We start from the raw sequence: 41,350 nt of genomic DNA on the forward strand, positions 1-41,350 counted from the left end.
CAACCGTTAAGGGTTATTCGATGCCTGCCGTCGGCCACAGGAACGTGACGATACCTCGGCGCGTGCCGGCAGGCGTCGAATAAGCCCGATGGAGGAAACCGCGGAGTGCCCCAATGCGGTTGGAGCTTTCGCGGCTATGGCGATTGATAGCCCGGGATGCTCAGTGATGTCGGGTGCGACACAGTCTGGCGGGAAGCCGGTCGGGCACTAACGCCATAGCGACGCGGTGCAGTTGTGTATTCGGGATGATGAAACGGGCGCACGAAGCACATCGCAAAGCGACGCGCGCATACGTCCGTTCGTGGGCCGCGTTGCCGCAAAGCCAACGTTAGACAGGCAGTTCGAGGAGCCGTGGAGTTCATGTCTGATCGCGGCGCATGGGCGGTGCGCGGATCGGGGCGCTGCGCGCGAGGATGTCGATGACGATCATCGGTGCGCCGCAGTGCCGGCAGATAAAGACGGGCCGGGTTTCGATGATGGCGTGGTCCGGTGATGGGCTGGTCGCGGGTGCGATGTGCAGCAGATCGCGTACCCTCGCGAGTCTGGCGCGGCGCACCGGGTTGGCGAGCAGTCCGTAGTGACGGATCCGATGGAAGCCAGCGGGTAACACATGGAGCAGGAAGCGGCGTATGAATTCGCCGGTTTCGAGGGTCATGGTCTTGTAGCGGGTGTGTCCCTTCGCGCGGTAGTCCTTCCAGCGGAACGTCACGCCGCGCTCATCGAAGGCGACGAGGCGCTGGTTGGAGATGGCGACGCGGTGTGTGTAGCGTGATAGATACTCGAGCACCGCCTTCGGTCCGGCGAACGGTCGCTTGGCGTAGACGACCCATTCGCAGGTGCGCAGCGGCGCAAGCCAGCGGGCAAAGATGGCGGGGTCAGCGAGCCCGGTATCCTCGCCGAAGAACTGCAGGTCGCCACGGTGGTGAGCCGACTGGAGTGCCTCGAGGAAGCGGCGCCGGAACAGGCGTGACAGGACACGCACGGGCAGGAAGAAGCCGGGGCGGCAGGCGATCCAGCGCTCACCGTCAGGCGACAGCCCGCCACCGGGGACGATGCCGTGCACATGCGGGTGATGCGTGAGCGCCGAGCCCCAGGTGTGCAGTACGAGCGTGGCGCCGATCTGGGCGCCGAGATGCCTGGGATCCCCGGCGATCGTGCGCAGCGTGTCAGCGGCGATGTCGAGCAGCAGGCCGTAGATGATCCGTTTGTTGTACCAGGCGATGGCGCTGATGGGTGCGGGAAGCGTAAAGACGACGTGGAAGTACTCGACAGGCAGCAGGTCGGTCTGGCGTGCCTCCAGCCAGCGGTGCGCGGCACTGGCCTGGCACTTTGGGCAATGCCGGTCCCGGCACGAGTTGAAGGACACCTCCGCCTTTGCGCAGCCTGAACAGCGCAACACATGTCCGCCCAGTGCCGCCGTGCGGCACCGTTCGATGGCTGACATGACCTTCAGCTGCCCCGGGCTCAGGCGTGTCGTGGCTCGCCACGCCGGCCCGTGGCTGCGGAAGATGTCCGCAACCTCCAGCATGAGATGCTGCGGGGTATGGGCTTATCCAGGAGGCAGGCGGTCCAGTGGACTGGTGACTTCATGCAGCAGGTCGGTGGCCACCTGCACATAAAGTGCGGTGTTCTCAAGCTTGGCGTGGCCGAGCAGAACCTGGATCACGCGGATATCCACCTTCTGTTCGAGGAGATGCGTCGCAAAACTGTGGCGCAAGGTATGCATGGATACACGCTTTTCGATGTGCGCGGCTTCGGCGGCGGCATGAATGGCGCGGTTCAACTGTCGCGTGCTTAACTGGTCGAGCGGATCGAGCCCGGGAAACAGCCACCCGCCGTCAAACATCTTGCCCTGCGCACGGGCCATGCGCCACCATACGCGCAGACGCTCGAGCAGCACCGGCGAGAGCATCGCGTAGCGGTCGCGGCGGCCCTTGCCCTGCTCGATACGCAGTGTCATGCGTTCGCTGTCGACGTCGGTGACCTTCAGCGCGACCACTTCACTCGCGCGCAGCCCGGCACCGTAGGCGACCGACAGCGCAGTCTGGTGCTTGAGGTTGCCGGCTGCCTCGATCAGCCGCCGCACTTCGTCGGGACTGAGCACGACGGGCAATATGCGGGGAACACGCACCGGTTGCATCCTGACTATCAGCTCAGGCCGGTCGAGCGTGACCGTGAAGAAGAACTTCAGGCCGGTGATCGCGTGGTTCAGCGACACGGCCGATGTGCCGTGATCGACTAGATAGAGCTGGTAGCGGCGCAGGTCCTCGACGGTGGCCGTGTCAGGTGAGCGCCCGAGAAACCGGGCGAACTCACGCACGATGTGCAAATAGATGTCCTGCGTCTTGGGGGCTAGCTGGCGCATGCGCATGTCGTCGATCATGCGTTGACGCAATGGGCTGACGTTTGCCGGTAAGGAGGTCATGATTCGGCTCCTGTTGAAGAGCGAGGCGGATTGCCTCGTTCGCCAACATAAACCGCGTGACCGGCTTGACCTTCACCTCCAGCGTTGGATCGTAACCCCTACCGCGCGAGCGGTTTAGTCCGTCGGTTTATAAAAGCGGCTATCGACTGCTGCATCTGCGGCAAGATGAATCCGCCGACGAGCAAAAGCGGGTCGCCTGAATTCGCCTCCGCATCGAAGGTGAATGAGGCGGCGGCCGCCGCATCCATCGCACCACCGCCTACAGCCGCCGCCAGCGATTGCTATCGGCCGGTTCGGCAAAAATCAAACGTGATTCAGATTCGCGGCAGCGCCGGCCGCGTTTCAATCGCGTTGCGAATCAACGTTTCCACCGCCTTGCGCTCGTCGCCTGCCAACGGCAGACGCGGCGGGCGCACCGGCTCTGTTCCCAATCCGACGATCGTCTCGGCCAGCTTGATGTTCTGCACGAGCTTCGGCGACACGTCGAGTGCGAGCAAGGGTGCGAACCAGCGATAGATCGTTCGCGCTTCTTCAAGGCGTCCCGCCTTCAGCAATCTGTAGATCGCCACGGTCTCGTGCGGAAACGCGCATACGAGTCCGGCCACCCAGCCGTGCGCGCCCATCAGCATCGCTTCCATCGCGAGATTGTCGACGCCGCACAGAATCGCGAAGCGGTCGCCCACCGCGTTGATCAGATCGGTCACGCGCCGCACGTCGCCGCACGATTCCTTGATCGCGACGATCTTCTGTTCGTCGGCGATCTCCGCGAACATCTCGGGCGTCATGTCGACGCCGTAGGCGAGCGGATTGTTGTAGACCATCAGCGGCAACGCGCTTGCATCGGCGACGCTGCGGAAATGATGCAGCGTCTCGCGCCGGTCCGACAAATAGCGCAGCCCCGGCAACACCATGAAACCGGCCGCGCCGCGACGGCCGCCGGCTTCGGCCTGGCGGCAGGCGTCGAGCGTGCTGTTTTCGGCGATCGTCAATAACACCGGCACGCGGCCTTGCGAGGCCTCGACGGCAATGTCGAGCACCTGCAGCTTTTCGTCGAGCGAGAGCGTCGACGCTTCGCCGAGCGATCCGCATACGATGATGCCGTCCACACCCGCGTCGATCTGCGCCTCGATGTTCTTCGCTGTCCACGCGCGGTCTATGCTGAAATCCGCGTGAAACTTGGTGGTGACCGCGGGCCATACGCCTTCCCAGATATGCGCCACGACTGCTCTCCTGAGTGTGATGTGTCGAGGCGCAGTGTAAGCAGGGAAAATGCCGCCGTCTTGCGCGATTCGCGCGCTGTGAATGACGATTTCGGCATAGGCGATATGCCTGTACCCGCGCTCGTTCAAGCCGTTCCGCATATTGCGGGATAAAAGGCGGTCTCCTTCGAAGAGGCGTTGCCAGCGACATGCGATGCGCTTCAGGTCTCGCTCACCGCTCGTGGCGCCGGCACGGTCCATGATCCGGTTCGACGAAGTAACCTGCCCGTAAGCCATCGGCCGGACTGTGCCAAAATCGTCACAATCCGCGCGTAAGCGCACCAAGACGCGAACGCCCGGCATTCCTACCATGGGCGTCATGAAAACCTTGGACTTCATCGACTCGCACACCGGCGGTGAACCGACCCGCCTCGTGGTGTCGGGCGGCCCGGATCTCGGCGGCGGCACGCTGGCGCAACGTCTCGACGTATTCCGCACCCGCTTCGATGGCTGGCGCGCCGGCGTCGTCACCGAACCGCGCGGCTCGGACGTGGTGGTGGGCGCGCTGCTGTGCGAACCGGACGACCCCACCTGCGCGGCCGGCGTGATCTTCTTCAACAACGTCGGCTATCTCGGCATGTGCGGGCACGGCACGATCGGCCTCGTTGTTTCGCTCGCGCACATGGGGCGGATCGGGCCAGGACGTCATCGGATCGAGACGCCGGTCGGCATCGTCGAGGCGACGCTCAACGAGGACGGCAGCGTCGCCGTGCGCAACGTGCCGGCTTATCGCTACCGGCAAGCCGTGCAGGTGGACGTGCCCGGTCATGGCGTATTGAGCGGGGACATCGGCTGGGGCGGCAACTGGTTTTTTCTCGTCGCCGAACATGGGCATGTGCTGGACGCGTCGCATATCGCCGAGTTGACCGTCTTCAGTTCCGCAATTCGCGATGCGCTGATCGCGCAACACATCACCGGCGCGGACGGCGCCTTGATCGACCACATCGAACTCTTCGCACCCGGTTCGCGTGACGGCATCGACAGCCGCAGCTTCGTGCTTTGCCCCGGCAACGCGTACGACCGCTCGCCGTGCGGCACCGGCACGAGCGCGAAAGTCGCCTGTCTCGCCGCCGACGGCAAACTCGCCGAAGGCGCGGTGTGGCGGCAGGAGAGCGTTATCGGCAGCGTGTTCGAGGCCAGCTATCGTCACGCAGGCGACGGCGTTGCGGTGATCCCAACCATTACCGGCCACGCGCACATCATGGCCGAAGGGCGCCTCTGCTTCGATGAGCGCGACCCGTTCGCGTGGGGCATTCCCACGGTATGACAGCGGATGCGCTGATCGTCGGAGCCGGCATCGTCGGCGCGGCCTGCGCGGCGGAGCTGGCCGCGCTAGGCATGCGGGTCGACGTGCTCGACGCGCATGGCATCGGCGGCGGCGCGACGGCGGCGGGCATGGGCCACATCGTCGTGATGAACGATTCGCCGGCGGAATTCGCGCTCAGCCGTTACTCGCGGGACTTGTGGCTGCAACTCGCGCCGCGGTTGCGCACGCGCGACGCGTTCGCGCGCTGCGGCACGCTCTGGATCGCCGCCGACGACCAAGAATGGCACGCCGCCCGCGCCATGCATGCCGCGTTCGAGGCGCAGGGCATCGGTGCGCAACTGCTCGACGCGTCCGCGTTGCGCGCGTGCGAGCCCGCCTTGGCGGCGTCGATGGCGGGCGGTTTGCGCGTCGAGCACGACAGCATCGTATATGCGCCCACCGTCGCCGAGTGGCTGCTGACGCAGTCTCCCGCAGCGGCGAATATCCGCTTGCGGCTGCGCACGCCGGTTACGGCGGTCCGCGCGGATGGCGTGACGCTGCAAAACGGCGAACGCATCGGCGCCGCGCACGTGATCGTCGCTAGCGGCCTGGGCGCACGGCAATTGGTGCAGCCGTTGCCGTTGCAGCCGAAGAAGGGTCATCTGCTGATCACCGACCGCTATCCCTCGCTGATCCGTCATCAGTTGCTGGAACTCGGCTACATCAAGAGCGCGCATCATGCGGCCGGCACCTCGGTGGCGTTCAATGCGCAACCGCGGCCCACGGGGCAATTGCTGATTGGCTCGTCGCGTCAGTTCGACACCACCGATCCCGCCGTCGAGATGCCGGTACTCGCGCGGATGCTGCAACGTGCCGCGCGCTATCTGCCCGTCTTGCCGACGCTCAATGGGGTTCGCGCCTGGACGGGCTTTCGCGCGGCGTCGCCGGATGGCCTGCCGTTGATCGGCCCGGCCGGCGATTTCGCGCCAGGTGTCTGGCTCGCCGTCGGCCACGAGGGCCTCGGTGTGACCACCGCGCTCGCCACCGCGAGACTGCTCGCCGCGCAGATCACGGCGAGCGCCGCGCCGATTCCCGTCGAGCCTTATTTGCCGGCCCGTTTTGCGCGCAAGGTGGTGGCTCATGATTAGCCCCGGCACGACGCGCATTCGCGTGACGATCGACAACCAAAGCATCGAAGTCGAAACCGGCACGACCGTGGCCGCCGCGCTCGTTCTCGCGGGCGTGAAAGGCACGCGGATTTCGGTCGACGGCGAGCCGCGCGCCGCGCTGTGCGGCATGGGCGTGTGCCAGGAGTGCCGCGTGACGATCGACGGTGGATCGCATGCGCTGGCCTGTCAGACACTATGCCGCGAAGGCCAGGTCATCAGCGTCCCTCATATGATGAACGCGCGATGACGCAGCACTTCGATATCGTCGTGGTCGGCGCCGGTCCGGCCGGATTGAACGCGGCGCATGCGGCGGCGCGCGAGGGCGTTACCGTCGCGCTGCTCGACGACAATCCGCGCGCCGGCGGCCAGATCTGGAGACAAGGTCCGGGCCAGCCACCGCAAGTACCGTTGCAAAGACTGCTTGCTGACTTGAATCAGCAAAGCAACGTCACGTATTTTTCTTCGACCCGCGTGATCGCGCCATTGGGCGCGCACGGCTTGCTGCTGGAATCGGCCGGGCACGGCGGCGTTGGCATCAGGTACGAGCGCCTGATTCTCGCGACCGGCGCACGCGAGCGGCTTTTGCCGTTCGCGGGCTGGACTTTGCCCGGCGTGACCGGTGCCGGCGCGTTGCAGGCGCTCATCAAAGGCGGCATGCCGGTGCACGGCGAACGGATCGTGATTGCCGGCAGCGGTCCGTTGCTGATCGCCGCGCTCGCCACCGCGCGCGCGGCTGGGGCGCGCGTGGTGGCGGTGGTCGAACAGGCACCGGCGTTCGAGGTTGCGCGCTTCGGCGCCTCGTTGATCAGCGAGCCGGCGAAGCTGCGCCAGGCCGTTGGCATGACGCGCGGTTTCACGGGATTGCGTTACTGGACTAGCAGCATCGTGCAGGAGGCGCACGGCGAAGGCTGCGTCGAGCGCGTGACAATCCGGCGCGGCGAGCGGAACGTGACGCTCGCTTGCGACCGCGTTGCATGCGGCTATGGACTCGTGCCGAACGTCACGCTCGCGCACGCGCTCGGCTGCGCGATCAACGAAGCGGGCGAGATCGTCGTCGACGGCGAGCAGCGGAGTTCGGTCGGTGGTGTATTGGCGGCGGGCGAGTGCACCGGTATCGGCGGCGCGGAACTGGCGGCCGTCGAAGGCGAACTCGCGGGACTGTCGGCAAGCGGCTCTGCTGCGAGCCGTGCCGTGCTGCATGCGCAACGAGCGCGCTGGCGCCGCTTCGGCCGCCGGGTCGAAGCGGCCTTTGCGTTGCGCGACGCGGCGCTTGTAGCGCCCGCCGCCGCCACGCTGCTTTGCCGCTGCGAAGACGTCAGCCTCGGCGAAGTGCGCGCCTATCCCGACTGGCGCGACGCCAAGCTGCATACGCGTTGCGGAATGGGCGCCTGTCAGGGCAGAATCTGCGGCGCGGCGGCGAGCTTGTACTTCGGCTGGCAGGCCGCCGCGCCGCGGCCGCCGTTCAGTCCGGCGCGAATCGGCACGTTGATGGCGGCGAGCGAAGAACCGCCGTTGGCTGAGTGACATCGGCCTGCGGATATCCTCTGGATATTGCCGGCAGCAGCACGGCCCTATAATCGTCTGCAGACGCGAAAGGCTACGGCGCAGCGACTGCCCGGGAACCGCACGCCGAGCGCACGCGCCGCCGATCACCCGCATAACCCAACGCGAAACCATACCGTCCAACGCCCGAACATCGACCACGGAATCCGCACGATGAACTTGCTGGCTCATCCGCTCGAACCGGACGACGCAACGCTGTCCGGCATGTTGTCGCACTTCACGCTGCTCGAGCCCGTGTTCGACGCGATGCCGGACGTCGTGTTCTTCGTCAAGGACGTCGAGGCGCGCTACGCGCTGGTCAACCGCACGTTGGCCTCGCGCTGCGGCTTCAAGGAAAAGACAGCGCTGCTCGGCAAGACCGCCGAGGACGTTTTTCCGCGCCGCTTCGGCCGCATCTACACGGCGCAGGACAAGGCGGTCATCAACGTCGGCAACCAGATGATCGATCAACTGGAATTGCACCTGTATCCGGGCCGCCAGCCGGGCTGGTGCCTGACCTGCAAGCAGCCGTTGCGCGATCCTTCGGGGAAAGTGGTTGGTCTCGCCGGCATTTCGCGCGACCTGAAAGCGGACGAAAGCAGCCACCCCGCGTATAGCCGGCTCGCAGCGGTGGTGCAGTCGATCCAGGAAAACTACGTGCAGCCGTTGAACCTGAAGCAACTCGCGGCGATGGCCGACATGTCGGTCGCGCAACTGGAGCGCTACTTCCACAAGGTGTTTCATCTGACGCCGCGCCAGGTGCTGCTCAAGACACGCCTCGACGCCGCCACGGCGCTGCTGGTCTCGCACGACAAGGTGACCGACGTCGCCGCGCTTTGCGGCTACACCGACCACAGCGCCTTCACACGGCAATTCAAGGCGACCGTCGGCGTCACGCCGACCGAATACCGGATGCTGCTGCACGGAACCTCGCGGAACTGAGCCGTCGCACATGGTCCGTCGCAAGCATCACTATTACGTATACGTCGTCGCGCTCGACGACACGGTCTGGAACGAGGCGCGCTTTCGCCGCGCGAATCCGGACTACCGGTTCGACAGGCCTTGCGTGTACGTGGGGATGACGGGACTGGACCCGGATCTGCGATTCGACCGGCACAAGGCCGGGATTCAGGCCAATCGCTATGTGCGCGATTACGGCTTGCGCCTCGTGCCCGAGTTGTACGACGTGTTCAATCCAATGCCTTACCGCGGCGCACAGGATATGGAAGTGGAGTTGGCGATCAGCTTGCGGGAGGCGGGGTACGGCGTGTGGCAGGCATAAGCCGGCCGACGTTGCGTTACTTCACGCCGAGGCCGCGCAGCACGGCGTTGCCTTCGGGCGTCAGACGAATATGCGAGGCGCCGGCGTCGCTGGAGACCGTTTCGATCAGGCCGGCCTCATGAAGCTGCGGAATCTCGGGTTTCGCGGATGCATCGATCGGCGCGTGCAGCAACAGCAGCAAGGTCGCCAGTTCGTGGTGGCTCAACAGGCGGCGCAGAATCGTGGGCCGCCTGGCCGGCGCCGGTGCGTCGTTCGTCTCTTGATCGGGGTTCATGGCGCACCTCGTGCGAATTAGTGTCGGGTGGATGATGCGGACGAAGTCTTAAACGATTCTTAAGCGACCATTGTCCTGTAACACCGTGACACGAAGATGGCACGAGAACGCGTTACCGATTGTCACCGCTACCTGCGTTTACCCTCGATGACCCTTCACGGGCCTTACGGCGCGCAGGTTTTGCCCGCTGTTTCGATCCAGAGATTGTTGACGTGGCGCTTGCCCGCATAGAAACGGTAAGTGGTCGCGCCGTTGTCGCTGCGCACCTTGACGATATTCGAATCGCCGAAGTCGAGCATCTGGCCTTGCGGGATTGCCGTGGACTTGAACGCGGCGTTGTGGCTCGTGGCGAGCTGGGTCAAACAGGCGACCACGTCGTTGACCGAGCGCTGCGTGGTGGTGTCCGTCACGGGCTCGCCGGCGTCCGGGTTCTTCTGGAAATAGGCACAAGCGTTCAGAAGCAGGGGAATGGACAGCACTACGGCAAACTTCTTCATATCTCTCCTGGCATTTGATTCGGCTGACGGTACGTGCAACGCCGGTACGGGCGCGGCCCGCGGCTCCGGCCGCGAAACAACGCATTATATCGATGCGATGCGACGGTTCCCGCCAATGCCGCACGGGATGTGCCCGCTCCGCCCTTTGCCCCCGCTCGACCCGCTCGCGGTGCCTGTGCCGACCCCCTACTTGCGGCGCTGCGCCTGAGCAGCAAGCCGCACGGCCGCGTTGGCCGCGCCATAGCCGTCGTAGCCGCCGCGCCGCTCGGCGATTTCCATGAAGAAGCGTTGATCCAGTTGTTCCGTGTAAGCGTGGAAAAACTCGCCACCGCGCTCGTCGCGGTCGTACAGGATGTTGTGCGCGCGCAGCGCCTCCAGCGTCTCGTCCGGCAGCGCGTAGCGGGCCGCGAGATCGTCGTAGTAATTGCGCGGAATGCGCAGCACCGGCAAGCCATCGGCGACGAACTCGGGAATCGCGCTGAAAATGTCGCCGGTGCTGAACGCGACATGGTTCAGGCCGGAGCCGTGATAGGTGTGCAACGCTTCGGCCACCGCCGTATGGTGATCCACCGAAGCGTTCAGCACGATGCGCACCGAACCGTCACGGCTGCGCAGCGCGCGGCTGCGCACGAGGCCGTATGGGTCGGGCACCAGCACGCCCGGCTCGGCCTGGAAGCCTAGCGCGGTTCGCAGAAACAGCACCCACGTATCGAGCGAATTCGCCGGCACCGACAGGCAGACGTGATCGATTCGGGTGAGCGGCCCTACTTCGGTAGGACCGTTGACGTCGGTCAGAACGAAATCGGCTTCGAACAACGTGGGCTGTTCCGGCCTTTCGTCGACGAAATAGTTCAGGCTGCTGTCGGGCGCCTGCACGGCGGGCAGCACGCGTTCGTTCGGGCCGATCTGGCCGGAGAACGGCGCGTAGCCGAAACCGGCGGCGCGCTCGAATGCCTGGCGGGCGTCGTCCACGCGAAACGCCGATGCGCAGAGCGACAAGCCGTGCTGCTGAAAAAACGCGTTGGCGAACGAATCGGGCTCGGCGTTCAGCACGATCGACGCCGCGCCGTGCTGATACAGCGTCACCTCTTTCGAGCGATGCTGACCGGCCTGGCGAAAGCGCAGTTTGCCGAGCCAGTCGACGAGTTGCGCGCGCGTGGTGCGGTCGACCGCGAACTCGAGAAACTGATAGCCGACGTGCGCGGGCGCCGCGGGCGATCGATAGAGATCGCCGACCGGCTGCTGGGTGGCTTCGAGTAGCGCGCGGGTCTGCTCCTCGAGAAACAGCAGTGAGCGATGGCCGTCCGCCGCGGTAATGGTGGTGGGCGCGGCGCGAAAGCCGTCGTTGAAAATCTCCAGCGAAAGCGGCCCCTTGTAGCCCGTTTTCACGACTTGCGCGGTGAAGCCGGCCACGTCGAAATCGCCCTGGCCGGGAAAGCAGCGGTAATGGCGGCTCCATTCGAGTACGTCCATCGCGAGCTTCGGCGCGTCGGCGATCTGCACGAAGGCGATGCGCTCGCCCGGAATGTCGGCGATGCCGTCCACCGTATCGTTCAACGACAGCGTGTGAAAGCTGTCGAGCACGAGCCCGAGATTCGGATGGTTCACGGCGTTCACGAGCTTCCACGCATGGCGGTAGGTTTTCACGTGCTTGCCCCACGCGAGCGCCTCGTATCCGGCGACCACGCCGGCCGCCTCGGCCGCGCGGGCCAGCGCGCCCAACTGATCGATCATCAGCGAATCGTCGCCGATGGTGTCGGGCGACACGTTACTGCACACCAGAATGCGGTCCGTGCCCAGTTCGTGCATCACGTCGAACTTGCGTTTCGCGCGATCGAGATTGCGCGCGAGACGTTCGGGGCTCACGCCATCGAAATCGCGGAACGGCTGGAACAGCATGATTTTCAGCCCGAGATCCTCGGCGATGCGCCGCACGTCGGCAGGAGAACCGTCGAAATACAGCAGATCGTTTTCGAAGATTTCGACACCCTCGAAGCCCGCCGCGTGGATCGCGTTCAGCTTCTCGACGAGGGTTCCGCTGATCGACACGGTGGCAATCGAACGTTGCATGAACGGCTCCTGCAAAAACAATGGAACGGCTGTTGAAGAACTGCGGGCGGCGGCCGGTGCGCCGCGCCGCGGCATGCGTCGCGAGCCGCGTGCTGTAATGCGCAAAATTGGTCCAGCTAGTTACCCAATCTCAGCAAACCATGGGCAAAACCTATCGACAATGGCCCGAATTTTCGCCAGTTTATACAAACTAACTAGATGGTACAAATTCGTACAAACCCCGAATGACGGCGACGGACAATGCGCGCACACTTCGTCCACGTCGTAGAACCGCCGCGAGTGCCGTGGTTCGCTTCAAGTCTTACTTCGCAGGAGTAGCTGTCATGAGCTTTGCATCGGTACTGGTTCTCAACGGACCGAACCTCAATCTGCTGGGCACGCGCGAGCCGGCCATCTACGGCTCGGAAACGCTCGACGACGTCGCGAAACTATGCAGCGAAGCCGGCGCGCGCCTCGATCTATCGATCGACTTTTGCCAGTCGAATGCCGAGCATCAACTGATCGACTGGCTGCACGCGGCGCGCACGAAGGTCGACGGCATCGTGATCAATCCGGCGGCTTACACGCACACCTCGGTCGCCATCGCCGACGCCCTCAGCGCGATCGAAAAGCCGGTCATCGAAGTGCATATTTCAAACGTGCATCGACGTGAAGCGTTCCGTCACCACTCGTATGTGTCGGCGGTGGCGGAGGCGGTCATCGTCGGCTGCGGCACGCAAGGCTACGTGCTCGCCCTGGAACGGATGGCGACCATCCTTAAGAATAGGGCGGCTAAATGAACACACAAGCGAACACACAAGCGAACGCACTCGCAAGTTCAAAGGCCAACCCGAAGTCCTATCTGGTCGGCCTGATCGGCTCGGGCATCGGCGGATCGCTGAGCCCCGCGATGCACGAGGAAGAGGGCGGCAAGCTCGGCCTGAACTACGTTTATCGGCGAATCGATCTCGAAGCGTTGAAGCTCGATGTCGCGGCGCTGCCCGATCTGCTGGTTGCCGCCGAACGCATGGGCTTCGACGGCCTGAACATCACGTACCCCTGCAAGCAAGCGGTGATCCCGCTGCTCGACGAACTGTCGGACGACGCGCGCGCGTTGGGCGCGGTCAACACCGTGCTGTTCAAGGACGGCAAGCGCATCGGCCACAACACCGATTGGTCCGGTTTCGCGCGTGCGTTTCAGCGCGGCTTGCCGGACGTATCGCTCGAACGCGTCGTGCAACTGGGTGCGGGCGGCGCCGGGGCGGCGGTCGCCCACGCCGCGCTGACGATGGGCGCGCGAGCCCTCGCGCTGTTCGACGTGGACGCCGCGCGCGCCGCGTCGCTCGCCGCGGAATTGCAGCAGCGCTTCCCCGGCGCGACGGTCAGCGCCGGCAGTTCGCTCGCCGAGTCGCTCGCCGCCGCCAACGGCCTGATTCACGCCACGCCCACCGGCATGGCGAAGCTGCCCGGCTTGCCCTTGCCGGTCGAATTGCTGCACCGCGAGTTGTGGGTGGCCGACATCGTCTATTTCCCGATTCGCACCGCGCTGTTGCAGGCGGCCGAAGCGCTCGGCTGCCGCACGCTGAGCGGCGGCGGTATGGCGGTGTATCAGGCGGTCGACGCAATGCGCATTTTCACGGGTCTCGAACCGGACGCCGAGCGCGTGTACACCCACTTTCAGTCGCTGTTGCAACGCTAGCCGGCGGCGCAAGCGCCGGTACATAACGGATCGATGCCAGATCGAGGAGACGGACATACATGTCACAACCAACACAATCCAGTTCCGCTAACGCCACGCTCCAGACGGACGCCGCCGTGAGCACCCCGCGCCGCTCGAAAGCCCGCTATCAGATTCTCGCGCTGCTCGCGGTCGGCACGATGATCAATTATCTCGACCGCACGGTGCTCGGCATCGCGGCGCCGCAGTTGACCAAGGAACTCGGCATCAACGCCGCGCTGATGGGCCTGCTGTTCTCGGTGTTCTCGTGGAGCTACGTGGCCTCGCAGATTCCGGGCGGCCTGTTTCTCGACCGCTTCGGCAGCAAGCTCACGTATTTCCTCTCGATGACGCTGTGGTCGCTGTGCACGCTCGCGCAAGGACTCGTGAACGGCGTGGGCGGGCTGTTCGCGTTCCGGCTGGGTCTCGGCGTGTCCGAGGCGCCGTGTTTTCCGACCAATAGCCGCGTGGTGGCCACGTGGTTTCCGCAAAGCGAGCGCGCGATGGCGACCGGCACCTACACGGTCGGCGAATATATCGGCCTCGCCTTCTTCAGCCCGTTCCTGTTCATGCTGATGGGCGCGTTCGGCTGGCGCTCGCTGTTTCTGGTGGTGGGCGGCGCCGGCATCGTGTTCGGCGGCATCTGGTGGATGTTCTATCGCGAGCCGCGCGATCATCCGTCGGCGAATCAGGCGGAGTTGGACTATATCGAAGCGGGCGGCGGTCTCACGCACCGGAAAAAAGAAGCGGCTGCTTCGGGCGCTGAGCCCGCAGCGAAGACCGGCTTCGAATGGCGCACGATTGGGCGCCTGCTCAAGCACCGTCAACTGACAGGCATCTGCCTCGGCCAGTTCGCCGGCAATTCGACGCTGGTGTTCTTCCTCACCTGGTTTCCCACGTATCTCGCCACCGAACGTCATATGGCGTGGCTGAAGATCGGCTTCTTCGCGATCATGCCGTTCATTGCGGCGTCGATCGGCGTGATGTTCGGCGGTCTGTTCTCCGACTGGCTGCTGCGTCGGGGCAAGTCGGCGAACGTGGCGCGCAAGCTGCCGATCATCGCCGGCCTACTGCTCGCGTCGACGATCATTCTCGCCAACTACGTCGAGAGCAACGTGGCGGTGATCGCGATTCTGTCGGTGGCGTTTTTCGCGCAAGGCATGGCCGCCCTGGGCTGGACCCTGGTGTCGGACATCGCGCCCGACGGCCTGCTCGGCGTGACCGGCGGCATCTTCAACTTCGCGGCGAATCTGGCCGGCATCATAACGCCGCTGGTGGTGGGTTTCATCGTGGCGGCGACCGGCTCGTTCGTCGGCGCGCTGGTGTTCATCGGCGTGATCGCCTTGATCGGCGCGCTGTCGTATATCTTCATCGTCGGCGACATCAAGCGGATCGTGCTGGTGCATTGAGCGATTCGACTCGATCGCAACCAGACGGATCGAGCAAATAAAAAAGCGGAACGCGGCGAGGCCGCGTTCCGCTTTTTTCGTTTCCGGCCGGCTTCAGTTTTCCTTGCGCACGAAACGCAGCACGGCGTCGACGATCATCGCGCGATGCCGCGCGCGCAAGCGCGGATGCGACGGATCGCGCCCGAACGCCGTGCCGAACGTATGGCGATTACCGACGCGATGAAAACACAGCGAACTGATCAATAAATGCAGATCGATCGCATCGACGTCGCTGCGAAACTGCCCGGACGCGATGCCGCGCGCGAGCAGATCCTCGATCGTATGAATGACGGTGACGTTGCGGCCTTTGAAGGTCTTGACCTGCTCGACGTACTTCGCGCCGTGAATGTTTTCGATCGTCACTAGACGCACGAAATCGCGCTGGCGGTCGTGATAATCGAAGGTGAACTCGACCAGCGCGCGCATGCCCTCGACCGGATCGAGTTCGCTGATGTGCAGATCCTGTTCGAGCGCGCGAATGTCGCCGTACACTTTTTCAAGCACGGCCTGATACAAGCCTTCCTTGCTGCCGAAGTAGTAGTACAGCATGCGCTTGGTGGTGTTCGTGCGTTCCGCGATCGCGTCGACGCGTGCGCCCGTCAGGCCCATCGCGGAGAACTCCTGAGTCGCGACTTCGAGGATATTGCGCTTGGTCTGTTCGGGATCGTACTTGCGTCGGGCGTCGCTGCGCCGGGCGTCGGTGCGCGGCGTCTCGGACGGGATGCCGTTGGTATCAGGCTCGGCGGCCTTGCTTCCCTTTTTCATTGTGTATTCGAGCGCCAGTGACGGCGCATTCTAGCATGGTGAAAACGGCCTCTGGCGCGGGTTTCGGGCATGACGAGCCGTGCCTCGGCGGTTATCGGGAGGACGAGCGGTGCGGCCGGCGGCGCGCGGCGAGCGCGTCGCGCGCCTGCATGGCGGTGTAGGTCAATTGCGCGGCCGCGAGACCGAACGCGCCGTAAGCGGGCGTCAGGCCGAACGCCGCGAACGCTTCCGGCACCGGCCGCTCGCCCGCGATGGCCGCCGCCAGCAGTTCACCGGACACGGTGGTCGGCGCCATGCCGTGTCCGCCGAAGCCGACCGCGTACCAGACGCCGTCCGCGCCGCGGCCGATTTGCGGCATCTTGTGACGCGCGTAACTCATCAGGCCGCCCCACGCATAGTCGATACGCACGTCGTGCAATTGCGGATAGACCTTCAGCAGATCGCGCCGCAACAGCCGCGCGATGACTTCGGGCGCGCGGTCGCGCACCGAGATGCGGCCGCCCCACAGAATGCGCGTGTCGGGCAGCGGGCGGTAATAATCGAAGGCGAAGCGCGTGTCGTAGACGGCCGCGCGCGTGTCGATCGCGTCTTTCAGGCGTGCGCCGAGCGGTTCCGTTGCAATGACGTAAGTGGCGATCGGCAGCACCGTGCGCTCGACCTTCGGATAGACGTTGCGCGCATAGCCGCCGCCGGCCATCACGACGTGACGCGCTTCGAGCGAGCCATGCGGCGTATGCACGACGAACCCCGCGCCCTCGGGTTGCAGGCGCACCACGGGCGAATGCTCGTGGATCCGCACGCCGGCATTGGCCGCCGCGGCGGCGACGCCCAGCACGTATTTCAGCGGATGAAAGTGGAACGCGTGGCGCTCGAGGAGCCCGCCGTGATAACGGTTCGTCTTCAGTTGCAAAGCGAGTTGCGCGGCCGGCACCGGTTCCCATTCGACGCCGAACGAATCGCGCATCAAGCGCCGCTGCGAATCGAGCAGCGCCGGCTCGTCGAACCAGTTGGCGAGGATCACGCCGGCATCGGTCACGTCGCAATCGATGCGGTAACGCTGGATACGCTTGCGCATCAGATCGACCGCATCCGTGGTCAGCGCATACAGCTCGCGGGCGCGAGAGGCCCTAAGCGTTTTCAGCAGGTCCGCGCAATCGAGGCTGTAGCCGCCGAACACGAACCCGCCGTTGCGCCCGGATGCGCCGAAGCCGACCTGCTCGGCTTCGAGTACGGCAACATCGCCGACACCGCGCTCGGCGAGCCCCAACGCGGTCGACAAACCCGCGAGCCCGCCGCCGACGATGCAGACGTTTACGCCGCGCCGGCCGGTTAGCGGCGCGTAAGCAGACGCGAGCCCGGAAGCGCGCGTGACAGTGGCTTCGTAATAGCTTTGCATCCGGCTAGGTTAGCCGCAAGCGCGCGCCCGCGTCCAGTGCGCGTGCCCCGCGTCTGCTCGCACCTGCTCGAACCAGCCTTAACGGCCCCAGCGCAGCACCAGCGGATCGAGCCGCCGCGCGACTTTCAGCAGCCCTTCACGCGTGGCCGGATGCATCTGCGGCAACGGATGGCGCACCGCGTCCGAGCGGATCACGCCGCCTTCCTTCATCAAGGCCTTGCACGACGCGAGACCGCCCTGGCGGTTTTCGTAGTTGATCAATGGCAGCCATTGCTGATAATGCGCGGCGGCCGCTTCCGTGTCGCCGGCCGCGTAAGCGTCGACGATCAGACGGATACCGTCGGCATAGCCGCCGCCCGTCATCGAGCCCGTTGCGCCCGCATCGAGATCGGCCATCAGCGTGATGGCCTCCTCGCCGTCCCACGGACCCACCACCGCTTCGCCGCCCAACTCGATCAGTTCGCGCAGCTTGTTCGCCGCTTGCGGCACTTCGATCTTGAAGTACGACACGTTTTCCAGTTCACGCGCCATGCGCGCGAGGAACGGCGCGGACAACGCCGTGCCGCTGACCGGCGCATCCTGGATCATGATCGGAATGTCGATCGCATCGGACACCGTGCGATAGAACTCATAAATGCCGCGCTCGCCGATGCGGATCGTCGCGCCGTGATACGGCGGCATGATCATCACCATCGCGGCGCCCGCGGCTTGCGCGCTGCGGCTGCGCTCGGCGCACTGATGCGAGCTGAAGTGCGTGGTCGTGACGATCACGGGCACGCGCCCCGCGACCTGCTCGAGCACGACGTGCATCAGCGTGTTGCGCTCGTCGTCGGAAAGGGCGAACTGCTCGGAGAAGTTCGCGAGGATGCACAGGCCGTTCGAACCCGCGTCGATCATGAAGTCGATGCAGCGTTTCTGGCCTTCGAGGTCGAGGCGACCCGCTTCGTCGAAGATGGTCGGCGCGACGGGGAACACGCCGCGCAGCGCGGCAGGATTGCGTAGTTGGGTCATGGCGATGTGCGTGGTTTGACGGTGATGAGCGAAGCTCGTTTGAATGTCTCCGTCGCCGACTATACGGCGGCGGGCACGGCGGGTATAGTGAATTGTTTCCATCTTGTGATCGCTTTTGCGACTCACGTGCTTTTGCGATCCGCCGAACCATGAAAGACACCTTCAACACGCTGCTGTCGAAACTGCGCATGAAGCAGTTGCAATTGCTGATCGCGCTGGACGACCAGAAGTCGCTGCACAAGGCGGCCGGCGCGATGTCGATGACGCAATCGGCCGCGAGCAAGGCGTTGCAGGAACTGGAATCGATGCTGGAAGCCCCGCTCTTCGAGCGCTCGAAAAGCGGCATGATCCCGAATCAGCTCGGTCATTGCGTGATCCGCTATGCGCGCCTCGTGGCGACCGATCTCACCGCGCTATGCCAGGACGTCGCGGAGATTCGTTCGGGGCGCGGCGGACGTCTCGCGATCGGCGCGATCATGGGCGCGATTCCGGCGTGCGTGGTGCCGGCGCTGAATCAACTGCATACGGGGCAGCCGAATCTGTCGATCGAAGTGGTGGAAGACACCAGCGCGCGCATGCTCCAGCAACTCGACGACGGACGGCTCGATCTGGTGATCGGCCGCGCGGCGGTCGCCGCCGATCCGTCGAAGTATCACTATCGTCCGCTGGGCGACGAGCCGTTATCGGTGGTGGTCGGTCATAACCATCCACCGTTGCCGAAGAGAGAAGTAAAACTGGCCGAGTTGGCCGCGCACCGTTGGGTGGTCTATCCGTCACATATGCCGTTGCATGCGCTGCTCGAACGGGAAATGGATCTCGCCGGACTCGAAATGCCCGATAACCCTATTTCAACTGCATCGACTTTCGTGACCGTCGCGCTTTTGCAAAGCAGCGCCGAACTGATTTCGTTATTGCCGACCGCGATTGCCGAGTTGTTCGTTCGGCAAAAAATGCTGCGCCTTGTGCCGGTCAAGCTGAAATCGCCGTCGCAAACCTTCGGCGTCGTCACGCGCAAGGGCGGCGTGCTGTCGCCGCCGGCGCAGCAATTCATCGAACTGCTGCGCGCGCGGCAAAAAGTTAGCTAACGCGCATTTTTTGGTGCGAGAAAAGTTCTTCAATATCGCACGGCAATTCACGCCGCGCCATGTCTCGTCAGCAGATGTTGTACCCGTGACACCTTCGGGTAAATCCGAACCGATTAAAGCCTCGCGTTCCGCGCTACACTGAGTTGAAGGTGCGCCAGATTAATAAGCATGGCGCCGGCTCGGGGAGAGCAACCATGAATCGGCCACTGGTTCGGCTTCCACTTCGCACGGCGGGTACGGCGCCTGTTCGCAAGTGGTTCAAATGGGGGCTGGCGGCAGCGTTTCTGCTTGCGCTAGCCGCAGCGGCACGCTTCTGCCAGGTCGAAATCGAAACGTCGCGCCTGCAGGCGCGCTACCTCTCCGAACTGACACGCGACGTGGGTTTCTCGGTCGCGGACGGTCCGAGCCACTCCATCCGCTTCCCTCAGACAAGTCAAGGCCCTTACGACAGCCGTCTCGGCTACGCGTTGCTGCCGTCGATCCAGCAGCGGCTGCTCGAACGCGGCTTCGAAATCACCTCGCAGGCGCGCAGTTCGGAGCGCATGTTGTCGCTGGCGGATAACGGTCTCTTTCTGCCCTACGTCGAAAAAGATCAGGCGGGTTTGCAACTCTTCGACGGCACCGGCGCGCCGCTTTTTGGTGCGCGGTTTCCGGGCCGCGTGTATGACAGCTTCGAGGCCATTCCGCCACTCATCGTCAATTCGCTGCTTTTTATCGAAGATCGCTATCTGCTCGATCCGAGCCAGCCCAACCGCAATCCGGCGATCGACTGGGGACGCTTTAGCCGCGCGGTGGTCGACCAGGGCGCGCGTGTTTTCAACCATCATCAATCGACGCCTGGCGGCAGCACGCTTGCCACGCAGATCGAAAAATTCCGCCACTCCGAGGGCGGGCGCACCGCGACGCCGCCCGAGAAATTGCGGCAAATCGCATCGGCTTCGGTGCGCGCCTATCTGGACGGTCCGCAGACCATGCCCGCGCGTCAGCAGATCGTCGTGCATTACCTGAACTCGGTGCCGCTTGCGGCGCAACCGGGCATCGGCGAGATCAACGGCATCGGCGACGGTCTCGCCGCCTGGTACGGCCGCGATTTCAGCGACGTGAACCGCATCCTGAACGCGCCGTCGACTCCCGGGAATCTGCCCGGGCAGGGCGTGGCCTTCCGTCAGGTGCTCTCGCTGATGATCGCGCAGCGCGCGCCCTCGCGTCTGCTGCACAGCGGCTATGCCGAACTCGAACGTCTGACGGATAGCTATCTGCGGCTCCTGGCGAACGGCGGCATCATCTCCATGCCGCTGCGCGATGCCGCGTTGTCGGCGCAGGTCGAACTGCGCCGTGCGCCTACCCGAACGCAGAGCGTTGACTCGTTCGTATCGCGCAAGGCCGTCACGTCGATGCGCTCGAATCTGTTGGCCGCGCTCGGCGTGAAGAGTTTCTACGAACTCGATCGCCTGGACTTGCAAGCGAAGGGCACGCTCAACAACGCCGTGCAACAGGCCGTGAGCGAACGGCTCGCCGCCGCCGCGACGCGCGACGGCGCGCAAACCGCGGGTCTCGTCGGCTTTCATATGTTGCGCCCCGCGGACGACCCCTCGAAGATCGCCTATAGCTTCACGCTGTTCGAACGGCGCGACGGCGCCAACCTCGTGCGGGTGCAAACGGACAGCGTCAACCAGCCGTTCGATATCAACTCGGGCGCGCGGCTGAATCTCGGCTCCACGGCAAAACTTCGCACGATGGTGACGTACTTGCAGATCGTCTCCGACTTGCATGCGCGTTTTGCGCCGTTCAGCCCCGCTGAGCTGAAGGCCGTCAAGCCCGATCCGAACGACAGGTTGACCCGCTGGGCGCTCGACTATTTCGCGCACACCTCCGACCGTTCGCTGCAAGCCATGCTCGACGCGGCCGTCGAACGCAAATACTCGGCGAGCGCGGGCGAAACGTTCTACACGGGCGGCGGCGCGCAAACCTTCAACAATTTCGAAGCCGAGGACAACGGCCGCATCCTGACTCTTCATAGCGCGTTCCAGCATTCGGTGAACCTGGTGTTCGTGCGGCTGATGCGCGATATCGTCAACTACGAGATGATGCGGACCACCGGGTCGTCGTCGCAATGGCTCGGCGATCCGGCGACCCGCAAGATGTACCTGACGCGTTTCGCCGATCAGGAAAGCCGCGTATACATGAGCCGTTTCTACACGAAGTATCACGGCAAGACACGCGATCAGCAGTTGGCCCTGCTGCTGCTCGGCGTGCGCAAGTCGCCGCCCAAGGTGGCGACGGTGCTGCGCAGCGTGGCGCCCGACGAGTCCAACGCATGGTTCAACGCGAGGATGCGCGCCGCGCTGAAGAACACGCCGGCCGCCACGATACTCGACGATGAAGACCTCGCGAAGCTATACGGCAAGTACGCGATCGACCGCTTTAATCTGAACGACCGTGGCTATATTTCGAGTGTTCATCCGCTGGAGTTGTGGCTCGTCAATTACTTGCGCGAACGTCCCGACGCAACGCTCAGCGAGATTCAGAACGCGAGCCGCGACGTGCGCCTGTCGACGTATTCGTGGCTCTTCAAGACCCGCTATCACGCGACGCAAGACCGCCGCATCAAGCGCATGGTGGAGTTGCGCGCCTACGAGGCGATCGGCAAATCGTGGCAAGCGCTCGGCTATCCGTTCGCGACGCTCACGCCTTCGTATGCCGCGGCGATCGGCGCATCGGGCGATCGGCCCGCCGCGCTCGCGCAACTGATCGGGCTGATCGCCAACGACGGCAACAAGGTGCCGACCGAAAGCCTCACGCAACTCGACTTCGCGAAAGACACGCCGTACGAGACGCATTTCAAACGTGCGGCGGTGGCGCCGCAACAGCAAATCTCGCCGGAAATCGCGGCGGTGATGAAGGGGCTGCTGCGTGACGTCGTGACGGGCGGCACGGCCCGGCGTCTCGCGCAAGGCATGACGTTCCCCGATGGTCAAACGCTTCAGGTCTACGGCAAGACCGGCACCGGCGATCAGCGCTTCAATGTGTTCGCCAAGGGCGCACGGCTGATCGAATCGCGCAAGGTCAACCGCAGCGCGACTTTCGTGTTCGCGATGGGCGATCGTTTCTACGGCACGCTGACCGCGTGGGTGCATGAACCCTATGCGGCTCACTACGAGTTCACGAGCGCGTTGTCGGTGCAGTTGCTGAAGTCGATGGCGCCGGCATTGCAACCGTTGCTGGACGAACAACCCGCCGATACCGCGTCGATCACGAAGGTGGACGCGCATTGAGCGGCTCATTCAGCGGAACGGTGCCGCATGAGACCGATGCCCGGCAACACGGACCGCGCCTGACAGCGTCTAATAAACCGCGTCCACGGCGGGCTTGAGAAACAGCTCGTGCGTCGGCGCGAAATGCGCGTACAGCGGCAGAATCGCGCCGCCCATTGCTCGCGCGTCCGCGCCGATGGTGCCCTCCAGCAGTTGCGGACGCACCATGCCTTCCCATTCGAAGCGATCGAGCACACGCTCGGTGCGGCGAATGATTTCCCGCACCAGTTGCCGGTCGAGTTCGCCGTCGATCACCACCGCTTCGAGGTCGAGCAACGCGGCCGCGTTGGTCAGCGCGTTGGCGATCGCGGGGCAGGCGGTATCGAGCCACTGCTCGGTGTGACGCCACAGGTCCGGCGACAACGCCCGATGATCGTGCGCGGCGGCGGGCGGCACGCCCGCATCGCTCAGCAACTGTTCCAGAACGAAGCCGGACGCCGCGTGCAGCAGTTGCCGCGCGGGTTTGCGCGCGCTGCCGTCGCGCAGCGGAATCGAGCCGACCGCGCCGGCGTTGTCGTGCGGCCCGCCATGCAAACGGCCGTCGATCACGAGGCCGCCGCCGATGAACGTGCCGACGAACAGGTACAGAAAGTTGTGAATGCCGCGGCCCTGGCCCATCACGAGTTCGGCGGCGCAGGCGGCCGTGGTGTCCTTGGCGAACTCGACGGGCAAACCCGTCATGCCCGCAATGCGGCTGCGCAAGTCGATCTCGTGCCATGCGCCCAGGGCGTCGGGCGGCGCGCCGAGAAAGTCGCGCCAGCCGCCGAGCCACAAAGGCGCGGCCACGCCCACGCCGACCACTTTGCCGGCCTTCGCGCCGAGCGTCTGGTTCACGCGCGCCAGTCTGCTTTCGAGCGCGGGAAACAGCGTGCGGGGATCGGGATACGCATACTCGAATACATCGCGGCACACCACGCGGCCCGCGAAATCCATCGCCAGCACGTCGAGACTGCGGCGCCCCACCTTGACGCCGATGGTGTACGCGCCGTCCGCGCGCAACGCGATCGGCACCGAGGGCTGGCCGATCTTGCCGCGCACGCGCGCCTGCTTTTCGAGCAGACCGTCGTCGATCAAACGGTCGACGATCATCGAGACGCTCTGCATCGAAAGACGCGTCAAGCGGCCCACGTCGGCTTTCGGCAGCGGCCCATGCAAGCGGATCGCCTGCAACACGATCCGTTCGTTGAACTGCCGCATGCCGACCTGATTCGAGCCGACCGTGCGTTTCAGGGGCGGGCGCGTGCCGGTGGTATCCATCGTCGCGAGCCCGCTCAACAGGATGCGTGCATCATGCGATCGCCTTGACGTCCGCTTCCTTCGCGCCCGTCATGATCGCGACGGCCTCCGACATATGCACGTCCTTCGTATTGACGAGCGCCGCCCGCCGGCCGAGACGCTGAATGTGGATGCGGTCGGCCACTTCGAACACGTGCGGCATGTTGTGGCTGATCAGGATCACCGGCAGGCCGCGATCGCGCACGCGCCGGATCAGTTCGAGCACCATGTTGCCTTCCTTCACGCCGAGCGCGGCGGTGGGCTCGTCGAGAATCACGACGTGCCGCGCGAAGGCCGCGCTGCGCGCCACGGCCACGCCTTGACGCTGACCGCCCGACAGGGTTTCGACCGCCTGACGCATCGAACGGATGCCGATCTGCAGGTCTTTCATATGCGAGGTCGCTTCTTCCAGCATGCGGCGCTTGTCGATCATCTTGAAGATCGAGCCGCGCCAGCCGGGCTTGAGCAGTTCGCGGGCGAGGAACAGGTTTTCGGCGATGCTCATCGCCGGCGCGACCGCGAGTTCCTGGTACACGGTCTCGATGCCTTGGGCGCGCGCATCCAGCGGGCTGCGGAATTTGACCGGCTGGCCGTCGAGCAGAATCTCGCCTTCATCCGGCACGGTGGCGCCGGAAAGCGCCTTGATCAACGACGATTTGCCCGCGCCGTTGTCGCCGATCACGGCGAGGATTTCGCCGGGCAGCACTTCGAAATCGCAGCCGTCGAGCGCGGTGACGTTGCCGTAGCGTTTGACGAGTCCGCGTGCTTGCAGAACCGGCATCGCGGGAGAAGCGGAAGGTGATGTCGACATGAGAGGTGTCTCCGTTAACCGCGACGATGAGAGAGTTTGTCCGCGGCTACCGCGAGAATCACCAGCATGCCGGTGATCAACACCTGATAGACCGAGGAAACGCCGATCAAGGTCAAGCCATTGCGGAACACGCCGACGATCAGCGCGCCGAGCAGCGTGCCGACGATCGAGCCGCGTCCGCCGAACAGACTCGTGCCGCCGAGCACGACCGCGGTAATGCTGTCGAGGTTCTCGGTTTGCCCCGCCTGCGGATCGCCCACGCCGGTTCGCGACACCGACAGCAGCGCGGCGATGCCATAGATCGCGCCGGCAAGCGAATACACGGTGAGCAGAATCTTCTGCGACGACAGGCCCATCAGCCGCGCGGCCTCGGCGTTATTGCCGAGCGCATACAAATGCCGGCCCGGAACCGTGTCGCGCAACACGAACCATGTGGCGAGATACATCAGCAGCGTGAGCACCGTGCCGTAGGTGACATCGGCGGGACCGAGCTTGAAGGTGTTGCCGAAGAACATGATCGCGTCGGGCAGGTTCGACACGCTCTCCGCGTTCGAATAGATCTGCGTGAGCGCGAACGCAATGTTCAGCGTACCCAGCGTGACGATGAACGCGGGCAGCTTGATGCGCGTGATCAGCACGCCGTTGAGCGCGCCGAACAGCGTGCTCGCGGCCACGCCGCACAGAATCGCAAGCGCGGGCGGCACGCCGAGCGTGACCGCGAATTTGGTCATGATGATCGAGCCGAACGCCATCACCATCCCGCATGACAGGTCGATGCCGCCGGTCAGCACGATCAGCGTCTGGCCGATCGCGATTACCGCGACCACCATGGTCTGTTGCAGGATCAGCGAGAGATTCTGGAACGACAGAAAACGGCTGCTCTGCGAAATGAAGAAGCCGCAGGCCAGCACCAGCGCGATCAGCGGGCCGACCTCGGCGAGCGACGGCAGACGGTCGGTGAAGTGGCGCGAGTGGCCGACGGGCGCGGTGGGAGTCGACATGATGAAGGTCCTCGATGCATGAGCGTGGCGTGGCCACGCGGCGAGTCAGAGGCGTCCCGGCGCACCGGGCCGCCATGCAGTGCGCGTTACTTGTTGCCCCAGCAGTTGTCGAGGCCGAACTTCGTATCCTTGCTGTCGACGCCGGACATCGGCTTGTCGCTGATCAGCGTCACGCCCGTGTCCTGATAGCCGGAGACCTTCTTGCCGGTCTTCGCATACTCGACGCCCGCCGTCACGCCGAGCGCGGCCATCTTCAGCGGATACTGCTGCGAGGTCGCGGCGATCGCGCCGGCCTTCACATTGCGCACGCCTTCGCAGCCGCCGTCGATCGAGACGATCATCACGCTCTTGTCCTTGCCCGCCGCCTTGAGCGCGCGATAAGCGCCCGCCGCCGCCGGTTCGTTGATCGTGTAGACCACGTTGATGTCGGGCGATTTCTGCAGGCAGTTTTCCATCGCCGTTTGTCCCTTCGACTGATCGCCGCGCGTGTCCTGGCTGCAGACGATCGACGGATCGCCTTCCTTCACGCCGAAGCCTTCGAGGAAGCCGTTATGACGCAACACGCCGACCGATACGCCGGGTGCGAGATCGAGCGTGGCGATCTTCGCGGGTTTGCCGTTCAGCGCGGCTTTCGCGTATCGGCCGATCAGCACGCCGGCCTTGAAGTTGTCGGTGGCGAAGAGGGCGTCGGTGGCGTCTTGCGGATCGGTGGGCGTGTCGAGCGCGACCACCATCACGCCGGCGGCGCGCGCTTTCTTGATGCTCGGCACGATCGCCTTCGTGTCGCTCGGCGTGATCAGAATCGCCTTGGCGCCGGCCGTCAGCATGTTTTCGATCGCGGTGACCTGGCTCGCGTTGTCGCCGTCGAACTTGCCGGCCGCGGTGAGCAGCTTCGCGCCGTCTTTCGACGAGGCCGCTTCGGCGCCCTGTTTCATCTTCACGAAGAACGGATTGGTGTCGGTCTTGGTAATCAGGCCGACGATGGGCTGGTCGGCCGCCTGGCTGGCGCTCGCACACCACACCGCCGATGCGGCCACGCACATCGACACGATTTTCCTGGCGACAGGATGCCTGCGGGAATTCAGATTCATGGGACGCTCCTCCGATTATTGGCAACGACGTTATGAACTGCTGGCGGTTGCCCATGCGAACGCTGCGCGTCGGCAACCTGGTTTGTGAAACTGTGGGACGCGGATGCGGCCCGAAACCGGCCGCCTAAATCACTTGAGTTGATTTAGTACAGCAGGCGCGGCGACGCTCGTCAAGGAAACGATCCGCGCCGCCGAGGAGGCGGCAGCGTACGTGTGAGGGCGGAGCGCCATATGTGGCGGGGCTTGACGGCGGTAGTGCGGTGCAAGGTGGAGGGCCGGAACTTGGGGAAAGTCCTGGCTCGGTTGAAGGCTAGTTGTAATTTGAATTCGCCTTTTCGACGGCAAATGGTTACGCCGAGCAGGTGTCGGGTGACGCACGAAATGCGCGAGCGCGAGGGCACGGGTTGAACGTGCCAGGCACCGCGGCGCGAGTGCATGCCGCTTACATCACCGCAACACGTCACGCATCACATCACCGCAAACGCGGCGCTCCGGTGGACGCGCGCACGACGAGCTGCGGCGCGGATGAAACCAGCATCGGCACCTTCGTCGCGCCGCGACGCGCTTGTCCATACGACGACTCGATCAACTCGCGCAACAGCGAGACCGCGAGTCCGGCGACTTCGACCGTGGGCACGGCCACCGTCGTCAGCGCGGGCCGCGACTCGCGCGCAAGTTGAATGTCGGTGATGCCCACCACGGACAGGTCGCCCGGCACGTTCAGGCCGAGATCGGCGGCGGCGTGCATCGCGCCGAGCGCCGGCAGATCGTTGGTCGCGAAGATCGCGGTGAGCTTCGGGTCGGCTTCGAGCAACGCGCGCGTCGCGGTGTAGCCGCCCTGGATCGTGTCGGGTGCGTGCTTGACGCGTCCCTTCGGCGCGCCGGCCGCACGCAGCGCATCGACGAAACCTTGATAGCGTGCCGCGTGAATGCCCGAGGCCTTGCTGCCGACGATCGCGCCGATCCGCCGATGCCCGAGTTCCAGCAGATGCGTGCCGGCCAACTCGCCCGCCAGCCGGAAATCGACCGCGACGCACGGCAGCCCCGGCGGTTCATTGGGCCGCTCCCACATGCACAACACGACGGGCGTGCCGCGCGCTTCGGTCGCGTGAAGATCCGCGAAATCGAGGTTTGCATTCGTCACGAGCACGCCTTCGGAGAGCGTGCCGGCGATCTGGTCGAGATACGCGCGACCGCTCAGCGGATCTTCGTTGGTGTTGCAGATGATCAGGAACTGGCCGCGCGTGCGCGCCGCGCGTTCGACCGCGAGCGCGAACTCCGGGTAGAACGGATTGGCGATGCTCGACACCATCAACGCGAGCGTCGGTGCGCGGCCTTCGGCGAGCGCGCGGGCCGCGAGGTGAGGGCGATAGCCGAGCGCGGCGACGGCATCGAGCACGCGCTGACGCGTCGTCGCGCCGACGCGGCCGCGATTGCGCAGCACGTTGGACACCGTGGCCGGGGTAACGCCGGCGTGACGCGCGACTTCGCTGAGTGTGGGCATGGTGCTTTCAGTATTTGGGATAGGTGTCCGACATTTGCATCGTGGCCGAAGGCGCGGCACCATCTCTCGCACAGACAAACGATATCGGAGACAGGCGGGACCCCAACGATCGCATGCGGTCGATTTTTTTGGTCTTGCTGATTAAGCGCTTAATCTCCGACGTCGAGCCGATTAAATCACGGAGTCGATGCGATGGCGAGCATTTCGTTAAGAGGCGTGCAGAAGGCGTATGGCGACGGCGCGCTGGTGATCCGCGACGTCGATCTGGAGATCGGCGAAAACGAATTCTGCGTCTTTCTCGGCCCGTCCGGTTGCGGCAAGTCCACGCTGTTGCGCATGATCGCGGGACTCGAAGACCTCACTGAAGGCGACCTCTCGATCGGCGGGCGCGTCGTCAACGACGTGCCGTCGGCGCAGCGCGGCGTGGCGATGGTGTTCCAGAGCTACGCGCTGTTTCCGCACATGACCGTGTACGAGAACATGGCGTTCGGCCTGAAGCTCGCCAGGACGCCCAAGGACGAAATCGACCGCAAGGTGCGGGAAGCCGCGCGCATTCTGCAACTGGAAGCGCTGCTCGAGCGCCGGCCGAAGGCACTCTCCGGCGGCCAGCGGCAACGCGTGGCGATCGGCCGGGCCATCGTGCGCGAGCCGGGCGTGTTTCTGTTCGACGAACCGCTCTCCAATCTCGACGCCACGTTGCGCGGCCAGACCCGCATCGAAATCGCGCGGCTGCACAAGCAGTTCGCCACCGCGAGTGTGGTTTACGTGACGCACGATCAGATCGAAGCGATGACGCTCGCCGACAAGATCGTGCTGCTGCATGCGGGCAAGGACACCGAACGCTACGGCAGCATCGCGCAGATCGGCGCGCCGCTCGAGTTGTATCACCGTCCGCGCAGCCGCTTCGTCGCGGGTTTCATCGGCTCGCCGCGCATGAATTTTCTGCCTGCGCGCGTGACGTCGATCGATCCGCAAGGCGTGATCGTCACGCTCGATCACACCGGGGAAAACGTGCGTGTGCCGGTGAACGGCGAAGGACTGCAAGCGGCGCAGCTGGTCACGTTGGGCGTGCGCCCCGAACATCTGGAATTCGTCGATGCCTCTTTCGCGACGCCGGATAACGGCGTATTGACCCGCACCGTCTCTCTCGTCGAACAGCTCGGCGAACACAGCTATGTGCATCTCGATCAGCCCGGCGGCGCCGCGCTGATCGCCAAGGCGCCTGGCGACACACGTCTCGCGCCGGGTGACCGCGCGCACTTGCGCGTGCCGCGCCATGCCAGTCATTTGTTTACCGAGGACGGCTTCGCGGCCGCTTCGCTCGAATCCGTCGAACACTACGCATAGAGGACATTCGAATGCGCCTTGGAGTCTGTTATTACCCGGAACACTGGCCGGAGTCGATGTGGGAAGACGACGCTCGCCGGATGAAAGCACTCGGCATCGAGCAGGTGCGGATCGCGGAGTTTGCGTGGAGCAGGATCGAGCCGACGCCTGGCGAATACGACTGGGGCTGGCTCGATCGCGCGATCGACGTGTTGGGCGACGCCGGCTTGCAGGTCGTCATGTGCACGCCGACGGCGACGCCGCCCAAGTGGCTGATCGACCGCCATCCCGACATTCTGCCGGTCGGCGCGGATGGGCGTCCGCGCGCGTTCGGCTCGCGCCGTCATTATGATTTTTCGTCGCCTTCGTATTTCGCCGCCTCGCAGAAAATCTGCACGGCGATCGCCGAGCGTTACGGCAAGCATCCGGCCGTCGCTTATTGGCAGACCGACAACGAATTCGGTTGCCACCATACGGTGGTCAGCTATTCGAGCGCGGCAGTGGAGCGCTTTCGCGAATGGCTGAAGGCGCGTTATCAAACGGTCGACGCGCTCAATCGTGCGTGGGGCACGGTGTTCTGGAGCATGGAGTACCGCGGCTTCGAGGAAATCGACGCGCCGGTGGCGACCGTTACCGAGGCGCATCCGTCGCACCGGCTCGATTACCGGCGTTTCGCTTCCGACGAAGTCGCGCGCTACAACCGCATGCAGGTCGAGATCATCCGCGCGCATTCGCCGGGACGTCCGGTCGCGCATAACTTCATGCAGCTCTTCACCGAGTTCGATCATTACAAGGTGGCGGCCGATCTCGATGTCGCGAGTTGGGACAGCTATCCGCTCGGCGCGCTGGAGGAGCAATGGTTCGCACCGGACATCAAGGCGCGCTGGCTGCGCAGCGGGCATCCCGACTTCGCTTCGTTCAATCACGACGTGTACCGCGGCATGTCCAAGCTGCCGTTCTGGGTGATGGAGCAGCAGCCGGGTCCGGTGAACTGGGCGTTGTGGAATCCGGCGCCGTTGCCGGGCATGGTGCGCCTGTGGAGTTGGGAAGCGTTCGCGCACGGCGCGGGTTGCGTGTCGTATTTCCGTTGGCGTCAGGCGCCGTTCGCTCAGGAGCAGATGCATGCGGGCTTGAACACGCCCGATAACCGGCTCGACGTGGGCGGCAACGAGGCTGCGCAAGTGGCCAACGAAATTCGCACGGTGCTCGCGGCGAACGCCGATGCCAACGCCGCGATTCGCTCGAAAGTCGCGCTCGTCTACGACTATGAAGCGAAGTGGCTGTTCGAGATTCATCCGCAGGGCGCGGACTTTCACTATCCGCGTTTCGCCTTCGAGTATTACTCCGCGCTGCGCGCGCTCGGGCTCGACGTGGACGTCGTGCCGGTCGACGCGCCGCTCGACGGCTACCGTCTGATCGTCGTGCCGCCGCTGCCGGTTGTGCCGGACGATTTCGCGGCACGCCTCGCGCGTTCCGGCGCGCACGTCGTGTTCGGTCCGCGCACCGGTTCGAAGACTCACGATTTGCAGATTCCGGCCAACCTGCCGCCTGGGGCGCTTACCTCGGTGCTGCCGTTGCGCGTGTGGCGCGTCGAATCGATGCGGCCAAACGTGACCGAAGCCGTGCGGCTTACGGACAGCAACGACCCGAGCGTGGACGATGGCTTCGCGCGTCACTGGCGTGATTTCATCGACAGCGATGCGGCAGGTTCATTCGACGTGCGCGCGCGTTTTGCCGACGGTCATCCCGCCTATGTGCAAAGCGGCGCGTTTCATTACCTCGCGAGCCTGTTCGACGATGCGCTCACGATGCGGCTATTCTCACGCATCGCTCAGCAAGCGGGCCTCGATACGCTGTCGCTCGGCGAGAGCGTGCGGATCAGCCGGCGCGGCGCGCTGACCTACGTGTTCAACTACGGCGACGACGCGCACACGCTCGGCGAGGTGGACGACAAGGCTTTCGTGATCGGCTCACGCGTGGTTGAGCCGCAAGGCATCGCGGTCTATCGATCGAATGGATGAGCCAGGTTCCACGCAGCACCACAACGACGTAAAAATCGACGCATAAAGGAGACAGGCAGGATGAAACTGAAACCACGCAGGATTCTGTTGGCACTCGCGCTGGCCGCGGCGGCGGCTGGAACGTCCGTCGTCAGCACGGCGCAAGCCGGCACGCTCGCCGTGAATATCGCGTTCAAGGGCGCAAGCCAGCGCGCGGTCTGGCAGTCGACGATCGACGAGTTCAAGAAGGCGCACCCCGGCATCGACGTGAAGGTGTCGTTCATCGACGAAGAAGCGTACAAGGTTCAACTGCCGGGCTGGCTCTCCACCGTCGCGCCCGACATCGTCAACTGGCATGACGGCGAGCGCATGGCGTATTACGCGCAGCGCGGCCTGTTCGAGGATTTGAGCGGCGACTGGGCAAAGAACGGCTGGAACGACATGTATGCGTCGACCAAGGAAGCGTCGTCGTATAAAGGCAAGCAGTATGCCGCGCCGACCGTGTATTACTCGTGGGGCATGTTCTATCGCAAGGATCTGTTCCAGAAAGTCGGCATTACCGGCGAGCCGAAAACCTGGGATCAGTTTCTCGAAGACTGCAAGAAGCTGAAGGCCGCCGGCATCACGCCGATCGCGGTGGCGGGGCGCGATGCATGGACGCTCGCCGGCTGGTTCGATTATCTCGACCTTCGCCTGAACGGCAACGCGTTCCACCAGAAGCTGATGGCGGGCGAGATCGCCTACACCGATCCGCGCGTGAAGAAGGTCTACACGACGTGGAAGCAATTGATCGACGCGGGCTATTTCATCGACAACTCGCTGTCCTACGATCTGGATTCGGTGCAGCCGTTCCTGTTCCAGGGCAAGGCCGCGATGATGCTGATGGGCACGTTCATCACCGCCGGCTTTCCGCCGGGCGTGAAGCCGGAAATGGGCTATTTCCAGTTCCCGATCATCGACGACAAAGTGCCGACCGCCGAAGACGGGCCGGTCGAATCGCTGCACATTCCGTCGAAAGCGAAGAACAAGGCCGACGCCCACACGTTCCTCGCTTTCGTGGAGACGCCTGCAATCGGCGCGAAGCTGGCCGCCGGGCTCGGCTCGCTGTCGGCGAACAGCAAGTCGCCCGAGCCGGAAGATCCGATTTCGAAGATCGGTTTCCAGATTCTCGCGAACACGAAGGGCGGCATTGCGCAGTTCTACGACCGCGATATGACCAAGGAAATGGCCGATGAAGGGATGAAGGGAATGCAGCAGTTCATCTCCGACCCATCGAAGCTCGACAGCGTGCTCGCGCAACTCGAACAGACGCGCAAGCGCATCTACAAGAAGTAAGCGGTGGCGGCCTTGGGCCGCCGTTCGCCACGTTCGATCGGGAGAATGATCGTGTCGCATTCCGTCACCCGTCAATCCATTGGCGGCGCTGCCGATTCCGGGGGCGCCGGCCTGCCCGCATCCGGCGGAGCATCACGCGGCGGGCTGCCTGCCGCCGCGCGCCGGCGTGGGCCGTCGCCCACCGCGCGGCGGCAGCGGCGCGCCGCTTTTCTGTTTCTCGCGCCGGCCTGCGTGATGGTGGCGATCTATGTGGTGTGGCCGATTCTCTCGACCATCCGCTTGAGCTTCTTCAATTGGGACGGCATGACCGAGCCGTCTTTCGTCGGCCTCGCGAACTATGCGGAATTGTTCCAGGCGCAGACGTTCTATACGGCGCTCAAGAACAACCTCATCTGGCTGCTGCTGTTCCTGCTCGCGCCGCCGATGGGGCTCGCCGTCGCGCTGTATCTGAACCAGGCGGTGGCGGGCATACGCATCGTCAAGTCGCTGTTCTTCGCGCCGTTCGTGTTGTCGGGCGTGGTGGTCGGTTTGATCTTCTCGTGGTTTTACGATCCGACGTTCGGACTGCTCGCGCTGATTCTCGGCCACGGCGTGCCGGTGCTGGGCGATCCCCACTATGCGACCTTCGGCATCGTGTTCGCGGCGCTGTGGCCGCAAACGGCCTATTGCATGATTCTTTACCTGACTGGCCTGACTTCGCTGAACGCCGAGCAGATCGAGGCCGCGCGCATGGAAGGCGCGCACGGCTGGTCGATGCTGTGGCACGTGATCCTGCCGCAATTGCGGCCGACCACGTTCATGGCGATCGTCGTCACGGTGATCGGCGCGTTGCGCAGCTTCGATCTGATCTCCGTGATGACCGGCGGCGGCCCGTTCGAAAGTTCGACCGTGCTCGCGTATTACATGTACGACCAGGCGATCAAGTACTACCGCATCGGCTATTCGGCCGCGGTGGCGGTCGTGCTGTTCGGCATCATGCTGGTGTACATCGTCTATCACTTGCGCCGCATGCTGCGCGCCGAGCAATAAGGAGCCGCCATGTTTCCGATCTCGATCGACAAATGGAAGCCGGTGTCGCGCCGCGTGTACAAACTGACGTTGCCGATCGCATTGCTGATCTGGCTGCTGCCGATGATCGCGGTGCTCGTCACGTCCGTGCGCTCCACCGAGGAACTGAGCGAGGGCAATTATTGGGGCTGGCCGAAGCACTTCGCGATGTTCGACAACTATCGCGAGGCGCTGACCACGTCGCCGATGCTGCATTACTTCTGGAACAGCGTGCTGATCACGGTGCCCGCTGTCGTCGGCTCGATCGCGCTTGCGTCGATGGCGGGGTTCGCGCTGGCTATCTACCGGTTTCGCGGCAACTCGACCTTGTTTGCGACTTTCGTCGCGGGCAATTTCGTGCCGGTGCAGGTGTTGATGATCCCGGTGCGTGATCTATCGTTGCAATTGGGACTGTTCAATACGGTCAGCGCGTTGATTCTGTTTCATGTGTCGTTTCAAACCGGATTCTGCGCGCTGTTTCTGCGCAATTTCATCAAGCAGTTGCCATTCGAACTGGTCGAGGCGGCGCGCATCGAGGGCGCGAACGAGTGGACCGTGTTCTTCAGGATCGTGTTGCCGCTGATACGTCCCGCGCTCGCGGCGTTGGCGATTCTCGTGTTCACGTTCGTCTGGAACGACTACTTCTGGGCGCTGTGCCTGACGCAAGGTGACGATGCGGCGCCGATCACGGTCGGCGTGGCCGCGTTGAAGGGCCAATGGACGACCGCCTGGAATCTCGTATCGGCCGGGTCGATTCTCGCCGCGTTGCCTTCGGTCGCGATGTTCTTCGCCATGCAGAAGCACTTTGTGGCGGGGCTGACGTTTGGCGCGACGAAGGGGTAGGGCGGGGATGGTTCCGTTGGCGATCGGCGGCTAGTTCACGTTGAAATGCACACGGACGTCCTGGCGTGTTTCGACCGGATGTCCGCCCTGCATCGCCGGCAGGTAGCGCCATTTGTGAAGCGCCTGAAGCAGAATCTGGTTGAGCCGCGGATTGGGCGTCGGCTTGATGAGTTTGACGTCGACCGAACCGTCGACGTGAATCACGAAGCGCGCGGTCGCGATGGTTTGATACGCCTGCTCGCGCAAATCGTCGGGCAACTCCGGCAATGGTTGCGAGAGGGAGCGCGCGGCTGCATCGTTGGATGAGGTGGCGGACGGTGTGGCGCTTTGTTTTTCTTGCGAGCCTTCAACGGTGTGAGACGGCGTCTCGGCCGCGGCTTTCGATTCGCTCGCCACCGGTGCGGGCTGAAGCGGCGCGATGCTTTGCGTTGCGCGCGTATCCGCATTCGGTTTGGTGATCGATGCGGCGTGTTGCTGCAACGCGCGACGAGGCGGCTCGACAGGTTTCGGCGGACGGGGCGGACTCGGCGAAGCAGCCGGAGCGGGCGCGGCGCGAGCCGGATGCAACGAGCTTGTCGCGGCAGGCGGATCGATTTCCACCACGCGCATCTCCAACGGCTCCTCGGCTGTCGGTGCTGCGTTGAGCGTGGCCAGCCAGCGTCCGAATTCAAGCAGGAACATAAACCAGAGCAGGAACGCCAGCACGACCGCTAGCGCGATCCGTACCTTCGGAGCATCGCCGATGGCGACGGCAACGCGTGTTCCGCTACTCACGATGCACCGCGATCAGAAAGTGCTCCGCCCCGCCGCGGCGAGCGGCCAGCATCGCTTGAACGACTACGCCGTGACCGGCTGCGTCGTCGGCGGCAATGACGACATTTCCGTTGGATTGGAGCAGGTGCTTGACCGTCGACTCGATCTGGTCCGGGCGCACCGACTCACGATTCACAAATACCTCGTTGCGCCGGTCCACCGAAATCGTTAGCGGTTCATGCGCCGCCATTTGCTGCGCGCGGCCGGCGGGAAGCGTGAGCTTGACGGCGTCGAGCCGCTGCATCGCCAGTGAGGCCAGCATGAAAGTCGCCAGCAGAAAGAACATCACGTCGATCATCGGAATGATTTCGATGCGGCCGCGCCGCGCCGCACGCGAACGCTTGAACTTCACGACCGTTCTCCCGCCGTCGATGCGGCCAGACGGATTTCGCCGAGTCGCGCATTTGCGAACGATTCGAGTTCGTCCATCAGACGTTCGAGCCGACGCGAAAAATAGTTGAACGCAAAGAGCGCGAACAGCGCGACGACAAGACCGATGGCGGTCGCGACGAGTGACTGCGCCACACCGCCGGTGACGCCGCCCGGATCGACGAGCCCGCTACCGCCGAACAACTGGAACGAATGCATCATGCCGACGATGGTGCCAAGCAAACCGAGCAGCGGGGCAGCCGTGACGATCGTTTCCAATACCCAGAAGCCCTTGCTCATGTCGCGCTCGATTTGCGAGGCGAGCAATTCCGCCTTCGCCTCGCGTAGCCACAGCGGAACTGCGGGCTCGGGCGTCCACGGCGCGTTCATTCGCCTGAAAGCGTTTTGGCTGGCGACGTGTTTCAAGCTGCTGGACCAGTCGAGGGCCGATCCGCTCGCGCTGATTTCATGTGATCCGCGCATCGCAGCCGGCAAGCGACCAAAACGCAGGAACACGTATGAGCGGTCGAGGACGATCGTGACCGCGAGAATGGCGAGTACCGTGAGCGGATAGATAACCCATCCACCCACGCGTACCGCCGCCAGAACATGTGTCCAATCTTGCATGACAGATCTCTTATGGGCCGACGGATTCAGAAATGCTTGGTGACGCCTGCATAGACGGCGAAATGCGGACCGTATTGCGGCGCGCCGACGCCGATGCCCGAGCCGTCGCGCAACTCATAGACGCGATTGAACGCGTTGACCACGACGAGGCGGGCATCGAATTTGCCGAGCATAGGCTGGTTGAAGTGCTGAATCACACCGAGGTTGATCTGCGCGTAGACCGGCAGGCGGTCGGTGTTCGCAAAGCCGCTGCGCAAGCCGCTGCCTACGAGGCCATCGAATGTGAAGGTGGTTCTGCCGAGGTCGTAGGTTCCGCCGAATGAGGCGGTGATGCGCTGATCGTGGTCGAGATTTACCCAGTGAGAGCTGATATAAGCGAGCTCGTCTGCATCGAAATTGAATTGCGCCGAGTCGATCTGTTTGCCCTGCGCGCGGCTATACGCGAGATTCAGATAGGCGGACACATTGTCCTGCTTGTAGTTTGCGGTGAACTCGAGTCCGTACACGCGCCCGTACTGGTAGTTGAACGGCGTGAAGATGAGAGCGGAGCCGAACTGACCTTCGTCGAGCAGGTTGGTGGATTTTTTGTAGTAGGCGTCGAGGCCGATGGTCACGTTCGAGCCGAGCCGCTGCGTCACGCCCAGATCGAAGTAATGGCTGCGTTCGGGTTGCACCGGATCGTTCTGAGCGGACGGACTCTGATTGGTCGTGCCGTTGAAGCGGCCGATGGTCGAGCCGGACAATAGTTCGAACGCAGGCGGCGTGAAGTAGCGCGCGTAACCGGCGTGAAAGGTGGTGGTCGGTGTCAGCGCATAGACGAGACCGATGCGCGGGCTCAACTGACTCGCGCTGACGTATTCGTCCATCTTGTCGTAGCGCAGGCCGTAGTTGAGCGTGAGCTTGTCGGTGATCTTCCATTCGTCCTGCACGTAGGCGCTGTACAGGTAGCCGGTTTTGCTGCTCGAGTCGTGGATGTTGAAGGGCTGGTCCGATGCCTGGTTGCCGTCGGCGTCCGTCGCGAAGACGTTGACGTTGTCGTCGAATACCGCGTGCTCCTGCTGGAAGAGTATGCCGGAGCGGATCGTATGCTTGTCGTTCAGCCGCCAGGTGGTGTCCAGTTGCGCGCCGTTAGCCGAGTTGCTGTGAAAGTCCTTCGATGCCACGCCATTGAATAGCAGATCGCCAACCGGATCGGGATTGAATTGCGTTCGCGTGTAGCGTGTAAAGAGCGCGACCTGATAGTCGAGTGCGCCGCCATTGGTGCCCTGAAGCGCCACGACCGCAAAGTTGTTCAGCTCCGATTGCGTTTCGTTCAACCGGCTCGAATCGAACGTGTTATTGCCGTTGAGCGTGAAGTTCGTCTGCAAGCCTGGCGTATTGGGGATTTCAAACTGATTGCTGGTGGTGCCGAACATCACGCTCAACCGGGTAAGCGGGTTGATGATGTACGACATATAGCCGAATGCGTCGCCCTGGCGCGTGTGATCGTGCAATGCATTGGCGCTCGCGGTCGGATTCTCGATGCCGAGGTTGTTGACGCCGAGCGATCCGCTGAAGTAGTAGCTGAACGGCCCCTGACTGCCGAACACGTCGGCGCTGGTCTTGAGGGTCTGGTGGCTGCCGCCGAATACGCCGATGGACCCGCCGTTGCCCGCATCGCCTGTCTTCGTGCGAATGTCCACCACGCCGGCCGTACGGTAGCCGTACTGCGCGGGCAACGCGCCGGTCAGCAGGTTCACCTGATCGATGATGCGCGTGTCGAGCGTTTGCCCGAAGCCGCTAATCGGCTCGGGAATGATGATGCCGTTGATGCGGTATTGCAGATCCGCATGGTCTCCGCGCACGTGCAACTGTCCATACGAATCGGCGGCCACGCCGGGTGCCTGCAACAGCACCTGATTCAGCGGCGTGTCCTGCCCCGCGGGCAGCGCATCGATGTCGGCCTGACTGAAGCGATACACGCTGCTGCCGGTTTCCGGCGATAGGCCGTTGCGGGCCCGATCGAGCCGCTTCGCGTTCACCTGAACGTCGAGCGTGTCGCTGCTGGTCACATTGTTTGCGGCGCTATCGGTGTTTGCCGTGCTTGCCGTGGCGTTGCTGACCGGCTTGCCGGATGCATCGACGACAGCGCCGGTTGCCGGGCGGTCGGTCGGCGCGGCGTGGGCATGAGCGGCAAAAGCGGATAGCAGCAAGGCTGCGTGCGAGACGCGCGTGTGGTTCTTCATCGTTATTTTGTTTGAATGTTGGCGACTGGGCGAGGGTGTCTTTCGTCGGAGATGTTCTTGTTAGCTCAGGATGAATGGCGGCGATTTGCCACTTTCCCCGTGCGCCGAGAATGTTATATCATTGCACTCAAAAAAGAAAATGACAATTCGATGATGCGCATGCGGAGGGAGCGTGAGGCGATGACGGCGAGCGGAAAACGCGTCGCCCCAATGCAAGCGGCGGATCTTTGAAATCCGCGCATGAGCTTGCATGAGAAGAGACCGCCAGGCATCACGGCATAGGGACGGGGCTGGCGAGCGTGAGTGAGCTGCTGGAGTCGACTCGAATAATCACGCGTGGGACCGGTTACGGTTGCGCGTGCTTCGCGGCGTCCTCGATAACCGCGACGACTTCCTTCGGCCGCGATTCATACACCGAGTGACTCGCGCCGGCGAGCACCGTCGTGTGACTATGCGCGCGCGCGTAGTACCAGCGTTCGAGGTCGGGGTTGATGATCTTGTCGTCCGCGGCGACGATGCCCCAACTCGGCTTGCTGGTCCAGGCGGCGACCGTCATCGGCGTCGAGAAGACTTTCGCGGCGGTCAGCATCTGCGCATGCGACTCGAATTGAGCTTCCTTGAGCGGCAGGTCGGCGGCGAAATCCTTCGGGAAATCCGCCGGGTTCAGATAGGTGTAGCCGTCGTCCGTTTTCATGATCGCGCCCGGCTGCTTCGACGTATAGCTCGGCATGCCCTTGCCGAGTGTGCTCTCGTCCTCGCCGACGGCCGGCGCATGGGCGGCCACATATACCAGGCCGACGACGTTCGGGTGTACGCCGGCCTCGGTGATGACCGAGCCGCCGTAACTATGGGCCACGAGAATCGTGGGACCGTTCTGCTGATCGAGAACCCGCTTCGTGGCGGCGACGTCGTCTTCGAGCGAGGTCAGCGGCTCCTGCACGACGGTGACGTGATAGCCGTCTTTCGTGAGTTTTTCGTAGACCGGCTTCCAGCCCGAGCCGTCCACCCACGCGCCGTGTACGAGAACAATGTTGTGGACGGGAGCGCTTTGCGCTTTGACCTCCTGCGCCGTGGCGGCGGTCGAGGCAAAAACACAGGCGGACAATGACAGGACGGCAGCGGCGACGGGCATCAGTTTCATGACTAACTCCTTTTGATAGGCGAGAAAAAGTTTCGAGAGGAAAGGGATCAATAGCGGAACGCGTGGCGGGCATGCTTCGCCTATGAGAGACGAAGCGGCGCCTCATGCAAGCCGTTCAGCTACCGAAGAAAACATTGCAATAGCTCACCGGTCCCACGCAGTTGGAATTCATCGACATGCGCGTGGACGCACCGGACGACGAACTGCCGTTCTGCGCCACGCCGCCATACGCCCGCGATCCGGTTTGCGGCCCGTCCTGCGCGGCGATCCTGGCCTCGGCTGCCTGGATGTCGGCGGGGTAGGTAGCGTCGTCGGCGACGGACGGGTTGTAGCCTGCCTGCTCGACGCGCACCAGGTCGGCGCGAACTTCAGCACGTGTCAACGGCGCGTTCGATTGTGCGAAGCTGAGAACCGGAGCAGCGAGGGTGCCGGCGGCGAGAGCAAAACAGATCAGAGCGTTTTTCATGATGAGTATTCCTTGTTCAACGTAATGAAATGAAGGGCAATGGTTGCCCCGAAAAGTAGTGATGCTTGACTTGCTGCTGTACTGCACGAGGTGCGTCCGGTTGCGCCAGCCGATATAAGCCGGATTGCCTCGGCTAGCAATTCGGCATTCCCTTTTCACAGGCGTGACTAAGCATCGGCGTATTCAAAACGCCTCGCTATGTCATCGGGAAATACGTCTTTGCTTGTTACCAACAGCGATGGTTAGTGATGGAGTCACGCATTGATGCTTGTCTCATCACTGGCGGCGAGTTGTTTTTCGCCGTCTGTGTAGGGGCAAACACGCCGGTTTGCCGCTTATTCCAAATTTTTTCCACCAGGCCGAATTTTTCGCTTGGAGGAACGAGTGGGCGCTGAGCACGGCGCCCGCCGGACAAAGCGCTCGCGGCGTCGCGGGGCGCGTGTATCGCTACCGTGACGGCATTCCAGCGGACATTGGCTGAGGCGCTACGCAGTATGCGCATCGCATTGGCGGCCAGTCCGAACGCCCACGGCAAACCATGGCAGCCCCGCGAATGCCGGCTATTGCATCGACTTTGCCGAGCCAGAACCGGGCGGGAATTATTTCTGAATTATTTGCGAATTTAGGCCAATAAAATAGTAAAGAGGCTTAACAGGCTGCTGAAGTATCGGCGGTAATGTCATCGCTGAAGGCCCCTGAAGCGTTGATGGAAGACCCCCACTTGCCCCTTGGAGATCATGCGCGGCGCCGACACATTCACCGAGAGTTTGTTTTCCATGCGCAAGCTGGACGACTTCGTTCCGAAGTCGCATCCGTTGCGTTCGATCCGGGTGATGGCGAACGAAGCACTGGTGAAGATGGATCGGTTGTTTGCCGGGATGTACGAGGCCGACCTCAAGGGTGGGCGGCCGAGCATCGCGCCGGAGAAGTTGCTGCGAGCCATGCTGATCCAGGTGCTCTACAGCATCCGCTCGGAGCGCCAATTGATGGATCAGGT

Annotated in this window: 37 protein-coding genes; 17 read left to right on the top strand and 20 right to left on the bottom strand. The window is 63.7% G+C overall.

Annotation, left to right across the window (positions count from 1 at the left end; genetic code table 11):
- Positions 1-358: 358 nt before the first annotated feature.
- The 3 genes from BUE39_RS28725 to BUE39_RS28735 all read right to left on the bottom strand — a co-directional run bounded on the left by BUE39_RS28725 (position 359) and on the right by BUE39_RS28735 (position 3,645).
- Positions 359-1,528 carry an IS91 family transposase gene (locus BUE39_RS28725; RefSeq protein WP_073432054.1) on the bottom strand — a complete coding sequence of 390 codons (1,170 nt, stop codon included), beginning with the start codon at positions 1,526-1,528 and terminating at the stop codon, positions 359-361.
- A 21-nt stretch (positions 1,529-1,549) separates the two neighbouring features.
- Positions 1,550-2,425, bottom strand: coding sequence for a site-specific integrase (locus tag BUE39_RS28730; protein WP_073432055.1), 876 nt, complete (start codon positions 2,423-2,425; stop codon positions 1,550-1,552).
- Positions 2,426-2,739: 314 nt separating this feature from the next.
- The gene (locus BUE39_RS28735) at positions 2,740-3,645 is read right to left on the bottom strand and encodes a dihydrodipicolinate synthase family protein (protein ID WP_073432089.1); all 906 of its coding nucleotides are present in this window, start codon (positions 3,643-3,645) and stop codon (positions 2,740-2,742) included.
- 349 nt (positions 3,646-3,994) lie between these two features.
- Between BUE39_RS28735 and BUE39_RS28740 the strand changes: the two genes are divergently transcribed.
- The 6 genes from BUE39_RS28740 (at position 3,995) to BUE39_RS28765 (ending at position 8,923) form a co-directional block, all read left to right on the top strand.
- A complete protein-coding gene (locus BUE39_RS28740) occupies positions 3,995-4,951 on the top strand; it encodes a 4-hydroxyproline epimerase (RefSeq protein WP_073432056.1) in 957 nt (318 codons plus the stop codon).
- Complete coding sequence (locus tag BUE39_RS28745) at positions 4,948-6,078, top strand: NAD(P)/FAD-dependent oxidoreductase (protein ID WP_073432057.1); 1,131 nt, start codon at positions 4,948-4,950, stop codon at positions 6,076-6,078. The genes BUE39_RS28740 and BUE39_RS28745 overlap by 4 nt, the downstream gene beginning before the upstream one ends.
- Positions 6,071-6,346: a (2Fe-2S)-binding protein gene (locus BUE39_RS28750; protein ID WP_073432058.1), complete on the top strand. Its 276-nt coding sequence runs from the start codon at positions 6,071-6,073 to the stop codon at positions 6,344-6,346. The genes BUE39_RS28745 and BUE39_RS28750 overlap by 8 nt, the downstream gene beginning before the upstream one ends.
- Entirely contained in the window at positions 6,343-7,623 is a 1,281-nt protein-coding gene (locus BUE39_RS28755; protein ID WP_073432059.1) for an FAD-dependent oxidoreductase, read from the top strand. The genes BUE39_RS28750 and BUE39_RS28755 overlap by 4 nt, the downstream gene beginning before the upstream one ends.
- A 192-nt stretch (positions 7,624-7,815) precedes the next feature.
- Positions 7,816-8,583 carry an AraC family transcriptional regulator gene (locus tag BUE39_RS28760; protein ID WP_073432060.1) on the top strand — a complete coding sequence of 256 codons (768 nt, stop codon included), beginning with the start codon at positions 7,816-7,818 and terminating at the stop codon, positions 8,581-8,583.
- 10 nt (positions 8,584-8,593) lie between these two features.
- Entirely contained in the window at positions 8,594-8,923 is a 330-nt protein-coding gene (locus BUE39_RS28765; protein ID WP_073432061.1) for a hypothetical protein, read from the top strand.
- 16 nt (positions 8,924-8,939) lie between these two features.
- Here BUE39_RS28765 and BUE39_RS28770 read toward each other — a convergent pair whose 3' ends face one another.
- The 3 genes from BUE39_RS28770 to BUE39_RS28780 form a co-directional block, all read right to left on the bottom strand.
- The gene (locus BUE39_RS28770) at positions 8,940-9,197 is read right to left on the bottom strand and encodes a hypothetical protein (protein ID WP_073432062.1); all 258 of its coding nucleotides are present in this window, start codon (positions 9,195-9,197) and stop codon (positions 8,940-8,942) included.
- A gap of 164 nt (positions 9,198-9,361) precedes the next feature.
- The gene (locus tag BUE39_RS28775) at positions 9,362-9,694 is read right to left on the bottom strand and encodes a hypothetical protein (protein ID WP_073432063.1); all 333 of its coding nucleotides are present in this window, start codon (positions 9,692-9,694) and stop codon (positions 9,362-9,364) included.
- A 186-nt stretch (positions 9,695-9,880) separates the two neighbouring features.
- Entirely contained in the window at positions 9,881-11,764 is a 1,884-nt protein-coding gene (locus BUE39_RS28780) for a bifunctional sugar phosphate isomerase/epimerase/4-hydroxyphenylpyruvate dioxygenase family protein (protein ID WP_073432064.1), read from the bottom strand.
- Positions 11,765-12,087: 323 nt separating this feature from the next.
- Here BUE39_RS28780 and aroQ point away from each other — a divergent pair, with 323 nt between their 5' ends.
- Genes aroQ through BUE39_RS28795 form a run of 3 tightly spaced genes read left to right on the top strand, consistent with a single transcriptional unit; the run spans position 12,088 to position 14,869 of the window.
- Positions 12,088-12,543, top strand: coding sequence for a type II 3-dehydroquinate dehydratase (gene aroQ, locus BUE39_RS28785; protein ID WP_073432065.1), 456 nt, complete (start codon positions 12,088-12,090; stop codon positions 12,541-12,543).
- Positions 12,540-13,442, top strand: coding sequence for a shikimate dehydrogenase (locus BUE39_RS28790; protein ID WP_073432066.1), 903 nt, complete (start codon positions 12,540-12,542; stop codon positions 13,440-13,442). The genes aroQ and BUE39_RS28790 overlap by 4 nt, the downstream gene beginning before the upstream one ends.
- A gap of 59 nt (positions 13,443-13,501) precedes the next feature.
- The gene (locus BUE39_RS28795) at positions 13,502-14,869 is read left to right on the top strand and encodes an MFS transporter (protein WP_073432067.1); all 1,368 of its coding nucleotides are present in this window, start codon (positions 13,502-13,504) and stop codon (positions 14,867-14,869) included.
- A 93-nt stretch (positions 14,870-14,962) separates the two neighbouring features.
- Here the strand turns inward: BUE39_RS28795 and BUE39_RS28800 are convergent, their stop codons facing one another.
- From BUE39_RS28800 to BUE39_RS28810, 3 genes are all read right to left on the bottom strand, one after another.
- A complete protein-coding gene (locus tag BUE39_RS28800; protein ID WP_073432068.1) occupies positions 14,963-15,673 on the bottom strand; it encodes a TetR family transcriptional regulator in 711 nt (236 codons plus the stop codon).
- 91 nt (positions 15,674-15,764) lie between these two features.
- Complete coding sequence (locus tag BUE39_RS28805; protein ID WP_073432069.1) at positions 15,765-17,069, bottom strand: NAD(P)/FAD-dependent oxidoreductase; 1,305 nt, start codon at positions 17,067-17,069, stop codon at positions 15,765-15,767.
- 78 nt (positions 17,070-17,147) lie between these two features.
- Positions 17,148-18,080 (bottom strand): dihydrodipicolinate synthase family protein, encoded by a 933-nt coding sequence (locus BUE39_RS28810; RefSeq protein WP_073432070.1) that lies wholly within the window; start codon positions 18,078-18,080, stop codon positions 17,148-17,150.
- A 149-nt stretch (positions 18,081-18,229) separates the two neighbouring features.
- Between BUE39_RS28810 and BUE39_RS28815 the strand changes: the two genes are divergently transcribed.
- A complete protein-coding gene (locus BUE39_RS28815; RefSeq protein WP_073432071.1) occupies positions 18,230-19,165 on the top strand; it encodes a LysR family transcriptional regulator in 936 nt (311 codons plus the stop codon).
- 194 nt (positions 19,166-19,359) lie between these two features.
- Positions 19,360-22,440: a transglycosylase domain-containing protein gene (locus BUE39_RS28820; protein ID WP_073432072.1), complete on the top strand. Its 3,081-nt coding sequence runs from the start codon at positions 19,360-19,362 to the stop codon at positions 22,438-22,440.
- A gap of 69 nt (positions 22,441-22,509) precedes the next feature.
- Here the strand turns inward: BUE39_RS28820 and BUE39_RS28825 are convergent, their stop codons facing one another.
- The 5 genes from BUE39_RS28825 to BUE39_RS28845 form a co-directional block, all read right to left on the bottom strand.
- Positions 22,510-23,736, bottom strand: a complete 1,227-nt coding sequence (locus BUE39_RS28825; protein ID WP_073432073.1) for an ROK family transcriptional regulator — start codon at positions 23,734-23,736, stop codon at positions 22,510-22,512.
- A gap of 31 nt (positions 23,737-23,767) precedes the next feature.
- Positions 23,768-24,565, bottom strand: coding sequence for an ATP-binding cassette domain-containing protein (locus BUE39_RS28830; protein WP_073432074.1), 798 nt, complete (start codon positions 24,563-24,565; stop codon positions 23,768-23,770).
- 14 nt (positions 24,566-24,579) lie between these two features.
- Positions 24,580-25,566, bottom strand: coding sequence for an ABC transporter permease (locus BUE39_RS28835; RefSeq protein ID WP_073432075.1), 987 nt, complete (start codon positions 25,564-25,566; stop codon positions 24,580-24,582).
- Positions 25,567-25,652: 86 nt separating this feature from the next.
- Positions 25,653-26,657, bottom strand: coding sequence for a sugar ABC transporter substrate-binding protein (locus tag BUE39_RS28840; protein ID WP_073432076.1), 1,005 nt, complete (start codon positions 26,655-26,657; stop codon positions 25,653-25,655).
- Between the two features lie 472 nt (positions 26,658-27,129).
- The gene (locus BUE39_RS28845) at positions 27,130-28,161 is read right to left on the bottom strand and encodes a LacI family DNA-binding transcriptional regulator (RefSeq protein WP_073432077.1); all 1,032 of its coding nucleotides are present in this window, start codon (positions 28,159-28,161) and stop codon (positions 27,130-27,132) included.
- Between the two features lie 192 nt (positions 28,162-28,353).
- Between BUE39_RS28845 and BUE39_RS28850 the strand changes: the two genes are divergently transcribed.
- The 5 genes from BUE39_RS28850 to BUE39_RS28870 are packed head-to-tail and all read left to right on the top strand — an operon-like array spanning position 28,354 to position 34,712.
- Complete coding sequence (locus tag BUE39_RS28850; RefSeq protein WP_073432078.1) at positions 28,354-29,508, top strand: ABC transporter ATP-binding protein; 1,155 nt, start codon at positions 28,354-28,356, stop codon at positions 29,506-29,508.
- A gap of 11 nt (positions 29,509-29,519) precedes the next feature.
- Entirely contained in the window at positions 29,520-31,508 is a 1,989-nt protein-coding gene (locus BUE39_RS28855; protein ID WP_073432079.1) for a beta-galactosidase, read from the top strand.
- A 60-nt stretch (positions 31,509-31,568) separates the two neighbouring features.
- Complete coding sequence (locus BUE39_RS28860) at positions 31,569-32,822, top strand: ABC transporter substrate-binding protein (protein WP_073432080.1); 1,254 nt, start codon at positions 31,569-31,571, stop codon at positions 32,820-32,822.
- Between the two features lie 45 nt (positions 32,823-32,867).
- Entirely contained in the window at positions 32,868-33,851 is a 984-nt protein-coding gene (locus tag BUE39_RS28865; RefSeq protein WP_073432081.1) for a carbohydrate ABC transporter permease, read from the top strand.
- 9 nt (positions 33,852-33,860) lie between these two features.
- A complete protein-coding gene (locus BUE39_RS28870) occupies positions 33,861-34,712 on the top strand; it encodes a carbohydrate ABC transporter permease (protein ID WP_073432082.1) in 852 nt (283 codons plus the stop codon).
- A 30-nt stretch (positions 34,713-34,742) separates the two neighbouring features.
- On the opposite strand, the gene BUE39_RS28875 is transcribed toward BUE39_RS28870, so the two are convergent.
- The 6 genes from BUE39_RS28875 to BUE39_RS28900 form a co-directional block, all read right to left on the bottom strand.
- The gene (locus tag BUE39_RS28875; RefSeq protein WP_073432083.1) at positions 34,743-35,486 is read right to left on the bottom strand and encodes an energy transducer TonB; all 744 of its coding nucleotides are present in this window, start codon (positions 35,484-35,486) and stop codon (positions 34,743-34,745) included.
- A complete protein-coding gene (locus BUE39_RS28880) occupies positions 35,479-35,877 on the bottom strand; it encodes an ExbD/TolR family protein (protein WP_073432084.1) in 399 nt (132 codons plus the stop codon). The genes BUE39_RS28875 and BUE39_RS28880 overlap by 8 nt, the downstream gene beginning before the upstream one ends.
- Positions 35,874-36,521, bottom strand: coding sequence for a MotA/TolQ/ExbB proton channel family protein (locus tag BUE39_RS28885; RefSeq protein WP_073432085.1), 648 nt, complete (start codon positions 36,519-36,521; stop codon positions 35,874-35,876). The genes BUE39_RS28880 and BUE39_RS28885 overlap by 4 nt, the downstream gene beginning before the upstream one ends.
- A 26-nt stretch (positions 36,522-36,547) precedes the next feature.
- Positions 36,548-38,746 (bottom strand): TonB-dependent receptor, encoded by a 2,199-nt coding sequence (locus tag BUE39_RS28890; protein ID WP_073432086.1) that lies wholly within the window; start codon positions 38,744-38,746, stop codon positions 36,548-36,550.
- Positions 38,747-39,092: 346 nt separating this feature from the next.
- Positions 39,093-39,887 carry an alpha/beta hydrolase gene (locus BUE39_RS28895; protein ID WP_073432087.1) on the bottom strand — a complete coding sequence of 265 codons (795 nt, stop codon included), beginning with the start codon at positions 39,885-39,887 and terminating at the stop codon, positions 39,093-39,095.
- Positions 39,888-40,002: 115 nt separating this feature from the next.
- Complete coding sequence (locus tag BUE39_RS28900; protein WP_073432088.1) at positions 40,003-40,353, bottom strand: DUF4148 domain-containing protein; 351 nt, start codon at positions 40,351-40,353, stop codon at positions 40,003-40,005.
- A 737-nt stretch (positions 40,354-41,090) separates the two neighbouring features.
- On the opposite strand from BUE39_RS28900, the gene BUE39_RS28905 reads away from it, so the two are divergent.
- A partial coding sequence (locus BUE39_RS28905; protein WP_143169529.1) for a transposase occupies positions 41,091-41,350 on the top strand: 260 nt, incomplete at its 3' end.

Origin of the sequence: Paraburkholderia terricola, assembly GCF_900142195.1 — a bacterium.
Taxonomy (GTDB): domain Bacteria; phylum Pseudomonadota; class Gammaproteobacteria; order Burkholderiales; family Burkholderiaceae; genus Paraburkholderia; species Paraburkholderia terricola.

What these genes read in the sequence shown, in the direction of transcription:
- BUE39_RS28750 (WP_073432058.1), top strand. Translation starts at nt 6,071, where the DNA reads ATGATTAGCCCCGGCACGACGCGCATTCGCGTGACGATCGACAACCAA.
- BUE39_RS28800 (WP_073432068.1), bottom strand. Translation starts at nt 15,673, where the DNA reads ATGAAAAAGGGAAGCAAGGCCGCCGAGCCTGATACCAACGGCATCCCG.
- BUE39_RS28755 (WP_073432059.1), top strand. Translation starts at nt 6,343, where the DNA reads ATGACGCAGCACTTCGATATCGTCGTGGTCGGCGCCGGTCCGGCCGGA.
- BUE39_RS28860 (WP_073432080.1), top strand. Translation starts at nt 31,569, where the DNA reads ATGAAACTGAAACCACGCAGGATTCTGTTGGCACTCGCGCTGGCCGCG.
- BUE39_RS28835 (WP_073432075.1), bottom strand. Translation starts at nt 25,566, where the DNA reads ATGTCGACTCCCACCGCGCCCGTCGGCCACTCGCGCCACTTCACCGAC.
- BUE39_RS28865 (WP_073432081.1), top strand. Translation starts at nt 32,868, where the DNA reads ATGATCGTGTCGCATTCCGTCACCCGTCAATCCATTGGCGGCGCTGCC.
- BUE39_RS28780 (WP_073432064.1), bottom strand. Translation starts at nt 11,764, where the DNA reads ATGCAACGTTCGATTGCCACCGTGTCGATCAGCGGAACCCTCGTCGAG.
- BUE39_RS28790 (WP_073432066.1), top strand. Translation starts at nt 12,540, where the DNA reads ATGAACACACAAGCGAACACACAAGCGAACGCACTCGCAAGTTCAAAG.
- BUE39_RS28810 (WP_073432070.1), bottom strand. Translation starts at nt 18,080, where the DNA reads ATGACCCAACTACGCAATCCTGCCGCGCTGCGCGGCGTGTTCCCCGTC.
- BUE39_RS28725 (WP_073432054.1), bottom strand. Translation starts at nt 1,528, where the DNA reads ATGCTGGAGGTTGCGGACATCTTCCGCAGCCACGGGCCGGCGTGGCGA.
- BUE39_RS28825 (WP_073432073.1), bottom strand. Translation starts at nt 23,736, where the DNA reads ATGGATACCACCGGCACGCGCCCGCCCCTGAAACGCACGGTCGGCTCG.
- BUE39_RS28740 (WP_073432056.1), top strand. Translation starts at nt 3,995, where the DNA reads ATGGGCGTCATGAAAACCTTGGACTTCATCGACTCGCACACCGGCGGT.
- BUE39_RS28745 (WP_073432057.1), top strand. Translation starts at nt 4,948, where the DNA reads ATGACAGCGGATGCGCTGATCGTCGGAGCCGGCATCGTCGGCGCGGCC.
- BUE39_RS28895 (WP_073432087.1), bottom strand. Translation starts at nt 39,887, where the DNA reads ATGAAACTGATGCCCGTCGCCGCTGCCGTCCTGTCATTGTCCGCCTGT.
- BUE39_RS28730 (WP_073432055.1), bottom strand. Translation starts at nt 2,425, where the DNA reads ATGACCTCCTTACCGGCAAACGTCAGCCCATTGCGTCAACGCATGATC.
- BUE39_RS28820 (WP_073432072.1), top strand. Translation starts at nt 19,360, where the DNA reads ATGAATCGGCCACTGGTTCGGCTTCCACTTCGCACGGCGGGTACGGCG.
- BUE39_RS28795 (WP_073432067.1), top strand. Translation starts at nt 13,502, where the DNA reads ATGTCACAACCAACACAATCCAGTTCCGCTAACGCCACGCTCCAGACG.
- BUE39_RS28765 (WP_073432061.1), top strand. Translation starts at nt 8,594, where the DNA reads ATGGTCCGTCGCAAGCATCACTATTACGTATACGTCGTCGCGCTCGAC.
- BUE39_RS28775 (WP_073432063.1), bottom strand. Translation starts at nt 9,694, where the DNA reads ATGAAGAAGTTTGCCGTAGTGCTGTCCATTCCCCTGCTTCTGAACGCT.
- BUE39_RS28900 (WP_073432088.1), bottom strand. Translation starts at nt 40,353, where the DNA reads ATGAAAAACGCTCTGATCTGTTTTGCTCTCGCCGCCGGCACCCTCGCT.
- BUE39_RS28885 (WP_073432085.1), bottom strand. Translation starts at nt 36,521, where the DNA reads ATGCAAGATTGGACACATGTTCTGGCGGCGGTACGCGTGGGTGGATGG.
- BUE39_RS28815 (WP_073432071.1), top strand. Translation starts at nt 18,230, where the DNA reads ATGAAAGACACCTTCAACACGCTGCTGTCGAAACTGCGCATGAAGCAG.
- BUE39_RS28830 (WP_073432074.1), bottom strand. Translation starts at nt 24,565, where the DNA reads ATGTCGACATCACCTTCCGCTTCTCCCGCGATGCCGGTTCTGCAAGCA.
- BUE39_RS28770 (WP_073432062.1), bottom strand. Translation starts at nt 9,197, where the DNA reads ATGAACCCCGATCAAGAGACGAACGACGCACCGGCGCCGGCCAGGCGG.
- BUE39_RS28760 (WP_073432060.1), top strand. Translation starts at nt 7,816, where the DNA reads ATGAACTTGCTGGCTCATCCGCTCGAACCGGACGACGCAACGCTGTCC.
- aroQ (WP_073432065.1), top strand. Translation starts at nt 12,088, where the DNA reads ATGAGCTTTGCATCGGTACTGGTTCTCAACGGACCGAACCTCAATCTG.
- BUE39_RS28890 (WP_073432086.1), bottom strand. Translation starts at nt 38,746, where the DNA reads ATGAAGAACCACACGCGCGTCTCGCACGCAGCCTTGCTGCTATCCGCT.
- BUE39_RS28850 (WP_073432078.1), top strand. Translation starts at nt 28,354, where the DNA reads ATGGCGAGCATTTCGTTAAGAGGCGTGCAGAAGGCGTATGGCGACGGC.
- BUE39_RS28855 (WP_073432079.1), top strand. Translation starts at nt 29,520, where the DNA reads ATGCGCCTTGGAGTCTGTTATTACCCGGAACACTGGCCGGAGTCGATG.
- BUE39_RS28870 (WP_073432082.1), top strand. Translation starts at nt 33,861, where the DNA reads ATGTTTCCGATCTCGATCGACAAATGGAAGCCGGTGTCGCGCCGCGTG.
- BUE39_RS28840 (WP_073432076.1), bottom strand. Translation starts at nt 26,657, where the DNA reads ATGAATCTGAATTCCCGCAGGCATCCTGTCGCCAGGAAAATCGTGTCG.
- BUE39_RS28805 (WP_073432069.1), bottom strand. Translation starts at nt 17,069, where the DNA reads ATGCAAAGCTATTACGAAGCCACTGTCACGCGCGCTTCCGGGCTCGCG.
- BUE39_RS28845 (WP_073432077.1), bottom strand. Translation starts at nt 28,161, where the DNA reads ATGCCCACACTCAGCGAAGTCGCGCGTCACGCCGGCGTTACCCCGGCC.